Origin of the sequence: Shewanella hanedai, from assembly GCF_007197645.1 — a bacterium.
Classification (GTDB): domain Bacteria; phylum Pseudomonadota; class Gammaproteobacteria; order Enterobacterales; family Shewanellaceae; genus Shewanella; species Shewanella hanedai.
Window position 1 is genome coordinate 1 of sequence record NZ_VKGK01000037.1, and the last position, 51066, is coordinate 51066.

Below are 51066 nucleotides of genomic sequence, written 5' to 3' on the forward strand. Positions count from 1 at the left end.
GAACAGCCATTAAAACACTACAAGGCTTAATTCTGGAGCCACAAGCATGCTATTAAATTCGAGGGGATCCCTCAGACTCAGAGTGTTTTTTGGCAAACTAATTCAAGGCGAATGGATGACAAAATGGTTGTTCCCTTGTGAGTTCATTCAACGCAGAAGTAGGCAGCCAAAAACACTCCTTACAGGCGAGTTTTAGCGGTGCTGATCCTGTGTTAACGAACTTGACCGTAGAATAACTATGCTCTTCACTCGTTGCAAACCACGTGGTCTTGTATGTTCCCGACATACTTAAGACATTTCCTCCATCCATGGAGGTCAGATGTGGTGAATGTCATTAATGCAGGAGCAATTAATGACCTTGCCTCAGTACCGCTAAATTCTCGCTGAGCGATCAAATCTTTATACTGATTGGTATTATTTAGTACTCGCTTTGGCTATTAAGGCTTTGCGGTATTCGACAATATCCTCAATGGTGAGCACTGGCAGATTATGCAGCTGACCAAACTCAATGATCTCAGGCAGCCGTGCCATGGTGCCATCAGGGTTGGTGACTTCACATAATACTCCCGCAGGTTTCAGGTCGGCGAGTAACATCAGATCGACAGTTCCTTCCGTGTGTCCTCGGCGAGCAAATACTCCACCCGGTTGAGCGCGAAGAGGATACACATGGCCTGGTTTGGCTAAATCATCTGCAGTGGCGTTATCGGCGATAGCGGCCTTAATGGTGGTAACACGATCTGCAGCAGACACGCCAGTGGTGACGCCCACCTTTGCCTCTATGCTGACAGTAAATGCTGTACCGTATTGGCTGGAATTATCTTCGACCATAGGTGGCAAGTCTAACAGCTTGATACGTTCATCGGTTAAACAGAGGCAGACTATGCCGCTACACTCACGAATAAGCAGAGCCATCTGTTCATTGGTTAGTGATTCAGCAGAATAAATAAGATCACCTTCATTCTCTCTGTCCTCGTCATCGACAACGAGTACGCCTCGGCCTTGTTTGAGGGAGGTGAGAGCGGCGTCAACACGTTCAAATGCTGTACCGAAAGGTGTGAGTAGTGACTGATTCATGGTTAAAATCCTTAAAAAACGACATTGGGTTTTCCAGAATCAGGGCGTGCAGAAAATGACGTTGCATAGCTAGCCTTAAAATAAGTGGCTTATGCAAACGTACAATAAGAGGCAAGTTAAGTTGAGCATTACCGGAAAACGGAATGCTAACTTTTTTGTCTTATATTCTCTTTCATCCGGACTTAGAGGAGTACAAGCTGTTGGCGAGTACTATTCATTACCGTCGGCTCTGGAGTGTTCTATAAGATAGAGGTCACCAGATCTGCTTGACCCCAAACCACGCAACATTTTTCAATGCTTGAGTGAGTATGGGCGCTCGCGGGCTTAAGGTTTAGGTAAGCCTAAACGCTATCACCGCCGGTGGGGAGTTTCACCCCGCCCTGAGAATTTACTCATCTAACCACCATGTTGGGCAGATAGTGAGCGCGAATATGGTGCGCTAATTTAAGGGGAATAACAAGTGGGAAAAGCTTTGCTTTACCTCTCAGGGTTTCGACTTTAGACTCGAACCAAGCAAACGAAGAATCATCATCTACCAAGGACGAGTAATGAAGTTCACTGTCAGTGCTATGTTAGCTTGCTTATCGATATTTTTGCTATTAACCCTATCTGTTGGATGTACCTCTATGAAAACTGTGACCTCAGTTCAGCCACCTGTTGCTGAAAAAATTCCCCATGAGATGAACCAGCATGGTGTTCAACGTAATGATGATTACTACTGGATGCGAGATGATGATCGTAAAGATCCTAAAATCATCGCTCATTTAGAAGCGGAAAATAGTTATAAGAAAGCACAATTTGCTCCTTATGAATCGCTGCAACAGACGCTATTTGATGAACTGGTGGGACGGTTAGATAAAGATGAATCCAGCGTGCCTTATCTGTGGCACTCACACTGGTATTCCCGCCGTTATCAGCAGGGATTTGAGTATCCTATTATTGCCAGAAGTAAGGTGTTAGGAGAGACTGAGACAATACTATTGGATGTTAACGTTCGCGCAGAGGGGCAAGATTTTTATGGCCTCGGCGGCGTTACCGTTAGCCCCGACGAATCTATGTTGGCTTTCGGTGAAGACCTGTTGAGCCGTCGTATGTATAAAATCTACTTCAAATCTATCGAGAGCGGTGAGTTTCTTAAGGATATTCTAGAGGGCACCGACGGTCGTCTAGTTTGGGCTAATGACAACCAACATGTTTTCTATATCAAGAAAGATCCCCAAACCTTGTTGGGCAATCAAGTATTCCGCCACCAATTAGGGACAGAGCAAGCCCAAGATGTTTTGGTCTATGAAGAGTTAGATGACACTTATTATATTGCGCTAGGCCAGAGCTTAGATGAAACGCGCATAGTGCTTCATCACGAAAGTACCATTACCAGCGAAGTCTCGGTGCTTGATGCAGATACTCCACTGGGTCAATTTGTGCCGCTATTAGCCCGTGAAGAGGGCCATGAATATTCCGTCGCTAAGCTAGGTGATGAGTATTACATCGTGACTAACTGGTTAGCCGAAAACTTCAGATTGATGAAGGTCAGCGAAAGTGAGTTTGCAGATAAGAGTCAATGGCAGCAAGTGATCGCGGCCGATGATGATGTGCGCATTGAAGATATCTTACTCTTGAAAGACTTCCTTATCGTGCAGACGCGAGTCAATGGTCTGAGCCACATTGAAGTTCGCCCATTTGGGGAGCAGAACGCTTATCACTTAGCTTTCAGCGATCCAGCTTATGTCGTTGGCTTGGATGTGAATGCAAGCCAGCAGAGTGACAAGTTACGAGTCTACTATTCTAGCCCGACAACGCCTGAGTCTATTTACGAATATGACCTAACGAGTCCATCGACTCGAGTACTGCTTAAGCAAGAAAAGGTGCTAGGGCAGTTCGATAGTGAGCTTTATCAAGCTGAGCGTCTGTTTATTACTGCCAGAGATGGGGTCAAAGTGCCTGTGACTTTGGTGTATCGCAAAGACACATTCAGTAAAGATGGGACAAATCCGCTCTACCAATATGGCTATGGTGCTTATGGACACACGATTGAACCTGACTTTGATAGCTCAGCGTTGAGTTTACTCGACAGAGGCGTGGTATATGCTATCGCGCATGTGAGAGGCGGGGAGATGTTAGGACGTCCTTGGTATGACAATGGCCGTATGTTGAATAAGCAAAACAGCTTTAATGATTTTGTTGATGTAACAAAGGCGTTAACCGAACAGGGCTATGCAGATAGTAAACGCGTCGTCGCTGCTGGTGGCAGTGCGGGAGGCTTGTTGATGGGCTCAGTGATCAATCAAGCTCCCGAACTTTATTTTGCGGTGGCGGCCCATGTGCCATTTGTGGATATTGTGACGACAATGCTGGATGAGTCGATCCCCTTAACGACCAACGAGTACGACGAGTGGGGCAATCCCAATGAGAAAGCCTATTTCGATTATATGTTGAGTTACTCACCTTATGATCAGATCACCCGTCAGGATTACCCTCACTTACTGGTGACGACTGGTTTGCATGATTCACAGGTGCAATATTTTGAGCCAGCGAAGTGGGTGGCCAAACTACGTGATTATAAAACCGATGATAACGAGTTACTGTTCCATATCGATATGGAAGCGGGTCATGGCGGCAAGAGTGGCCGTTACCGTCGCTATCAAGATACTGCACAGGAGTATGCTTTCTTCCTTGGGCTTTTAGGCTTAGGTAAGTAAGGGAAGTGAGATTATATGGTGATGCTAAGTAGCTCCTATATATGATCAAATATGCCTATGTTCAGCTCTTCATTGGGGTGACTGTCGACATTGAGCATCGTTTTAGAGAGCATGGAAGTGGTGGTATTAGTGAGTGATACTAAGTGGTATTTGTACATGATTGAATGCGCTAATGGCCACCTTTATACCGGAGTGACTATCGACATTGTTCGTCGCTTTGGTGAGCATGAAAGTGGTGGACCCAAGGCGGCAAAATATCTTCGTGGTAAGGGGCCGCTTAAGCTGGTTTATCAAGAGGAGGTTGGTGATCGCTCAAGCGCGTTAAAGCGCGAACTTGAGATTAAATCTTGGAGTCGAAAAAAGAAATTAGCTTTGCTCTGATAGGGTGGGCAGCGACTCGAATAATCCTAAAGTCGCTGCGCCGGGAAGTCTTTATACTGATTGGTATTACTGCATATTGACCTTGCCATCGATGTTATCAAAGCTCAGGCTTCCAGAACCTGCTTCAATGATGCGTAAGCCTTTAGTATCGTTGACATCAATACTACCTGAACCGTCATCTATGGTGACCATTCCCTGAACCTTCTCGATATCTAGGCTACCTGATCCGTCATTGACGGTGACATCACCGTTAACATGCATTATCTCGATTGAACCTGAACCGTCATCCAACATAATACTGCCATTGACGTCCGAGAGTACGATTGAACCAGAACCATCCTCAATATTGAGATTGCGGCCTCCCTCAACCTCCAGACTGCCTGAACCATCTTTAATGGCGATATCTGCGCTGGTTCCCTGAATTTTGATACTGCCTGAACCATCATCGATATCCATTTTCATCTCTGCAGGCACTTTGACAATCAGGTCGATGTAGGGAGAGTTACCAGAGACGTTATAGCGTTCAAAATTGGCAATAAGGCTTGCAGAATCACCATCTTTTTCAAGAGTGAGAATAGGGTTTATTCCTTCATAGGTGTAGATGTCTGCTTCAAGCTTGATATGAGTTAGACCAACAATTCCCTGTATTTCTAAAGCGCCAGCTCCTGTCTCGGCAACCAGTGCATTAAGGCCATTAGCGTCTAATTGAAGTGATTGATGAGTGTGCTCGGAAGGACCTCTTCCTGCTCCGTTTACATTAATAATACAGCCAGTTAAAAATAGAGCTGTGAGGCCTGCAAGGGCAATAGGTCGTAACATCATTTTCTTAAGTCCTTTTTAAATATCTGGCAATCTATTGCGGTTTTTATACTTAGCCGTAATGTTAACTACGCAGATTCAGTTTTCGAGTGAGTTCTCTCTGTTGCGCTTGAATATGCAGGGTTTGCGCCAGTTCTGTATCTGCATGTTTTATAAATGTTATTTTATTTATAAAAGGTAAGGTGATAACTTGTATGCCCAATAGATGGGGGATAGGACAATTTGTTGGTGATTTTCCCACACGAGAAGCAACAATATTAAGAGGTGTAGATAATGGATTACTTAGCGATCAATAAAAGCGCATGGGATAAGCGTACCCAAGTTCATGTAGGTTCTAAATTTTATGATGTCGATGGTTTCCTTGCCGGAAACAGCGCATTAATGGAGATAGAGCTTGATGAGTTGGATGTTAAAGGCAAAAGCTTACTACACCTGCAGTGTCATTTTGGACTCGATACCTTGTCTTGGGCGCGTGAAGGCGCCCAAGTTACTGGTATTGATCTTTCATCCGTTGCTATCGAGCAGGCACAAGAATTAGCCCAGCGTAGTCAGCTTGAAGCAGAGTTTATCTGCAGTGATGTCTATGCAGCGCCCGAGAAGCTTAATCGTCAGTTTGATATTGTATTTACTTCATATGGGGCCATCTGTTGGCTACCGGATCTGACGCTCTGGGCACAAGTCATCAAGGATTGCCTAAAGCCCGGTGGTGAGTTCTACATGGTGGAGTTCCATCCTTTAGAAGCGTTATTCGATGGCTATAGTTACTTTTCTCAAGCTGAACCCGATGTCGACGAAGAGGGAACCTACACTGAGAACTGCACTGGAGAGAAAGATACCTTAGTGACTTGGCCACATCCCATCTCTGAGGTGCTTAATGCGCTCATGGGTGTTGGACTTGAGATCAAGATGTATAACGAGTTTGACTTTAGCCCCTATGATGCGTTTGCCAATTTGGAGAAAGAGGTAGTGACTGATCCACAAGATAAACCTCGCTCGCGCTATGTGTTGAAGCACAATGAGCAGCGTGTACCGCTAGTGTATTCTATCTCTGCCATAAAGAAGCCTTAAGTTAAGATGAAGCTGCAGGGTTTGACCTAATGTATAAGTCGTAAATCAATAGGAATAACCTCTGCTTTTTTCGCTTTCAATGATCATTCGTCTAGTGTGTGCTATAAGCTAGTTATCTTTACAATCAGTACCTGTTGTTTATGCGTATTATTTTAGCTTTGGTTACCTTGTTATGCTGTCATCAAGCGCTGTCGGCAGATCCTGTGTTGATCCAGTCGCCACAATCCGAAGATGATGCCAGCTATCGTTATTATGTGGACCTTATTTCACAGGTATTGAGTAACACACAAGATGAGTATGGCGAGGCAAAGTTAGTCGAGACGGGTTCCTCATACACCCAACATCGTGGGTTAAGTGTACTTGATTCCGGTCAAATATCGGTATTCTGGGCTGGCACAGACCCCAAACGAGAGCGAAGATATCATGTTGTCCGTGTTCCATTAATGGCTGGCCTGCTTGGGATTAGGGTACCGGTTATCCTTGCCTCACAGCATCATCTTTTTCAAACATTGGATAATGAGGATCAACTTAAGTCACTTACTGCTTGTCAGGGAACGCATTGGCCAGATACCGATATTCTTGAAAAGAACGGGTATCAGGTAGAGAAGGTGACCAAGTTTGAATCCATGTATTCAATGTTGAGACAAGGGCGCTGTGATTACTTTCCCCGAGGGATAGGAGAGGTATATGCTGAACTGGCCCATGAAAGTAACCAAGATATGATGGCCATCAAAAACCTGCTGCTTATCTACCCCATGCCCATGTACATTTTCCTCAGTAAGGGTAACAAACAGCTTGCTGAGCGATTAACACAAGGACTAAATGTGATGGCAGAACAGGGCGAAATTTTTGAATTTGTTCGACAGCATCCTGCCACTCAAGGGGTGTTTCCGTTAGCGCAATATAATAACGCTAAGCAGTTCAAACTTACCAACCACCTACTACCCGATACCACTGAGCTGGATAACCCTTTGTTGTGGTTTGAAATAGAGTCAGAGTTCGAGGCTAAATAAAAAGGTCGCGTATAGAATGCGACCTTATACCAATCAGTATAAAGATTTGATCGCTCAGCGAGAGTTTCGCGGTTCTGAGGCAAGGCAGCGAGTGAAGAGCATAGTTATTCTACGGTTAAGCTCGTTAACACAGCATCAGAACCGCTAAAACTCGCCTGTAAGGAGTGTTTTTGGCTGCCTACTTCTGCGTTGAATGAACTCATAAGGGAACAACCATTATGTCATCCATTCGCCTTGAATTAGTTTGCCAAAAAACACTCTGAGTAGATCAACTTCTTATACTGATTGGTATTAGTTGCGATAAGTGCTTTGTCGTCACAGCGAATCGTCACCGCCGTTAGCTTACCGCTTCAATTTTCACCCTTATTTCTGTCTTAGAACTGGGTACTTCATGTATTGATTGTCATAGTAAGGGCTACGTTCGTAAAACCAGCGTAATCTTGCTTTTGGATCGTCTGCGAATAACGGATCTTCAAGTGCCAAATCAAACTCGGTCTGTAGGGCTGGGTTGTCCTTAAGCATCTGCGCGGCCAAAGGTTCTACTGCATAGTTTTCAATATACTCAGTTCGAGTAAAGATAGGATTAAACAAACCCCATTGAAACAGTGAATCAGCTGATTGCGGCTCCAGTAGCAAGATAGCCAGATCCCCTAATGGCTGCTTAGTATCAAGTTTGACTGTACCCGTTGGTAGAGTGGTCTTTATTGATTGTTTAGTGACTTGTGCATCGACACGCTGACGGCCTTCATAATCTTTAGCGGCAAACTCTGCTTGAGTGAACTGGTATTGCTCCAAAGTGAGTGCAACAGGTTGTTCAACAAGGGTTAAGCGGATGCCATGTCGTTCGAGTCTGTCGATGACTTCAGTCCATTGTGAAGGAATATAATAGGCGCTGGGGCGCTTTACCCTAATATCCGCCACAGTATTGCCAATTAATGGCAGATCATGGTACAGCTTAGGCTCACCAGTCCAGCGCACTATCTCATTGCCACTAATGTCGCTTTTTTCTAAGTTGTAACCGATCCCCTTGAAATCCCACCCTTTGGCTTGTTGATGCTCCTTCCAGCTTAAGGTAATCATCGGTGCGTAATTGAATTTATCTTTACGTATGGCCGATTTGAGTTTAGTGGCTTGCTGCCCGACAGTATGAAGTGTCGATTCCAACATCACATAAGTGCCCAGTACTCTTTGTTTATAGGGTTTCAAACTGTGATTTTCGATAAGGATGGTGGGCAGGTGACGAGCATCGCCATAGCCATTTGAGAAACGCGGACCGGCGTTCCACAATGACATGCCCTTAGTGATATCCGTGTTATCGATGGCAAATACCAAGGGGCCAGGGATATGACCTTGAGCAGTCAGGTCGGCTTCTATGGCGGGGCGGTAAATGTTCTCAAGCCATGCGTAACTAGCTGGACTCAATCCCTGAGGTAAGTTATAGCCAAAGGTGACATCATATTGGTAATCAATACCATCGGTGACGTGCACATCGATATACAGGTCTGGTTGCCAGGTGTTGATGGCAGTCAACATGTGCTGCATCTCAATGGTGTCAGCTTTAGCGTAATCTCGGTTTAGGTTGAGATTATTGGCCGTGGTGCGCCAGCCCATGTTCACAGGACCACGCTGATTAACACGATTATATTGTGTCGAACGCTCGTGACCATCGACACTGAAAATAGGCACAAATAACAGATTCGCCTTGTCGAGTAGCGCGCCTTTATCGCCGATAACAATATCGCGCAGCAGCATCATACCGGCGTCTTTACCATCAATTTCACCCGAGTGAATCCCAGCTTGAACGAGTACGCTGGGCTTATCATTTTCAGCGAGTGCTTGTGGTGTTTCAGCCCCTTCAGTTGAAGCGATGATCATCCAGATATCTCGCCCTTGAGGGCTTTTCCCTAAACTGACTTTTTTCAGCTTATCGCTTTGGGCGATGAGCTTATCGAGCCAGATAAAGGTTTCGTCATAACTGGGGCTCGTCTTAAGACCGTTCTTTTCAAATGGCGTAGCCCAAGGATTATCTGCACTGAGGAGCAGGGCTTCACTTTTACCATGCCACTCGATGGCTGGTGGCAATATGGCATCATTGATGTAAGTGCTAGCGATTTGAGGAGCGTTACTTTTTTTTGTGACAAGAGTCTCTATTGTCGCTGCATCATTGGCGTTAGCTAACGTGCTGGTGGCACTTATCGAAAGTAGGGTGATAACTGATAGGGGAGTTAAACGCATTTTTATGGCCTTTAATTGGTCTTGTATTGTTTTAGTTATTGTTCTTATAAATTGTCATAGATGTTGTTAGTGATATTACTATGAAACTAGGCAGGTATATTTCATTAAAATGGGCGTTAACACAAGGGAAGGGGTAAAGTCTGGCCACATATTTGAAGCGCCTTGGAATGAAGGCAGTATTTGCTTGTTTCAATTAGGGTCTAAGCAATCAAAAGAAAGACTCTGTAGTTAGAATTCATATCGGGTGACAGTGTTGTTTCAGACGTTAAAACGCCAGGCAATTATGTGACTGGCGTTTAGTGGATGCTTGCTTAATAAATCACTTTCTTAGCTGTGATTAGACCCAGCCGAGCTGGCGAAATTTGGCCAATGTTTTGCAGAAATAGTGCATCTGCGCTGGGGTGCCGATGGATAAACGGTTCCAACCTTCGCCGTGATTGAATGGGCGTCCTACTAAAATACCTGCTTGCTCCATACGTTCCATATATTGCTGGCTGTCTCCTTTCACGCTATGGAAGATAAAGTTGGCTTCACTAGGGAGGTACTCTAGACCCAACTCATTTAGTTGCTGATAGACCAGCTCTTTAGCTTGATGATTGGACTCAAGACTAAACTTGAGCCAATCAGGGCTTGCTAGCGAGGCCGTGGCTGCGACACAGCCTAGTAAGTTGGCGCTATCGATGCTGGCCTGAGCTTGCATGGCTTTAATGAGAGTTGGATGTGCCACGCCATAACCCACACGTAAACCTGCTAGGGCATAGATTTTCGAGAAGGTACGACATACCACAATATTGGTTTGTCCTTGCTGCACTCGCGCAGTGGCGGAGACAAATCCCGGCTGGGCGACATATTCGACATAAGCTTCATCAATAATAAAGCTCAATTGTGACGAGGCTTTATCTAACCATTGATTCAAAGGACTTTGAGGTAGCAATATCCCCGTTGGGTTATTGGGATTGCACAGATACACAATCGATGGTCCCTTATGGGCCGCGACTTTCGCCTGCATCTTAGCGAGATCGGTTTGCCACTGGCCGTCGAGCTTAACTTTGACCACTGGGATACCGCGCGCCATGGCGTAGTCAATGATCACCCCGTAACTTGGATCTGGCATGACCAACTGACAGTTGGCCTGCGCTAATGCATCGAGTGCCATCTTCAATACTTCTGATGAGCCATTACCGTAAATAAGTTGCGATTCGTTTAAGGTTAACGACTGGCTTAACGCAGCCATCAAATCGCTACGGGCTTTATCAGGATAACGCCAAGCTTGAGGCAAGGCTTGAGTGATCGCCTGCTGAGCTTTCGGCGCCAAACCTAATGGGTTTTCATTGAAGTTAAGCGGAATAGACTGACCTTCGGCCATACCATTACTGCTGCTATCACTGGTAGAAAGTAGCTTCGTGGCGGTGTTTGAACTGCTACAACCAAGCGTTAACAGGCTAGCACTTAAGCTACCACATAGAAATTTACGACGATTCATTTGCATTTTTAGTTATTATTATTGAGTATTAATTCAAGTATACTGGTGTGTATTATCCATTTGAGCCAGCCACAATTTGATTTTTTGAGTTGTCGATCACAAAAATCATCTCTTTCAATATGTTATTGATACTTTTATCTTGGAAGAAGGGCGGGCTTTGCCCTGCTAGGATGCCCTGCTAGGACGGCACTACGTGCCTACGAGGTCGTTCGCAAGCTCACTGCTAGGGCGCTTCGCTGCGAGTGAAAAGAAAAAGATATTTTCACCACGGAGTGCATGGAGAAGAGCGGGAGGTTTTAGTTGGTTATCTGCATATTTGTTAACGTACCGTGTAATGAAGGTTTTGAATGTTCTCTACATACATAAGGTTTTCCCCAAATTCCTATGAGTCAGATACGTCAATATCGTGATTAGATGAATGTGTATGAGCGACGTATGTGCAGTTACTTCTGCGAAACGCAACAAGCACATCTGACCGCCAGGGATGGTGGAAATGCAGAAAAATGTCTGGAACATTTTCTGCTGTGTGGGCTCTACCAAAACCAATAACTTCCCTGTTAAGCGGCCAGTTCGATATCCCTATCTCTCGTTCGAAGAGTTGTACTACGTGCACCTCACCATGTTTTGGAAGCTCGCAGTAATATCTACACCTGCTGATTTACTAGAAGGTTACCTCTTCGATTTAAGCATTCGCTACGACCCCTTTGTTTCTTTGAATTGAACCTCTTATAGGCTCTATGGCGTTCAGGCCAAGCTAAACCTGTTACTCTTTTACAATAGAATACGGATTTAAGAACTGTCGTTTCCAGAATAAATTGCGATCAACGTCACTTAATTTGGCTTCATCACAAACAGTGTTCCAATTTTGAGTTATCACCATTTGTTGATACTCAAAAATTTCAAGAGCATCATTTTTACTAAGTTGAAATTTAGAAGCAGCAGCTAAGCATGTTTTTAATTGGCTGGTATTGTCTTCACCAATAATGCGCATAGCTTGCCCAGTAGAATTACCCGTTCTGCCCTGTGGACAGATGTCATAGGCCGGAGTTAATCTCAAATCTTTACCGTCCCAAAAGGCAGCATGATTTCGGGCATGATCATCGTTATTACCTGAGAGAATATTGAACACAAGCCTCGAGAACAGTTCTTTTAAGGTCTTTTTGGGATCAATAAAACGTTTGCGTATAATGTCAGCCAGATCCTCATAGCTCGCATAACGCGCCATCATGTCATCAAGTTCAAACAGAGTTAGGGCTGATACCATAGATTTGCGAGTCCAGCCTGCATCGCCGTTGGTGAGAATGGAGTGCTCTCGATCAAAACGCTCAATTAACACCACATCTTTATTAGCCGCTTTGACCAATTTAACTGTGGCGACATCAATTCCGGCTAATTTTGCAAGTCGCATGGCAATAAACTCCGCCTTGACGACACTGTACAAGTCAGTGCTCGCTGAGAATTTTGCAATGTACTTAGTTCCATTCTCTTCAATCAAGGCCTTCGGCCGAGCTCCACCAATCGAGCTACCATGGTAGAGAGCTTGATCTAGTTCAGGCGTAAGTGGCACACCGCTTTCGACACGCTCCGCTGAGTGTAATAGTTCTTCCATACTGACGTTTTTTGCAGTTCGAGGAACATATTCAGTTGCTGACGACTGAAAGTCGAGGGCTCCAATGCGATCAGAACCAGATTCTAATAAATAAGTGAGTTCGTCCAGTGCCGCAGTATCAGTGTCAGCCCCTTTTAATCCTAGCTTCTTGTTAATGATCACGCGGCGACCCCATGCATCCGGTGCGCTGTCACGGATACACCCTGGGATACTTAATCCTGTAAAATTGGTGATCTGCCCAGATTTTAGTGGGAGCTCTGGTAAATAGATAGGTATTGATGAAGGGGTCGTCTTAATCCTATTTAAGTAAGATTTACCATAGTTGAATATAAGTCCTTCACCATCTGCTTCAATCCTTCCTGCGACGACGGGTTTGTTTTCACCGGGCAACCAAATCCAGACATACCCTTCATTGTATTCAGTGTTAGAAGTCATCATTAATTACCTTTGTCTTTTTTCTGACTTTTTGAGGAAGTAGAGTGAGCCTCTCTTCAGTTTGTCTGATGTTCTTTGCCATGGTAAATGAGGATTGCTCGGCGTTAAATAGATTTATACCTAGAATGGTTGCCACTTCAAATACGGCTCCAATTTCACACTTAAGATCGCCTTTTTCAATGCGCTGAAGCATGCTTCGGGAGATACATGATCGCTCAGCCACCTCCTGGGCTGTTAAATTACGCTCAATTCTTGCAACACGGATCAGTCGCGAAAGTAACGTAACAGCTTCTTTAGTGTAACGAGAATGTGATCGGGTTACAGATTTAGGCATTTTAATCTCTCTATATGAATCAATAAGAGGGTTAACGGTTTATATATGAGTCATCATGTGTTTTTTTGATGCTCTAGTCAATTACTTTTCATGAGTTATATACAAATCCGTAAGATATTTACAGGTTCATACGTGAATCATAGTGTTTTTAGATTATGCCGCTTTCAGCGGCATATTGCATAAGCTGACCTAGGAGGTTTTTTTGAGGATTTCACATCGTAACAACGTTATTTCAGTGATTGTGTCGTTGTTATGTTTGGTGAATTTGTTGGAAGTCTTGTTTTCTTTGCTCGATACTGGGAGTGAATGAAGAGTCAATATGATTTCTGAATATGGTTTAGACGTGTATTTGGTATAAACTAGTCAGTAACTCTCCACGGACTCGTGCTTAAACCGATAAAAGTGACACACTTTCAATGCAAATGATCAGACTTTATTGTCTGCAACACAAACAAAGGGGTCGTAACCCATTACCCAAAATCGAAGAGATAAACACTCGGGTGTAGATGCGGCAGTGACCTTCGACAGCAGGGCGAGGTTTCACAAGGTGGAACTCTTCGAGCGAGAGATAGGGATATCGAACTGGCTGTTTAACATGGAGGTTATTGGCTGTCGTAGAGGTTTATAGGGCAGAAAATGTTCCAGACATTTTTTCTGCATTTCCTCCATCCCTGGAGGTCAGATATACTTGCGCCGTGTCACTGAAGTATCTGCACGTTAGGTCGTTCCTTGGCATCCTGCCTTCACGATGTAGGTGCATCCATTCACGGTACCGACGCAGGCTATAGATAACAGTTAAGTTATGGTTGGCCGCAAACCAGCCAACTACCAAGCCAACCTAATGAACCCAATCAAAGAGATAGTTGAAATAAATCAGGACACTCTTAATGGCGTGAAGGACGCTCGCCTAGTAAGATTTAGTTGTTCGTCTATGTCGGATTTCGATACTGCAGCCACGATTAGCTCAAATCATATCCCGCCTTGCCACTTATACGTTAATTGCGTACACTTAATTTATGAAATGTATATTTGTCGAATCAACTATATTTGAAAAATACCGTGCTGATCACCTCAGCGATGAAGAGTTTAGACTTTTCCAAGCTGAGCTTATGTCAAATCCAAAGCAGGGTGATGTCATTCAAGGCACGGGTGGTTTACGAAAGGTTCGAGTTGCAAGTAAAGGTAAAGGAAAGCGTGGTGGTTCCCGAGTTATCTATTACTTCCTTGATGAAAAACGACGTTGCTATTTGCTCACCATTTACGGAAAGAGTGAAGTGTCAGATTTAACCGCAGATCAAAAGAAACAGTTAAAGGCTTTTATGGAGGTATGGCGTAATGAGCAATCGTGATTTATTTGTAGAATTAAGTTCAGCTCTTGTTGAAGCAAAAGAGCATTCAAAGGGTAAACTTACCCTTAAAACACATCATGTAAACGATGTTAGCGAACTTGATATTTCACCCAAAGAAATATTAAATCTTCGTGAGAAATTTAATATGTCTCGTGGTGTGTTTGCTAGTTTGCTTCATACATCTCCTCGTACTTTAGAAAATTGGGAGCAAGGGCGCAGCGCCCCAAATGGGCAAGCAATTACTCTTTTGAAGCTAGTGCAGCGTCACCCAGAAACTCTTACGCACATTGCTGAGCTATAACGAGTGCGCAGTCGCGTTCTTCCTTATGAATAGCATGATAAGGTTGAGCAAGCCCGAACTCGTTGTTGGTGACATCTTTAATCGTAAATATCAGACCAATGAACCTACTCAAAGCTATCTCAAATAAAAATTAAGCCAAGGTTTACGAAACGAGAGATGAATTTGATGGCTCAACATCAACCCCAATTTCATCATCGAAAATAGCTTCGATCGAAGCGCCAAAAAGCCTGGCTAACTTAAACGCCAGCGGTAAACTTGGGTCGTACTTGCCCTTCTCGATGGCGTTAACCGTCTGCCGGGAAACATCGAGTTTCTCGGCTAAATCAGCTTGGGTCCAATCTCGCTCTGCGCGGAGCACTTTTAAGCGATTTTTCATCTTTTTAAATCCTTAAGAGCTTAACGGTATCTGAGTCTGCCACTGATGATGCCAACCATATAGGTGAGTGCCATGGGGGCGATGCATGGAAATATGTAAGGCGGAATTTAGCTCCGGAAAAATGCCATTTTTATCTAAGATTGAATAGCTTTACTTAATGACGTAATAGCTTAACTTCTGTTATGTCTCTATAGATAAAAAGAATAACTGGGGCTGTATTTGATTTAGTGTTAGTTATATCTTGTGGATATTGGCTTTGTTAAGCACTTTAAGGAAAGTAGATATATGCAGCAGCAAGATCATGATGAGAACTTTAAGAAGCTGACTCGTATCGCTAAGTTTCTGGTGCCTATATTTATTATTATGTTGATAAGTGTTTTAGCTTGGTTCGAGTTCAGCAATGAGATGCTTAACATTAACGTTGTAAATAAGAATGTTGAGTGGAGTGGGGGATGTTCTAAAGGGAATTGTTCTGGCAGCCCCATTTATTATGTCTCGACGGATGCGGAGACGTTCATCACGACTCAAAACATCTATGACCGAATTGAAGTTGGTCAGAACTATGATGCTGAAACTGAAGGATTTACAGGGATAGCCGTTCACCGAAGAATTGATTATCTTTTTTAAAGCCTAACTCTGCGAGAAAGAGATGATAACGAAATATATACGTTGTGAAGTACCAGTGGCCAGCAAGGCTGCTTTTTCGAAAGGTCAAAGCCTCTGGAAAGAGACTGTATACAGTGAGGGCTTTCGTTCGCAACTCGGCGGCTGGGAGCTATCTAAGGGGAGGTCAGTTAAGGGTAAGACGACTAGCAGTAAGGCGATGATTTTGGCTCATTGGCAAGACATGGAGAGTGTGAGAAATTTCATGAAACTCGCTCACGATCCTATTGCCGATAAAACCAATCAGGCCGAGACTTACAGCGCGCTCTCGGTCTCCTATTTATCAGCAGTCATGGACATTCCGGCTTCAAATCAAGACAACCAAAACAGAGTCGAGAGTGGATTTATCCGTATTGCCGATTGTTATGTCGCCCCAGATAAAGCAGATGCCTTTATTCAGGAGCAAAAAACGCTCTGGAATCCCGGCATGCAGCAAGCCAAGGGCATGTTAGGCGGTGAGTTATGCCTATTCAACGATGAAGCAAACCGTTTTCTGGTCATCAGCTACTGGCAAAGCGAGTCACATCATAATAACTACACCACCCAACACTTCCCAGCTTTAAAACAACAAGCCGCCATCGACATCATCGAAACCATCTCAGGCCACAATATCCAAACAGAGCCAAGCTGGAAAATCACAGCTTTAGAGAAGGCGATAGCCAAATAGCTAACCTTTTAATTTATACATGTTCAATCGAAGAGATCATGTTGCTTTAAAAATCCAGTGTAGGTGCAACTAAGGGCGTTGAAAACAGGATGTTTTCGTCGAGCGGCCAAGGATGGCTTCACAGCGTCCCTTAGAGGTACCTGCACATCCCCCCGCTGGGAAGCGATAGATAACAATGAAGTTATGCCCCAAACCATCCACCCAACACCACTAATACACTCAATATGAATGAAACAATAAACAACACATACCAAACAACAGATATAAAAATCCCAGCGTAACCAAAGTTAAACTGGGATTAATCGCAAAGCTATCAGCCTAAAACTAAGCCAATAAAAAGACCTTATTAAGCATTAGGTCCGGCATGCTTGATCGAATCTGGTACTTGATACTTCTCGAAGTTAGCCGTAAAGCTCTCAGCTAACTGCTGGGCATATTCAGCATATTGTGCCTTGTCTGCCCAAGTGTTGACTGGGTTAAGTAGCTGAGTGTCGACGCCTGTAACTGCAACAGGTACGTGCAAGTTAAGTTTTTCTAGGTACTCTGTTTCAACGCCTTTTAACTCACCACTGACGATAGCATCGACGATAGCGCGTGTTGTCGGGATATCGAAACGCTTACCGACACCATGTGGGCCGCCTGTCCAACCCGTATTCACGAGGTAAACTTGGCTGTCGAATGATTCGATACGCTTCATCAGCAGTTCAGCGTAAACACCTGCTGGACGTGGGAAGAAAGGTGCGCCGAAACAGGTCGAGAACGTTGATTGAATCGCAGAGCTTGATCCCATTTCGGTAGAACCGACTTTCGCCGTGTAACCCGATAGGAAGTGATAAGCAGCTTGCTCTTTAGTCAAAATAGAGACTGGCGGTAATACACCTGACACATCACACGTTAAGAAGACAACAGCATGGGGCTCGGCGCCACGGTTTTCTTCTATGCGTAAGCCAATATGCTCAAGCGGGTATGCTGCGCGGCTGTTTTCAGTCAAGCTTGAGTTGGTGTAATCAGGGATGCGATTTTCATCCATCACTACATTCTCAAGCACAGTGCCGAAACGAATAGCGTTCCAGATCACTGGCTCATTTTTCTGGCTCAGGTCGATACACTTTGCGTAACATCCGCCTTCGATATTGAAAACACCACCCGGTGCCCAACCATGTTCGTCATCACCGATTAAGAAACGCTTAGGATCGGCTGATAGTGTGGTTTTACCTGTACCTGACAGGCCGAAGAAGAGTGTGGTATCGCCATCTTTACCTACGTTAGCCGAGCAGTGCATTGGTAGCACGCCTTTTGCTGGTAGTAGGAAGTTCTGCACTGAGAACATTGATTTCTTCATCTCACCAGCATACTTAAGGCCTGCAAGTAGGACTTTACGCTCGGCGAAGTTAAGAATAACAGTCGCATCTGAGTGAGTGCCATCACGCTCGGGAACACATTCAAATCCAGGTGCGTTGATGATCTGCCAAACTGGCTTATCAGCAACATTAAATTCTTCAGGAATGATAAACAGGTTACGGGCAAATAACTGGTGCCATGCGGTTTCTGTGGTGACTTGAATTGGCTGGTAATGTTGAGGATCAGCTCCTACTTCCAACTCAGAAACAAATAACTCTTTGTCACCTAAGTAAGCTTCTACTCGGTTCCATAGTGCAGTAAACGCCTCTTGCTCAAAAGGTTTGTTAACTGCACCCCAGTCGATATCGGCCTCAGAGCTTGGCTCTTTGACAATAAATCGATCGTTGGGTGAGCGGCCTGTACGTTCGCCTGTTTTAGCGACTAAAGCCCCGTTTGCTGTAAGTTCGCCTTCACCGCGTGCTAGTGCGATTTCGATGAGTTGTGCCGTCGTAGGATTGCAGTGAGTACGAGGTGTTCCATCCGCCATTAGTAAGGTCTCCATTATTGAGGTCGGAAATGGGCGCCAGTCTTTGCCAGCTTGGTTTTTGTGCGTCTTATGCGCTATTTTTCATGATTGTAACGTAAGCGTAAATAAATGTGTGAGTAACTTCGCTTAAATGGTGAAAATATTAGTTGTCGCCGGTTAATTAAGATGAGAGGGATAAGACTAAAGATTGAAATTTTGTTTGTTTTAGTGAGTTTGACTGCATTTTACTGCATATAACATGCCTGAGATGGGCATAAAGTCTGGTTTCAAATGGTTATTTTTAATTAATCTAACTTTACATTCGACTGCATTGACGTGTTCGGCTAGCAGGCATACTATCGTTTTAACTCACAAGGCAGATGTTTTAGCTTTGTTTTGTGACGTCTTCAATATGAGTTCACAACCTAATTTTTTGTTTATTTCAACGGAGTTAACCTTATGCCTCTTCATTCAAAGGATACGGTTAGAGACGACCTTCTCGATGACATCTACTCGTCAGCAGACTTGGCCCAATCTATGCCAAAGTACAAAATGCCTGAGCTGGAACACGATCCACGTCACGCTTACCAAGTGGTGCATGACGAACTAATGATGGACGGAAATTCTCGACAGAATCTGGCGACTTTTTGTCAGACCTGGGTTGAGGAGCAAGTGCATCAGTTGATGGACGAGTGTATCGATAAAAATATGATCGATAAGGATGAATATCCTCAGACGGCAGAGATTGAAGCTCGCTGTGTGCATATGTTGGCGGATCTGTGGAATTCTCCAGATGCTGAAAATACCTTAGGTTGTTCTACTACGGGTTCGAGTGAAGCGGCAATGTTAGGTGGAATGGCGCTTAAGTGGGCCTGGCGCAAGAAGATGAAGGCGTTAGGCAAGCCAACTGATAAACCGAATATGATCTGTGGCCCTGTGCAAGTATGTTGGCATAAATTTGCTCGCTACTGGGACATTGAGTTACGTGAAATCCCAATGGAAGGCGATCGTTTAATCATGACTGCTGAAGAGGTGATTAAACGCTGTGATGAGAACACCATTGGCGTCGTCCCTACATTGGGTGTGACATTTACCTGTCAGTATGAGCCTGTTCAAGCCGTGCATGATGCTTTGGATCAATTGCAGAAAGACACTGGCTTAGATATTCCTATGCACGTTGATGCTGCCAGCGGTGGTTTCCTTGCACCATTTTGCGACCCAGACCTTATATGGGATTTCCGCTTACCACGTGTTAAATCAATCAATGCATCTGGACATAAGTTTGGCCTAAGCCCATTGGGAGTAGGTTGGGTTGTATGGCGTGATGCTTCAGCTTTAGACGAAGATCTTATCTTCAATGTGAATTATTTAGGCGGTAATATGCCGACCTTCGCATTGAACTTCTCTCGCCCAGGTGGCCAGATTGTTGCGCAATACTATAACTTCCTACGCTTAGGAAAAGAGGGTTATCGCAAGATCCATCAAGCATGTTATGACACCGCTGTTTACCTGTCTGCTGAGATTGAAAAGTTGGGCATGTTCGAAATCATCTATGATGGTAATGGTGGTATTCCAGCAATGAGTTGGGCTTTGAAAGAGGGCGTTGATCCAGGGTTTAACCTGTACGATCTTTCTGATCGCATTCGCTCACGAGGCTGGCAAATTGCCGCTTATGCAATGCCGCCTAAGCGAGAAGATCTCGTCATCATGCGCATTTTGGTTCGTCATGGCTTTAGCCGAGATCAAGCGGATTTGCTGGTTAACGATCTTAAACATTGTGTGGAGTTTTTTGCTAAACATCCTATCTCACACAATAGTGATCAAGAGGAATCTGCAGGGTTTAACCACGGTTGATGAAGCAAGGGGCTGTGCTAAACGGCCCTATTCCTGTTTCAAAGAGTTAGTGCCGCTGACATCAGAGGTGCTATCGCATTTTGTAAGAAGGGCATATTGACCATGTCCTTTTTACACGATGATCTTCCATAAAGCTGAATATACCCAAACAACTTCAACATGCAGTAGGTTGCTTGGGTATAGACGTTTGGTCCATCTTTTTCAACACGGGAAACGATAATGAATACCTCTTTTTTGGGTAAAATCTCCCTTTGGGTAAAGACGCAACGCTGGGCGTTGTTACTGACACTATTTATTTCACTATTTTCTACTAACCTTTTGGCTGCTGAAACTATCGAAACGGCAGCGATACAAGACGCTGCTGGATTACTTACTTTCCTGTTTACCTATATCGCTCATAATCCCTTTGTATTTCTCTTCTTGAGCATTGCTATCGGTTATCCCTTGGGGAAAATCACCATTAAAGGCGTCAATTTAGGCTCAACAGCGGGCACTCTGGTGGTTGGCGTTACTATCGCATTAACGGCATTTTCTATTTATGGGTTGAGAATCGATGCGCCTGGGCTGGTCTCTGATATTTTCCTGATGATGTTTATGTATGCTATTGGCATGAAAGTCGGACCGCAGTTTTTCTCCGGTTTAGCCCGAGGTGGGCTGGATTTTGTGGTTATCGGTCTTATCGTGGTATTCAGTAATTTTCTTATTGTTTTCTTTGGTTCAAAACTATTGGGTTTAGCGCCCGGCTATGCGGCGGGGATTATCTCGGGAAGTTACACGGTTACAGCTGTGATGGGGGTAGCTCAATCGGCGATTGATTCTGGTGCGTTTAAAGCTCCAGCGGGCATGACGTTAGATCAAGTCAGTGCCAACATTGCTGCGGGTTATGCCATCAGTTATATCCTTTCAAGCGTTTTCATTATTTTACTTATCAAGTATCTACCTGCGATGTCGGGTGTCGATCCGGTAAAAGCAGGAAAGGATGCGGAAGCGGAGTTTGGTTCTGGCGATGATACAGAAGCGCTGCCGAGTACCAGTGGTTTTTCAAATCTTGGGGTGTTGCCCTTGGATATTCGCGCCTACCGAGTTGATCATCAAGAGTTAGTCGGCCAAAGTGTCGAGGCACTATTCCACCGTTATCCCCATGCCGCTGTCTTGAAAGTGGTACGTGGCGATGAAGTGCTAGATGCTGCGGATAATCCAGTACTTGCGCTTGGTGACATCATTGGTGTGCGAGGGAATTATCATCTGCTGATCGAAGGTGGTGAGTCTACCGTCGGTGTTGAAGTGGATGAACCTAGGGCCCGTAATGTTGATATCGAAGTGGCGGATATTCATCTTGGTAAGTCGGAATTCACTGGAAAAACCATTGAAGAAATAAGCACTGACATTGGGTTTGGTATCTATCTCAAAGCCTTGTTTAGACAAGGGCATCAGCTGCCTGTTTTACCACAGACGGTGGTTGAAGTGGGTGACGTTATTCGTGTAGCTGGATCAGATTGGTGCGTTAAGCAGGTAGGGAAGAAGCTTAACAGTAATCCGATTGTTGAGAGCACGCTGACTGAAACTTTCTATTTAGCACTATCTTTATTGATTGGTTATATCTGTGGCCATTTGAGTGTCACCGTTGGCGGTATTCCCTTTGCGCTAGGCACATCTGCTGGTTGTATGTTGACGGGGATTATCTTCTCATTTTTGAGAACCCGTAACCCAGCCTTTGGTGGCCCCATGAGTGAGGGAGCGAGAAGCTTCTTGCAAGATATCGGCTTGAGTTTGTTTGTTGCAGTATTAGCGGCAACGGTTGGCCCAAAAATCTTGGCATCATTTCAAGGTACCGTGGTGATTAAGATCGCCATACTCGGGTTAATTGCTGCATTAGTTCCACCAGTTCTTGCTTGGATATACGGTTTCTATTTCCGCAAGATGAATCCAGCTATATTGGCGGGAGCGTGTGCGGGCGGTCGTAATAGCACACCAGCGATGAAAGGAGCTCAGGAGGCGTGTCAAAGCGATATACCTGCAGTGGGGTATCCTGTTCCTTATGCGCTTACTTCGATGATAGTGCTCGTTCTGGGCTATCTGACGATGGTGCTTTATTGATATCAATTAATAGGCAATAAAAAAGCAGCTCATGATGAGCTGCTTTTTTGTGTAGCGATAGTGGATCAGCTACTTAATTTAGGATTAGCTTCAGGAGTTTGAGTGTTGCTAAATATGGCAGCAACATCAATTGAGTCAAAGCTGTAGTTGCTATTGCAGTACTCACAGCCCATTTCGATTTTACCGGTTTCAGCTAGGATAGAGTCTATCTCTTCTCTCGATACCGTGCGTATTGCAGAGGCACTACGCTCACGAGAGCAAGTACATGAGAAGGTTACTGCTACTGGGTCGAATAAACGCACCTCTTCTTGATGGTATAGACGATGCAATACATCTTCCGCTTCAAGGTCAAATAGTTCTTCAGCTTTTACCGTGGCGGTTAGCTGCTCTAAGTGCTCAAACTGGGCGTTATCATCGCCTTCACTTGGCAATACTTGTAGCAACATACCTGCAGCTTGTTTACCGTTGGCAAATAAGTTTATTGAGGTCGGTAACTGTTCTGATTGAGCAAAATACTCTTCAAGACAGGCTGATAAGGTTGGTTTATCGAGCGCAACGACGCCTTGGTAGCGTTCGCCTTCAGTCGGACTTAAGGTGATCACCATATGCCCCTTACCGAATAGCTGCTGTAGATCGCTATCATCGCTGATGTCGCCTTTAAAGCGCGCAACACCACGAAGTTGTTGTAGATTATTACCATTGATCACAGCTAAAGAGACTGGGCCATCACCTTGAAGTTGGACGCTGATATCACCGTCGAACTTTAGGGTTGCCGTTAGCAAGGAAGTTGCAGCTAGCAGTTGACCGAGTAAGTTCTGAATTTGAGGAGGATAATCGTGGGCCGAAATGACCTCCTGATAGCTCTTCTCAAGTTGTACCAACTCTCCACGGACGTCGGCATTTTCAAATAGGTAGCGGTGTAAATTATCTTTACTCATGTCTATCTCGCAATTACATTCGGTATTAGCGACTTTTTGGGTCGCATTATATTGGTGAACTGATGAGAAGTTCATCAGCACTATATTGGGGTATAGATTGCTAATTGCTAGCCTTCTTTGAAGCGTATTAGCTGACGGCGCTGTTTCTTATCTGGTTTATGGTCAGGAGCCGGATTATTCAGTACATTTAACCGTCTGGCTTCGGCATAGGTTTCACGTTTCACTATGCTTTCAGGTGTTTCGCAGTATAAAGTTTGTGCAATCGCTGCTTTTTGTCTCTGTTCTGACAGTTTTATTATGACGATCTCTTTTTCGTCATGTCCCTGTCTTAACTTTATGACTGCATCCAGTTCGGCGACTTTACTGGATTTAGCGCGTTGCCCATTATAATGAACTTTACCACCATTAATCATCTCTTTTGCGATCGCACGTGTTTTGTAGAAGCGTGCAGCCCAAAGCCACTTATCTAGGCGGATAGAGGTGACTTCTTTGGGTGACTTTGTCATCGAGTCTCCGTGGTGCTATTAATCTTGGTTAAGCTCACAAGCTGAATAATAAGATCGCTAATTTTGATAGTAATAGCCTATTATAGCGATTGGCTTCACAGCCATGTCTGGCGCGTAAAGTTAGTATATCAGGGCTCTTTTCGCCAATAAAGGTAATGTTGTGGGCTTGTTGCTGTTAACAGTGTAGGTTAGCATGGCCTGTACTCGCTAAATTAACTTAATCAGAACAGAGGCCTGTGCAGAGGGTCCACATTTTATGGATTTATTAGATAAAGTTATCAACAAGGCTTCGGATATTCCACATAAGCCTTTGAGCACAAGTGTTTTTTGGGTTGGTTTAATTATTACCCTATACCTCTTAGCTCAAATTACATGGAAGTTAGTTCCTAGCTCCGAGCCAGACTCAAACTGGCACCCTACCCCTGAAAGTATCAGTGCGGGTAAGCGGGTGAGTGTTTCTCAATTACAGGCATTATCACTCTTTGGTAAAGCTGATGAGGCGTCTAGTCAGCCCAAAGCGGCCCCAGTAGAAGAGCAAATAACCGATGCACCTAAGACTTCCCTGTCAATTCAGTTGACGGGTGTCGTGGCCTCGACCTCTAAGCAAAAAGGTCTGGCGGTGATAGCATCAAGTGGTAGTCAAAATACCTATAGCTTGGGCGATAAAATTAAGGGCACTTCGGCCTCTTTAAAAGAGGTATATGCTGATCGTATCATCATTACTAACAGTGGTCGGTATGAAACCTTGATGTTAGACGGTCTTAAGTATGAGACTAATGGTCAAGCGAACAGGCAACTGCAGAAAGCTAAATCAGTCCGTAAAGTGGATAAGCGCGAGAATAACGAATTTGTTGAAGAGGTATTGGCATCTAAAGCTGAACTCTTAGCCGACCCAAGTAAGTTGACCGATTATTTAGCTATCTCGCCAGTGCAGAGAGAAGGTCAGTTGCAGGGTTACCGTTTAAATGCAGGTAAAGATAGAGACCTGTTTGCAAAGTCAGGTTTGAAAGGCAATGATCTGGCTAAATCAATAAATGGTTATGATCTGACTGAGATGAGTCAGGCATTAGAGGTGATGGCACAGCTGCCGGAGTTAACTGAAATTTCATTGATGGTCGAGCGTGACGGACAACTGGTCGAAGTCATGTTTAGTTTACCTAATTAATGCAATATCTTAAGAATTAATAAAGACAATAATTGAATTCGCCACACACCACGTCAGGCTTGGTGCATGTGAATAAGAGCAAACTTACATGTCCCTCTGCTTTTTGGTGAGGAGTGTATGTGGCAAACAGCTTAGGCTTTATGGGAAGTTAAAATGAATAAGAAGAATATTCGCAGAAAATTAATCGCAGGTGTTGTGATGGGAGCGTCGTTACTTGCACCTCAGCTGGCTTGGTCAGAGCAATATGCGGCTAATTTTAAAGGGACTGATATTCAGGAGTTTATCAATATTGTTGGTAAAAACCTAAACAGGACCATCATTGTTGATCCTACAGTACGCGGTAAAGTTAACGTCCGTAGTTATGATTTACTCGACGATGAGCAATATTATCAATTCTTCCTCAATGTGCTTCAGGTTTATGGTTATGCCGTCGTCGAGATGGATAACAACATCATCAAGGTGATTAAGGATAAAGACGCTAAAACTGCGGCTATCCGTGTGGCCGATGATAAAACGCCTGGCTTAGGTGACGAGATGGTGACGAGAATTGTCGCCCTCTACAATACAGAAGCTAAGCAGCTCGCTCCGCTATTGCGTCAGCTTAACGATAATGCCGGTGGCGGTAATGTTGTTAACTATGATCCGTCGAATGTATTGATGATTTCCGGTCGTGCTGCAGTTGTCAACAAGTTGGTTGAGATTGTTCGCCGCGTCGATAAGCAAGGTGATACTGAAGTTCAGGTTGTGCCACTTGAGTTTGCCTCAGCAGGCGAGATAGTGCGCATTATCGACACCCTATACCGTTCTACTGGTAATAAGTCTCAAATGCCGGGTCAGGCACCTAAAGTGGTAGCAGACGAACGCATGAACGCAGTCATTGTTAGCGGTGATGAAAAGAGTCGTCTCCGCGTTGTTACCTTGATTAAAAAACTCGATGCAGAGCAGGCCAGTACTGGCAACACTAAAGTTCGTTATCTGAGATACGCTAAAGCAGAAGATTTGGTTGAAGTATTGACTGGTTTTGCTGAACAGTTAGTCAATGACAAAGATGGTGGTGGAGGTCAAGCGGGGAGCAAGAAACGTCGTAATGAGATCAACATTATGGCGCATGACGATACTAACGCACTTGTGATCAGCGCTGAACCAGATCAGATGCGTACCATTGAAAGCGTCATTAATCAGTTAGATATCCGCCGGGCACAAGTATTGGTTGAAGCCATTATCGTTGAAGTTGCCGAAGGCGATGATGTCGGTTTTGGTGTGCAGTGGGCTACGGCTGCAGGCGGTGGTACTCAGTTTAATAATTTAGGCCCAACCATAGGTGAGATTGGCGCAGGTGTGTGGAGCGCAAGAGATCAAAAAGCATCTCAGACCTGTAGTGGCTCAGGCGATAATCAAACCTGTACTGATAACCCAGATACACCGGGTGACATTACCTTACTTGCGCAAGCGCTAGGTAAAGTTAACGGCATGGCATGGGGTGTAGCGATGGGTGACTTCGGTGCACTTATCCAAGCAGTGTCGAGCGATACTAAATCAAATGTACTAGCAACGCCGTCTATCACGACTCTGGATAACCAAGAAGCGTCATTTATCGTCGGTGACGAGGTGCCTATTCTTACGGGTAGCCAAAACTCAAGTAATGGTAACAGTAACCCTTTTCAAACGGTTGAACGTAAAGAGGTGGGTGTAAAGCTTAAAGTCGTACCTCAAATTAACGAAGGTAATTCAGTTAAGCTAACGATTGAACAAGAAGTGTCAGGCATTAACGGTAAAACCGGCGTCGACGTGACTTTCGCAACTCGTCGTCTTACGACTACTGTAATGGCCGATTCTGGTCAAATTGTTGTCTTAGGTGGTTTGATCAAAGAAGAGGTGCAGGAGAGTGTGCAGAAAGTTCCTTTCCTCGGTGATATTCCGTTTATTGGTCACCTGTTCAAGTCTTCATCGAGCGGAAAGAAAAAGACTAACTTGATGGTATTTATCAAGCCAACCATTATTCGTGATGGCATCACAATGGAAGGCATAGCTGGTCGTAAATATAATTATTTCAGAGCGATACAGCTTGAGCAGCAGGAGCGTGGTATTAACCTGATGCCAAATAGCGATGTGCCTATACTCGAAGAGTGGAATCAGTCTGAGTATTTACCACCAGAAGTGAATGACATTCTTGAGCGTTACAAAGAAGGCAAAGGTTTAGAGACTAAGATGCGTAAAACAGACTCTACTTTGAAGACCATTTCTGAGAATAAAGAGCCTGAATCTGCAAGCGATGTTGCTCCTGTCGAAGGTAGTGCCAATGAGTGAAGCTCAAATTTCTCAGATTGATGAGCTGGCTCTGGTTAGTGATGAGCTAGGCTTAGTCGCGGAGAGTGAAACCGATGAAGTGTTTCACTCTAACAGCAGGGAGCGTCTGCCTTTCGCATTTGCTCACCGTTTCAAGGTCGTCATCGATAAGAAAGACAATGCGCTGACGCTGTTCTATACGGCAGACTCTCCTATCACTGCTTTACTTGAAGCGCGACGTTATACCGGTCAGAACCTTCCAATAGTCGAGCTCGAACCTGCCGCGTTTGAAACTAAATTAACCCAGGCTTATCAAGCTAACTCCTCTGAAGCCCAACAAATGATGGAGGATATTGGCAATGAGATGGATCTGTTTACCTTGGCCGAAGAGTTGCCTCAAACAGAAGATCTGTTAGAGGGCGATGATGATGCGCCGATCATTAAGTTGATCAACGCCTTGTTATCAGAAGCCATTAAAGAGGAAGCATCGGATATCCACATCGAGACTTACGAAAAGCAGCTGGTTGTGCGTTTCCGTGTCGATGGTGTGCTAAAAGAAGTCCTCAAGCCGAATCGTAAGCTTTCATCGCTGCTTGTTTCACGTATCAAGGTTATGGCGCGTCTCGATATTGCCGAAAAACGTGTACCACAAGATGGTCGTATCTCATTGCGTATTGCAGGTCGTGCGGTGGATGTACGTGTGTCGACCATGCCATCAAGCCATGGTGAGCGAGTAGTGTTACGTCTACTCGATAAGAACACGGGTAACTTAGATCTGGTTCAATTGGGCATGACCCATGCGGTTCAGGTGCAGTTTGAAGAGTTAATTCGTAAACCTCATGGCATCATTTTGGTGACCGGTCCTACTGGCTCGGGTAAAAGTACGACCTTGTATGCCGGTTTAACAGAGCTTAACTCTAAAGATACCAATATTCTAACGGTGGAAGATCCGATTGAGTATGAGTTAGAAGGTGTGGGTCAAACGCAGGTTAACACTAAAGTTGATATGACCTTTGCTCGCGGCTTACGCGCCATATTACGTCAAGATCCTGATGTGGTAATGATAGGTGAGATCCGAGACTTAGAGACTGCTCAAATTGCGGTTCAAGCATCATTGACGGGTCACATGGTGTTATCGACACTGCATACAAACACAGCTTCTGGTTCGATTACCCGATTACAAGATATGGGCGTAGAGCCTTTCCTTGTGTCTTCGAGTCTACTTGGTGTGTTAGCACAACGATTGATCCGTACCTTATGTTCTGAATGTAAGTCTGAGCATACTCCTGATCAAAGCGAACGTGCTCTGCTAGGTATGTCAGAGGACGATACTCGAATTATTTATCGTGCCGAAGGTTGTAAGAGCTGTGGCCATAACGGTTACCGTGGGCGAACCGGTATTCATGAATTATTGATTGTTGATGATGATGTTCGTGAACTTATTCATACCGGACGAGGCGAGCTTGCGATTGAACGACATATACGTCAAAAAACGCCGAGTATTCGACATGATGGGATGAGTAAAGTACTGGCGGGCAAAACGACTTTAGAAGAAGTGTTGCGTGTCACCCGTGAGGAGTAAGCTGATGATGCCAGCATTTGAATATGGCTTGTTAGATAGTCAGAATAAACAAACTATCTCTGCTTTACTGCTTTGTTCAGATATGGAGAGGTAGTCATGCCAGCATTTGAGTACAAGGCATTAGATAATAAGGGTAAACAGAAAAAAGGTGTGATGGAGGCTGATACAGCCCGCCATGCCCGAGGTCAGTTAAGAGAGCTGCGCTTGATGCCGTTGGAGATCACGCCAGTCATCGAGAAAGCAACCAAGGCAAAGTCCAGTGGGAAGAGCTTTTTTCAGCGTGGCATTTCAGTTGCCGAACTGGCACTCATCACTCGTCAAATTGCAACATTGGTGGCAGCAGGCCTTCCGATTGAGGAAGCGCTAAAAGCGGTTGGCCAACAATGTGAAAAAGATAGATTAGCCAGTATGATCATGGCGGTTCGTTCCCGCGTGGTCGAGGGCTATAGTTTGGCCGATTCAATGGCCGAATTCCCCCATATATTTGATGATTTGTATCGCGCGATGGTGGCATCGGGTGAAAAATCTGGCCATTTGGAAGTGGTATTGAACCGCTTGGCCGATTACACCGAACGTCGTCAACAACTCAAGAGTAAGATGACACAAGCGATGATCTATCCGATCGTGCTCACTGTGGTTGCTATCAGTGTTATCGCAATTTTACTTGCGGCCGTAGTGCCTGAAGTGGTGGGCCAGTTTGAACATATGGGACAAGATCTACCTTGGACGACTTTACTGCTGATCGCCGCTTCTGATTTTATCAGAGATTACGGCATCATCGTCTTAGGCGTTGGGATCGGTTTATTTGCGCTGTTTAAAAAGATGCTAACTAAACCTGCTTATCGCATGAAATACGATAAAGCCTTGCTTGTTTTGCCAGTTATCGGTCGAGTCAGTAAAGGCCTTAACACTGCGCGCTTTGCACGTACGTTAAGCATCTTAACCGCCAGTGCTGTACCGCTATTGGATGCCATGCGCATTGCCAGTGAAGTCTTGGTGAATGTCAGAGTTAAAGCTGCGGTTGAAGAGGCTACTGCTCGAGTTCGTGAAGGAACAAGTTTAGGTGCTGCGCTAACGAATACGAAACTTTTCCCGCCAATGATGCTCTATATGATCACATCAGGTGAGAAAAGTGGTCAGTTAGAGCAGATGCTGGAACGGGCTGCAGACAACCAAGACAGAGAGTTTGAGTCCAATGTTAACATTGCTTTGGGTGTGTTTGAGCCTCTGTTAGTGGTGAGTATGGCGGCTGTGGTACTGTTCATTGTACTGGCGATCCTACAGCCAATTTTAGAGCTAAATAACATGATAAGTGGTTAACTGCGGATAATCGCTCATGGTCGTTTTTTATTTTGTGCATCCGCGGAGGATGCACACTGTTTTCAAGAGGAAGTATCGATGAAAGTGAGAAATAAACAGCAAGGTTTTACGTTACTTGAAGTCATGGTTGTTATCGTTATTTTGGGCATTTTGGCTTCTATGGTTGTGCCTAACCTTATGGGTAACAAAGACAAAGCTGATATTCAAAAAGCCGTCTCAGACATCGTGGCTTTAGAAAACTCATTGGATATGTATAAGTTGGATAACAGTATTTACCCAACGACAGAGCAAGGCTTAGAAGCATTGACTCAAAAGCCAACTGGTTCACCAGAGCCACGCAACTACCGTGACGATGGTTATGTGAAGCGTCTGCCACAGGACCCATGGAGAAATGATTACCTGTTATTGAGCCCAGGTGAGAACGGTAAGTTAGATATCTTCAGCGCGGGTCCAGATGGTCAAGCGGGTACTGAAGATGATATCGGTAACTGGAATCTGCAGAATTTTCAGTAATCACTGAATTCTCGATTAATTCCCACTCAATGATGACGCACAGGGCTGTTATTTGATGAGAGATACACATCAAAAAGGCTTTACCTTGATGGAAGTGTTATTGGTCATTCTCTTAATGGGAATGGCCGCTTCTGCTGTGACGATGAGCATGAGTGGTGCCGACAAGAAACGTGAGCTTGAGAAAACGGCTCAACAGTTTATGGCAGCCACAGAAATGGTGCTCGATGAGACGGTACTGAGTGGCCATTTCATCGGCATTGTGGTCGAGAAAGAGAGTTATAAATACGTCGTGTATGACGAAGGTAAATGGAAGCCGCTGACCAAGGATAGAATTTTAGGTGAGCGACAAATGGAGCCCGGAGTGCGCATTGATCTGGTGCTTGATGGATTGCCATTGGTACAGGACGATGAAGAGCAGGACTCTTGGTTTGAAGAGCCACTGATTGAAAAATCAGAAGAGGATAAAAAGAAGTTTCCTGAGCCGCAGATCTTGTTATTTCCAAGTGGAGAGATGAGTGCATTCGAGCTGATGTTTGTTAGTGACAATGATGAGGGTAAAGAGGTTGAAGCGTTAGTGGTAGGTGATGCATTGGGACGGTTAACTCTGGGGAGAGAGGATGGCTTCGATGATCGCTAAAACTACAAACGGCAGCAGTAAAGCCAAAGGGATGACCTTACTTGAAGTTATCGTGGCGCTCGCCGTTTTTTCGATTGCGGCGGTCTCAATCACCAAAAGTTTAGGTGAACAGATGGCGAACATGCCCATCTTAGAGCAGCGTACCTACGCCCAATGGGTGGCTGATAATGTGATGGTCGACGCTAGATTAGAGACTAAATTTCCCGATATTGGTAAGAAAGAAGGTCAGACAGAACTGGCTGGTAAAGACTGGTATTGGCGTAAAGAGGTGGTGAAGACCACCGACGATAAATTTCGAATGATACGTGTTAGTGTCAGTGAAGATCAACGTTACGAACGTATTGCCGCTCAGGTCAGTAGTTATGTGCTCAACCAAGAAAAATAGCAGCGCGGGTTTTACCCTGCTTGAGATGCTCGTGGCCATTGCGATATTTGCCATGCTAGGGCTCGCCTCTAATGCGGTGCTACAAACAGTGATGCATAACGATGAAGTCACCAAAGATTTCTCTAATAAGCTTAAGGCGATGCAGCAAGGTTTTGGCGCTTTAGAGCGAGATTTCGGCCAGATGGTTGCACGTACGCCACGTTTAGTTGATGGTGGCAGAGGAACAAGTGTTTTCCAAACGGGTTCAGACATTTTAGATTCTGAATCTGAAGCCTTAGTCTTTTTCCGCTTAGGTTGGTTAAATCCAGATGGCATTTTGCCAAGAGGCAGTATTCAATCCGTTGCCTATGTGGTGCGAGAAAATAACCTTGAGCGTTGGTATTACCCCTACCCTGAACCAGAATTTGGCAGCGATCCGATAAAAACCATTGTGATGCGTGATGTGATCTCGGTGGAATACTCCTTTTTTGTAAATGAAAAATGGGAACGAAAGGTTGATGGCGCTGAATTACCTAAAGCAATAGCCATGGAAATTGAACTTGAAGGGCTAGGTAAGATCCAGCGTAAGTTTTTACTGCCAGTGGGTGCCAAGCCTGGTTCCGGTAGCGACAGTAACGGCAGCGGTACTGGCAGTGGTAGTGGCAGCGGTAGTGGCAGCGGTAGTGGCAGCGGTACTGGTAGCGGTAGTGGCAGCGGTAGTGACGAAAATGGTCGTGATAAGGGGAATGGTAATGGGTAAGCTGCCGAAGCAACAGCGAGGCGTTGCCCTCATTGTGGTGCTGCTTATCGTGGCAATGGTGGCGATTATCGCAACCAATATTAACAGCCGTAATCAATTGTCGATGCGCCGCACCCTAAACCTTGCTCAATATGATCAGGCATATTGGTATGCGTTGTCTGCTGAAGAGCTGACCAAAAAAGTGTTAAAGCAAGATTTAGATGATTCTGAAGGTCGAGTTCATCTGCAGCAGTATTGGGCACAAGCTGATGTGGTTTTTCCAGCGGAGCATGGAGAGATAGCCGGTAAAATAAGCGACATGCGCGCTTGTTTTAATCTGAATTCTTTGTCCGTAGATACTAAAAATGAAACCAATGGCAACGGTCAGCCCAAACTTCCGTTAGCAGCGACACAATACAAAGGCTTGTTAGTGGCCTTAGGCATGGATGAGTTTTCTGCTGAGCGTCTCACTCATACCTTGAAAGATTATCTCGATGAAGACACAACGGCGAGCCCCTTCGGCGCAGAAGATGCTGAGTATGAGTCACGTAATGTGCCCTATCGAGCTGCGAATACCTTGATGAACCATCGCAGTGAACTCAGAGCCGTGATGGGCTACTCCCAAGATATCTATCTTAAGTTGTTACCCTATATTTGCGTGATCCCCGGCGATGACCGTCAGTTGTTGAATGTGAATACCGTTAAGGTTGAGCAAGCAGCGCTGCTAGCTGGGATGTTTAATGACAAGATGTCAGTGAGTGAAGCTGAAAGCATTATTAATCAGCGCCCTGGCGATGGTTTTGAAACAATAGAAGATTTTAAAGAAAACTCATCAGTTGTCAGCTTGTTGGCTGCAGATGCGGCCTTAGGTTCCAGTTTTGTGGTTAATAGCCATTACTTTCTACTTGAGGCCGGTGCGAAGGTCGATACGGCTGTATTTCGTTTAGAAAGCGTGATTAAGACTGAAGGTGCAGGTTTCAATATATTGACCCGGCAGTTTGGCGGACAGAAATAGCCATTCTGGTGCGTGACTGGCAGAATAAAAATAATGACGTCTTATTGGCACAATGCCATGAGATAGGTGGAGAATGAATGTGAGTGAAAGATTATTTATTCGCTTAGGGGCAAGTTCAGAGCAAGCTTGCTCTTGGCTGGTGTGGTCCGAGCAAGAGCAAGAGATTATTGCTTCGGGTGAAGTCAAAGATGCGGCAGCACTGGCAAGCTTAACTGAGCGTGCGGGTAACCGTCCTGTGGACGTATTAGTGCCATCATCAGCGATCACGTTAACCTCAGTAGAGTTGCCTGAAAAAGGCCAGCGTCAAGCAATTCAGGCGCTACCATTTATGCTTGAAGAGTCTCTGGCTGAAAATGTCGATAAGCTGCATTTTGTGCCCGGTCCTCGTACCGATGGTGCCTTGAGTGTTGCAGTTGTTGCCCATCAGCAGATGCAAGACTGGATGAGTTGGTTAAGTGATGCAGATCTCAAGGTCAAAAGTATTGTACCGGACTGCTTGGCTTTGCCTCTTGATGGTTGTCAGTGGGCAGCAATTCAGTTTAACGAAGAGTATTTAGTCAGAACTGGCGAAGGCTCTGGTGTCAGTTTAACGCGGGATTGGTTGGATCTAGTCTTGCCTAAAATGTTTCCTGAAGGGCAAGAGACCCAAGTGACAGTGGCGGGACACAGTGAACTTGCATTTGCTGGCACCGATATTAAACCTCAAGCCCTTGAATTACCGATGTTAGTGTTGGCCAAAGGAATACTTTCTGCGCCATTAAACCTATTATCGGGAATTTATACACCCAAGCGTGATTATGGTAAAAACCTAGTTTTATGGCGTAATGTTGCCATTGTGATTGGCGTTGCTTTGGTGCTAGGCCTTATGAATAAGGGCCTGAATATACACCAAATGAACACTGAACAAGCCAGACTGAAGGCGGAAAGTGAAGCGATATACAAGCAAGCTGTTCCTGGCAGTTCCAGAATTGTAAATCTGAGATCTCAGATGGATAAAAAATTGCGGAGCATGCAGGGCAGTGGCGGTGGCAGTGAGTTTTTCACCATGCTGCAAGGCCTAGAGCCAGCCTTTACCCAAGTGCCAGAGTTAAAGCCATTAACCTTGCGCTTTGATAGTGCCCGTGGCGAATTAAGAATGCAGGTGACCGCGAAGAGCTACGCTCAGGTCGAACAGTTTAAAACCATCGTCTCTGCGTCTTATAAGCTTGATTCTGGCGCAATGAACAGCGGTGAAGACTCTGTGACCAGTACACTAACGCTGAGGAGTAAATAAGATGGAGAATCTGAAAGCTTGGTGGAGCGGACTGATCTTACGAGAGCAGCAACTGGTTGGAACCTGTGGCGGATTTTTACTTTTAGCAATTTTGTATTGGGGGATTTGGACTCCAATCGTCAATGCCGAGTCAGATGCTGAACGCGGCTTAAAGGCTCAACAAAACACCTTAAATTTTGTTAAGCAGACTGCAAATAAAATTGCGGGTCTAGAGCAAAGTGGCAATCAGAAGAGCTTTAAAGGTAGCTTAAGCGCTGCAGTGAACCAGACTGCTGGCACCTTTGGTCTTGAGATCACTCGTATGCAACCTCAGGGCAATAAGATACAAATTTGGATGGATGATGTTCCTTTCGATTCTTTACTGGGTTATTTGAATGAACTCGTACAGGTAAAAGGGTTATCGCTGGATAGTATCGACCTTGCAGAGTCCGATCTGCCAGGTTTGGTTAAGGTTCGCCGTATTCAGCTTTCACAGTAAAGAGCTGATGGTTTTAATGAAGGTGTTGTAGTGAATTTAACGAAAAAGATTATTCTAGGTGTGGCGATTTATCTGGTTTTTATGGTCGCACTGTTTCCGGCAAGTATCGCCGTTAAACTGGCCCCGTTGCCAAGTAATGTCACACTCACAGGGGTCTCTGGCTCTATATGGTCAGGCAAGGTTGAAACCCTCAATATACAAGGGCGACAAGTCGAGCAAGCACAATGGACATTAAGCCCGTGGAGTCTTTTCTTAGGCGAAGCCAAATTAGATTTTGTTATTGGTAATCGTGCTTCAGCGGTAAACGGCAAAGGATTGGTTACTGTCTCTATGAGTGGTATCGATGTAAAAGGACTAAGGTTCGAGGCACCAAGCAGTTTTCTGTTAGGCAAAGCACGTTTACCTTTCCGTACTGTAATCAATGGGGACGTTAGCCTGTTTGTCGATACGCTGCAGCAGGGAACACCTTGGTGTGAACAGCTCAATGGCAAAGTATTTCTTAACCATGTTCAGGTGAAAAATCAATTCGGTAACTACCCCTTGGGTGATATCGAGCTAGGACTTAGCTGTGAAGATGGCAACATCAAAGTGAGATCAGACGAAGAGATGAACAAGCTGGGTCTTGATGGCACAGTATTGGTCAAAGCGGATAAGATGGTACAGGTTTCGGCAAAAATAAAAGAGACTTCATCTCAACCAGCAGATCTGAAGAAAGCCCTAGCATTCTTAGGTAAGAAAGACAGCCAAGGTTATTATCCAATTAGTTACCAAGGTAGAATCCCCTTTTAGTGCAAGAAAGGGGGTTCAACTTGCGAGATTAGCTAACTTGTCTGATAGCAAGTTTGAAGTATCTTTTTGGGTTAGGTTTACTGGTTCCATTGGGCTGGTTTGGTATTAGATAGTTTATAGGTAACCATACCCTCTAATTAATCTATAGCCTGCGGCTCGCTTAATGTGTAAATACCTCTGTGACACGTCATTATGACCTTGTCAGGTAACAAGTTTTAAGTACCTTTTAATAAACCATTTTCAGACTTAGTCTATTCAGCTTATTGAATGGCATGGAGTAATTGCTACTTATAGCCTGCGGCTCGCTGAATGTGTAAATACTTCTGTGACACGCCGCAAGCACAATCCCTGTGGGCTCTACCGTGACGTCCCTGTCACGGAAGGTCACAGCCGCATTCACACCTGAGTGTTTATCTCTTCGATTAGAGTGAAGAGTCATAAATAATCTGACAATGCTTAGAAGGCTATTGGCTACGACCCCTTTGTCCGTAGTTTAATACCATAACTTTAAATGTATCTATTGCTTGCAGCAGGCTCACATGTAGCTACTTCTGTGGGACGGTGAGTGAAGCGAAGCTTCAAGTTTACGAACGAGAAGCTGGATGCTGAACTGGCTTTTAGGTAGGGATGGCTTCACAGCGTCTCGCAGAAGCATCTGTACATTGCCCCGCTGGAGGCGATAAGTAACCATGAAGGTTCGAGCTTCAACAACCTACCCAATACACACTCAGCTAAAAGTTATCAAATTAGATTCGACTATTAGCAACAAGAGTGAGTTCAGGGGGATGGCTAACGGATAAAAATGTATTTGGCGTTCATTCGAACGCCATTAACGATTTGTGGGGTTAAACGATTGCACTCATTGATCGATTTAGCTGTTTTGAGGCTTCTCTAATAATTCCATTAAGCCTACCAAGGCGGCAAAGAGTATTGCACCTACGGGCCAAATAATCCAAGTGATGCCCCAATCCATGGTCCAAAGGCTCCATCCTAGAAAAATTGCTATTAATAATGGCCAATAAAAAGCGGCCAGCTTCTCTGCACGTTTGCTGCGTCTAGTTTGTTCTGTTTCTAATCCCTTATCTTGTAGAATACGGTTATATGCATCGAACTTTGTTGATGCTGGGATGATGATAAATAGTCCTGCTGATACCATTAATAACAGGACGGTTATCATCATTAACGTCATTCCTGGAGTATCAAAAAACTGGTTGACGACTATCAGTGGTACAAAGCTGAAAATAAACAGACTAACCGCGATGGACAAGCTGCGGTTATAGCTAGGTTGATATGCTATTAGTCGCTCGCTAAAAATACTGTGAACGCCATAAGCCAGTTCAAAATCTTGGTTTTCAATCGCGCTGGTATCATTTTTAAATTGGTTGGTTTTTATAAAAAAGCTGACTGCCGTTGCAACTAACATCAGCACGCACACCAATCCTATAGTGGTAGCTACATCATCGGTTATACCCACTCGTTGGCTCTCAGCCATTGCCAGAAAGAAAAATAGAGGTATTGCAGAGCAAACAGACAAAACTACGCCTTTTGTTACCAACGCTGCTTCTTGTATTTTGCTGTTAACGTATTGTGTGGCTTGCTCTAAACTGACTTGCTTAAGGTTTGATGGTTTAGGTTCATCGCTGTAGCTATTAGCTTCATATTCATCTTTAAGTAGGAAGTCAGTTGAAACTTCAAAAATGTCGGCCAGTTTAATAATTTTATTTAAATCTGGGATGCTATTAGTGCTCTCCCATTTAGATACTGACTGTCGAGATATAGCCATTTTTTCCGCTAACTCTTCCTGCGACCAACCTAGTTGTTTCCTTAACCTGATAATCTTTTCTGCTAAAATCATAAGATACTTCCCTGATGTGTAATTGAGTCGCCAGCTTAGAAAACTAGGTGGTTGCAGACTAGCAAGCTCAGTTGTTATTTTGTCAACTACTGGTTGCGTTTTAGCTATCTTACTAAATTTGGCTAGTTTTTATCACCTAGCAAGGAAGATACAATCAAAGTGGATGATCATTTTGCATCACTATAACAAATAGACAAACAAAGCTATTTACCACGGAGAAAATCAATAGCAAATTCCAGCTTTTCTTCGAGATCTCCGTGAAGCGCAGCGCTCTGTGGTGAAAAATCGTTTTATTATTTGGTAGAAAACAAAGGGAGCGTCATGAATAGAAAATGTCATTGGCGTTCATTTGAACGGCTGAAAACTCATTTTGCTAACAGGTCATCTAGCAAAAGATGGAAATCTCCAATAGCGGGGAAATCATGAAAAACCTTGTGTGGTTTTTGGCTGTCGGGGTTGGTGATTCCAAGTTGATAGCCAACTCCGGCCTCTTTAGATGCGTGTAAAATTGCTTCGCTGTCGTCGATGAACAAGCAGCGTGCTGGATCTAAAGAGAATTGTTTGAATAGGTGTTGCCAAAAAACAGGGTGTTCTTTGGGGTAACCGGTTTCATGACTTGAGATCATCTGATCTAAACCTAAGCCTAAATCTGTTTGTTCAAGCTTTAACGCTAAGCTGTTGGGGTGGGCATTGGTGGCTAAGATTCGTGATTTGTTTTGTGACTCAAGAGCGACAAGAAACGGCATGCTGTCTTGCCTTAGCTTAATCTTACCTGCCGAGGTTTTATGTAGAGCTAAGATGTCTAATCCCAATTCCTTCTGCCAAAAATCAAAACAATACCACTCTAGAGTACCAAATACTTTGCCATAAGCCGACTCAACTAATTTCATTGCATCTTGTGTGCTGATAGCCCTTTGACGACTGAGTTCATTAGGGACAATTTGCAGCCAGAAATGATTATCGAAATGCAGGTCGAGTAGGGTACCGTCCATATCAAGTAATACGGTATCAATCTTATTCCAAGGAAACATATTTCAGCCCAAATCCTTAATTGTTAGTTTTTATCAAAGTTTGCTGTCTGCGGTTGTTAGAATGATTGTTAATGCTGGCATATATATACGAATTCAGTTTGCGTTCTTTGAAGAAATTTGAGCATATGTAGTAAGATTATACGAAATACCAATTTTAGTCAGGGACTTTCATGAATGACAAGAAGCCAGAAATTCTAGGAGCAGAAATAGTTGCTCAGAGTCGTTTGTTTAAAATTGAACAGTTGCACCTGAAATTCTCTAATCAGGTCGAGCGATATTACGAAAGAATGAAGGGCAATAATCGCGGTGCTGTGATGGTGGTTCCTGTGCTAAACCGTGACACATTATTGTTAGGTCGTGAGTATGCGGCAGGCACTCACTCTTATGAGCTTGGTTTTCCTAAAGGCTTAATTGATCCGGGGGAAGAGGCCCATGAGGCGGCAAATCGTGAGTTACAGGAAGAGATTGGTTATGGCTCCAGAAAGTTGACCCATCTAATGGAGTTGAGTCTCGCTCCAGGATATTTTGCCAGTAAGATGCAGATTTTTATTGCCGAAGATCTTTATGAAAGTAAGCTAGAGGGAGATGAGCCAGAACCGATAGAGCTTGTACCTTGGCCGATTGAACAATGGCAAGCATTGCTAGAACAGGAAGATTTTTCCGAATCAAGAAGCGTAAGCGCCTTGTTTTTAGCTCAGAAATACCTAAAACTATAATAAGAAAATCAGTACTCTTTTTAAATTTTTTGAGTCGTAAAGTAGTAAGTAATAGGCTGTTGGAGCAGTTATGAAGCCAGAAGATTATGTTGAGCAGGTCATTGAAATTGCGATGGTGGCGGGTAAGGAGATCCGCGATATCTATCTGAAAGGGACATTCGAGAAAGAGACTAAGTCAGATAATACGCCTGTGACTTCGGCTGATATTGCTGCGCATAATATTATTACTTCTGCATTGCAGGCATTAACGCCTGATATTCCCGTTTTATCGGAAGAGGATGCCAATATCCCTTTCGCGACTCGGCAGCATTGGGAGCGATATTGGTTAGTTGATCCTTTAGATGGCACGGGCGAATTTATTGCTGGTAGTGGTGATTTCTCAGTGATTATCGCGTTAGTTGAACACAATCGACCGATAATGGGCATTGTCTATGTGCCGATGACCGAAATTTGTTATTACGCGATTGCAGGCTTAGGTGCTTATAAGCGTGATAAAGAGTCTGAATGTCGCATTATGAGTCGTCAGCTCCCTAAGTGTAATGATCCTGCCTTAACATTGGCGGTAAGTCGTCGCCAAGACCCCGAATCAGTCCTTAAATTGTTTAACCATTCTAAGCATTGTGATTTAGTGGTACTTGGTGGTGCTGCCTTGAAAAGCTGTTTAATTGCGGAAGGCAAGGCGGATTGCTATGTCCGTATTGGCCCTACAGGTGAATGGGATACGGGGGCTGCTCAGATTATTGTAGAAGAGGCGGGTGGGGAAATAATGGATATCACCCTACAACCTCTAACCTATAACGAAAGAGATAGCTTAGAAAACCCGAATTTCATTGTAGTTGGCTCTCCTCAACTGGAGTGGGATCAGATATTGATCAATGAGTGATTCAATACAAATATGCCTTGCTGATAAGGATGATCTTCAAGGCATAGATGCGCTTGAGCAGCGTTGCTTCCACGGCCACAGTTATCCCGATTTTTTCTTTAGACAAGCCCTTGATTGTTGGCCAGCTGGTTTTTTAGTGGCAAAGGATAATCAAGCTAATGTTGTTGGGTATTTATTGGCGTCATCTGGGACTGAAGCTCATCTTTGTTGGCTTTTGTCCTTGGCAGTGTGCAATGAGCAACATGGTAAGGGGATTGGGCGTAAACTGATATCTCATCTGCTAGATAATCTTCCCACTGGCGTGACTCAAGTTCAGTTGACTGTGGCACCGGAAAATAACGCACAGTCGCTTTATCTCAAGCTAGGGTTTGTACAAATAGGGTTTGAAAGTGATTATTTTGGCCAAAATGAACCCCGATTCTTAATGAGTTACACCACACCCAAATTGACTTGAGGTCGCATGTTTTTTAGCCGACGCTTTTTCCCCTATTTTGTCACTCAATGCCTAGGTGCATTAAATGACAATGTGTATAAGAATGTTCTGCTCTTAATGGTGGCTTATGCCAGTGTAGAGCAGTTACCTATGTCGATAGATCTGTTTGTTAATATCGCTGCAGCAGTGTTCATCCTTCCTTTTCTCATCTTTTCTGCTCATGCTGGTTGCCTCGCGGACGCTAAAGATAAAGCTTGGCTTATCAGGCGAATTAAATTGGCTGAACTTGTGCTGATGTCTTGTGCTGCGTTGGCAATGTTGAATCAAAGCTACCTTTCAATGTTGTTTTTACTGTTTTTAATGGGGACTCAATCAGCCTATTTTGGTCCAGTGAAATACGCTCTCTTGCCTCAAGCATTGAAGCCTGAAGAATTGGTTCGCGGTAATGCTTGGGTTGGGGTTAGTACCTTCCTCGCTATTTTATGCGGTACTGTTGGGGCCGGCATACTAGCCTCCAGTGAGTACGCTATGCAGATCACTGCGATGTTCGTGGTTTTGTTAGCGGCGGTAGGCGTGATTGCCAGTTGGAACATCCCCTCTTTGCCTGCGGTGCTTGATGTTCAAAAATTACCGCGCAAAGGTAATTGGCAAATTTTAAAGTGGGTGTATCAGCATCATGAAATTTGGGCGGCAATCATAGGCATTAGCTGGTTCTGGTTTCTTGGCGCGACTTATCTGACCCAGTTTCCGAATTTTACTCGTCTGTTCCTTTTCTCTGATCCCAGTGTTGTTTCAGTGTTATTAGCACTGTTTTCATTGGGTATCGCCAGTGGTTCTTTTATCTCGGCGCGTTTATCTAAAGGGAAAGTTGAGCTTGGAATTGTCCCTCTTGGCTTATGTGGATTAACCCTGTTTGGTATCGATTTTGTATGTGCGATACCAAGTTCAGTGGCATTTGTGTATTACGCGACCGATTTTGTGATGACCACAGCGCATTTCAGATTGATGTTTGATCTCTTTATGATCGGCGTGTGTGGGGGGATCTATATCGTGCCGCTCTATAGCTTTATTCAGTTAAAAGCGAAGGCCAGTGAGCGCGCACAGGTGATTGCGGCAAATAATATTCTCAATGCACTCTTTATGATCACATCAGCGCTGTTAGCGATGATTGTATTGCAATTGTTTGACTGGAAGATCACTGAGTTATTTATCTTACTCGCAGTCGGGAATGTGTTGGTATTAACCTTCCTCTGTGTCAAAGAAGCCATTTTTCGGCGCTCGGCAATCAATTTCTTACGCAGAAAGAGTTAACTTTTTAATCCCCAATAGACAACAAAGCCCTCAATTGAGGGCTTTATCCATTCTTAAGTTGTTCTAACAACTATTTTTTGTAGTTATCTAACCACTCATGCATCGCTTGATGTGATCCTTTGAATATGACTCTGGCTTGCTTCTGCTCAAGTAATGGTGTTGAGTTAATTGTTTATTTGTGTTTGTTTTTCGTGTGATAATGTTGTGAAAATAAGAATATCAAAGGATTGAAGAATGAAAAAATGTAGTTTTAGTCTAATCGCTTTCTCGATAGCTTTAGCGGGGTGCGGTGGTAGTGATGGTGGAGGCTCCGACTCTGGCGGAACCCCTGAAGTTCCCAGTATGGTAACTGTTGAGTTTGTAGAAAAGGCAACTCAGTGTAACTTTAGCCGACCAGCAACCAATGTCACCGTTATTGTACAAAGAAAAGATGGAACAGTGCTTAAGGAGTTGTCGCCTGATAGCCAAGGTAAACTTGAATTTCCTTGGGATAGTGATAGCGCTCATTTTACGACAGTAACCATGCAAGATGGTCAGTATGATATCGATACTGAACTGAATTTTGTTGGGGATGATTTAGGCATACAAAGTCGTTTTTCTGATGATTTAAATGCTCAGTGTAAATGCCAGAATTTCGAATTTGATACTTCCGAACTTGCAACGACTTACCTTGATTATAATTTACTAATAGCTAATGAAGAGTGGAGTTTGACAGGACAAAACTTAAGCAAGCAGTTTTGTCGGGCGCCGGGTGAAACTTTTGCACGAGTGGATCTGATGTTACGCCCATTGAATAGTAGCGAAGATGCTTATGGGGCTTTGTTGGATATTAATAACTTAGAATCAGGTATTGAACTGACTGCAAATATGTTTACAGGGCCAGATAATCTAGGTGTATTGTTGGATGTGCAAACTGACGCCGATGATGTTTCTCATCTTCGTAGCTATGCCAATACCCTTGATGGCAGAAAGCATTCCGAGTTTGGTATCGGACAAATGTACATTTTTCCTGGACTTCATGAAAACAACTTCGTTCAGGCATATCGTTTTGTAGATCTAGAGTCTACAGCACAAGGGAACATTGATTACAGTTCAGTACGTAGAATTAAAGTTACTGATCCTAAATCTGTTCAGGATATCACTATTGCTCAAAACGAGACTCTGATGTTAGAGGCTGCTAATCAGTTGTTCAGTGGAATTATCAATGACAATGCAGCAGCTTACGACTTTAGCCATATCGGTTCTGGTAGATCTGCATTCGCTATGGACGTGAATGCGACTAATTTTGATTGGTATCTAACTGGTCCATTAAAAGGTGAAATGCCGGATCTGGCTTTACCCGACAATATCGAAAATGCTCTCGATGACTCGGTCACTAGCATGTATCTTGCAACATTTGGATATCATCAAGGTGGTAGTTTAGAATTACTACGTAGCGAGTGGGCTAAAGAAACAAGAACACCAGGTGCGTTAAGGCCTGCCTATTTTGATAATTATGATAGTGAGTCAATTACCATTACTTTGTTTTGATCATTGGTACTAATAAGTCATAAAGCCCTCAATTGAGGGCTTTATTCATTCTTAAGTTGTTCTAACAACTATTTTTTGTAGTTATCTAACCATTCATGCATCGCTTGATGTGATCCTTTGAATATGACTCTGGCTTGCTTCTGCTCAAGCTGATACTGGTACATGGGATCGTAATAACGCGTCAACAGGAGCGAAATCCACTCTAGGTGAGCTTGGGTATCATTTTGCTGCAGTTGAACATTTAGCGCATGAGAGATGATTGATTGAAACTCATCATGGAGCTGGCCACCGAGCCGCTTCTTTATGCTGGTGATACTTTGGCTTAAGTAGTCACTAAAAGCGCTGAAACCGGCCTCTTCACCTAAACGGTCGACATAACCTGAATGCATCTTGTGTACGTATTCATTTAGCAGGCGAGTTAATCGAGTCTCTTCAGGTTCCTCTAACACTAAAATGTTAGCACTCTGCATACCGGCATAAAAAGCCTTAGGAATAGCGGAACGTCCAATCAAAAAGCTTTCATCTTCCAGTAATAAGCATCTCTCATCTCTGTCTTGATGCTTAAGCAGAGCTACAGCCAGTTGGTTTTCAAAGTTAATCTGCGAAGGTTGTCCTTCATGATAACGACCAAAACTTGAACCTCTGTGGTGAGCCAAACCTTCAAGATCGACGGCTTCAGAGCGTTGGATGAGGAAGTCTGTCTTGCCGCTACCAGTGATCCCGCTGAGGATGAACACGGGTTGCTTAGCTGGCGCATTATCTATGGTGTCGATGAGATATTGTCTCATCGCTTTATAACCGCCTTCGATATAGGGAATATCAATTCCCGCTTCTTTTATCCACTGCTGTGACAGCTGAGATCTCAAGCCGCCACGAAAACAATACAGATAGGCATTAGGATTTTGCTTAATAAACGTTAACCAAGCATCAACCCTTTGCTGTTTTATCTCGCCTTTAACCAAGGTGTGTCCCAATGCAATCGCCGCATCTTGACCTTGGTTTTTATAGCAAGTACCAACCCGTTGGCGTTCGCTATCTTGCATTAAGGGATAGTTACTGCTTGATGGAAATGCCCCCTTATCGAACTCAATCGGTGCCCTAACATCGATCATCGGATGTCCGCTGAGCATGATCTCTTTATAAGCGGTGTTAGGGATGATATTGCTGCTCATTAAATCAGTTCCACTAAGGTCAACTGCTCGACGTCTGTCAGAGTACCAATGCAGTTGGCTGGAATGTCATGTTGAGTGAGCAGTGCGACTAATTCACTTTCAGCTTCGCCAGAGACTGCAATCAATAAGCCGCCACTGGTTTGAGGATCGCAGATAATCGCTTTTTGAGTGTCGGTTAGCTGAGGCAAAAACTCGCAATAACTGTCGAAGTTTCGGTGGGTACCACCGGGAATGCATCCCAGTTCCAAATACTTTTCAGCTTTAGGGAGTAAAGGTAATGCAGACACTGAAATTTGTGCGTTCAGTGTTGCTCCCTGACACATCTCAATTAGGTGACCAGCTAAGCCAAATCCGGTGACATCTGTCATGGCATTTACGCCTGGGAGTTTAGCTGCGAGAGCACCAATTTTATTGAGCTGGCACATCGCATCGACTGCAATCTGAGTATCTTCAGCTGCAATCTTTTTCTGTTTTTGTGCGGTTGTTAAAATGCCAATACCCAAGGGTTTGGTTAGGTAGAGTTTATCGCCAGGTTTAGCTGTGTCGTTTTGCTTTAGTTCACTCAGTGGGATCTGCCCTGATACTGCTAAACCAAAGATAGGTTCTGGAGAATCGATACTGTGTCCGCCCGCCAACATTATACCAGCATCAGCACAGGCTTGACGTCCGCCATCAACAACTTGTTGTGCGATTTCTGCCGAAAGAACATTAACAGGCCAACCTAAAATTGCAATCGCCATAATAGGCGTACCGCCCATGGCGTAGATATCGCTAATGGCGTTAGTGGCAGCAATGCGGCCAAAGGTAAAAGGATCATCGACAATGGGCATGAAAAAATCGGTAGTGCTAATGATCCCTGTTTCGTCATTGAGCTTATAGACTGCAGCATCATCTCGGGTTTGATTACCGACGAGGATATTTGGGTCATTAAAAACAGGTAGCTGAGATGCCAGGATGGTACTGAGGACTTGTGGAGATATTTTACAACCACAGCCTGCGCCATGACTGTATTCGGTAAGTTTGATGTCTGATTGTAACATTGGCCCAAAGTCCATAGTGATTCGGTTAATCGGCCATAATAGACCTATCGTTGAACCACTTCAATCAGCAGAGTTATTGAGTTTGTAAGAGGAGTCACAAGGAAGGTAACTGGAGGGCTACCAATAAGGATAACCCTCCAATGAATAGATTAAGCGTAAGAGGCCATTAGTAGCTGCCAGTTTTTCTGTTGAGTCTGGAAACGCAGTTTCAATTCATCAACTTGAAGCATGAGATGTTGGTTGGCAAGTTGTTTGCGTTTAGCTTCAAGCAGCTCTTTTTTCGCTACGTAATACTCTGCAAGATGTGCTTTAAGTAGCTCATACTCACTTTGAAGCATCTCAAGTACTTCATCACCATCAGGGAGTAAGGCGACACGATTCTGTGTTCGTTTGAGCTGCATCTGTAACTTTGCACTTTCTATACGCTCTTGAGGTGTGACTCGCAGATCTTTAGCCAATCCACACCAGCTTAATGTATTGATTAACCATTTGGTTGGGTCGTATTGCCACCAACGAATACCATTTCGGTAATCATTTTCAAAGATATGATGGAAATTATGGTAGCCCTCACCATAGGTCAGAAGAGCAATCACACCATTATCCCGTGCGGTATTCTTGTCGGTATAAGGCTGGCTTCCCCAAACATGAGCCAGCGAGTTGATGAAGAAAGTACAGTGATGGACGACAACAAGTCTTAATAGACCCGCCATCAGCAACATCGCTAAAATATCGCCGTTGAGCCAGCCGATAAATGCAGGCAAGCCGATATTCATCAAAAGTGCTAATGCTAGATAGTGCTTGTGCTGCCACATGACGATCTTATCGCTCTGTAGATCGCGAACATTTTTATAATCGTGATAGCGTTGTGCTTGGTATTCTCTAAGCATCCAACCTATGTGGCTATACCAGAATCCCATTTTGGCTGAGTAGGGATCTCTATCGTTATTATCGACATGTTTGTGGTGCACTCTATGATCTGATGACCAGTGTAGTGCACTGTTTTGCAGAGCTAATGCGCCGCCAAGAGCATACAAAAAGCGAACCGATGCCTTCGCTTTGTAAGTCTTATGAGACCAGAGTCTATGGTAACCAGCTGTAATCGATAGGCCACTTGCGAAGGCAAGCGCGATGAAAGCAATCCATTCAGATATGCCATAGCCGTAGGTTAATCCATACCACGGCACAAGGACTACTGCGCCGAGAAAAGTGATTGTAAAAAGAGCTACATTTGTCCAGATGAGTGGAGGTTTTGTCATTATTATTATCCAGTTAAACTTTGAGCGTACACCTGTAAGCTAATTTAGCTGTTGAAACGTAATTGGTCAAGTTAGAAAGGTGATCTAAGGGCTGCGTTTTAGTATCAAAAAATGTATTATCTCGTGATAACACTTAGTTTTCGGATCCGCCATGATGGGCATTAGAGCACAGCAGAAAGAGAAAACGCGTCGAGCATTAGTCGATGCAGCGTTTAACCAATTAAATGCTGAGCGGAGTTTTTCTAGTCTGAGTTTGCGTGAAGTTGCACGTGAAGCCAAAATAGCACCTACCTCGTTTTATCGACATTTCAAAGACATGAATGAGCTAGGGCTCACTATGGTTGATGAAGGAGGCTTAACGCTACGCCAAATGATGCGTAAAGGTCGTCAGCGTGCTGAGGCCGGTGGAAGTGTTATACGCATCTCAGTTGACACCTTTATGGAGGTGTTGGAGTCTAATCCAAACGTTTTTAGAATCTTGTTGCATGAACGCTCCGGTACCTCTGCGCCATTTCGCGCTGCAGTGGCTCGTGAAATCGAACACTTTATCTCTGAACTAGCTCACTATACTGAAGCGACAGCAAAGCGTAGCCCTGAATTAGCCCATGCACAGGCTGAAGCTTTAGTCACACTTGTCTTTAATGCTGGAGCGGCTGCACTTGATATGAAACGCGTCGATCGTAAAGCGTTAGCGGATAGGTTGGTGATACAACTTCGTATGGTGGCGATGGGCTCTGAGGCGTTACAACTGAAGTTGGATAAGCGATAGTTACAGTCGGTCTAATAAACTCCTGCTCAATGACAAAAAGCCAGCTCGTTATGAAGCTGGCTTTTTACATTTTCAAACCACTATTTTCTCTCTAAGAAAACCCCTGACTCCATATGAACTGTATAGGGGAATTGATCAAATAGCGCAAAGCGAGTGATGTTATGCGTTTTGCTTAACTCACCTAAATTGTCGATAAGAGTATTAGGGTTGCATGAGATGTAAATAATACGCTCATAGCCTTGTACTAATTTCACTGTATCAGGATCCATTCCCGCACGTGGTGGATCGACAAAAATGGTGTTGCAGTTGTAGCTGTCTAAATCAATCCCTTCTAAACGCCTAAAGCTGCGTTTCTTTGCCATCGCATCGGTAAAGTCCTCAGCTGACATACGGATTATCTGCAGGTTATCAATTTCGTTTATCTTGATATTGTATTGCGCTGACTCAACGGAAGGTTTAGCAAGTTCAGTAGCCAATACACGATCGAAGTTTTGCGCCAGTGCGATGGAGAAATTACCGTTACCACAATAGAGTTCTAGCAGATCGCCCGTGCTTTCTTTAGTGACATCGATGGCCCATTCGAGCATCTTAACGGAAACTTTACCGTTTGGTTGAGTGAAGCTATTTTCAATCTGGTGATACTGTAACTGCTCACCATTAACTTGCAGTGACTCAATCACGAAATCTTTATCGAAGATAAACTTCTGTTTACGTGCTCGACCAATAATATTGACGTTAAATTTTGTGGCCAATGTTTCTTTTAGCGTTTTGGCTTCTGCTTGCCACTGCTCATCAAGTTGCTTGTGATAAAGCAAAGAAACTAAGATCTCACCGCTAAGGGTTGAGAGAAAATCAATCTGGAACAACCTATGCCTAAGCATTGTATTTTGCTTTAGCTCTGCGATAAGAGCAGGCATCATGTCATTAATCAATTGGCTGGCTGGCAGAAATTGATCACAACGAACTTTACTGTCAAGTGCCTTATCAAACATGTAGTAGTACATGTCTTCACCTTCATGCCAGATACGGAATTCTGCACGCATACGGTAATGAGCTGGCTCAGAACTAAATACTTCTAGATTCGGTGTATCAAAGTCAGCGAATATCTTCTCAAGCTTGATACGCTTTTCTTCGAGTTGCGCATCATAGGTAGTAGGATCCATTGCTGCTAAATTCATTTATTGATCACCCTTGGTTTGATTTGGGGCGGAATTATTATACTAGAGAGCAAGGAAGTCCAGTTTCTCGCTTCCGATTTCTAGATTCTTGTGTGAAAATTCTAATATTATCTAAATAGCGGAGAAAAGCATTGTCGGGACCCATACTTGTTTTTGATTCAGGGGTAGGTGGTTTATCTATCCTAGAAGAAGTTAGGAAAGTCCTACCTGATGAAGACTACTGCTACCTATTCGATAATGCCCGTTTACCTTATGGTGAACTCGATGAGCAGGAGTTAATCGATGGTTGCGAGTCACTTATTGCCGCGACGGTTGATAAAGTTAACGCATCATTAGTGGTGATTGCCTGTAATACGGCAAGTACCCTTGTTCTACCTGTATTAAGAAAGGCACTAAATATTCCTGTTGTGGGTGTAGTGCCAGCAATAAAGCCCGCGGCGTTATATTCTAAAGCTGAACATATCGGCCTATTGGCCACGCCAGGTACTATCAAAAGAGATTACACACATAGTCTCATTAAAGAGTTTGCTAGCAGTTGTCAGGTTGAGCTATTTGGTTCATCTGAATTGGTTTTGCTAGCGGAAAAAAAGGCGGCGGGTAACATCATCCTACAAGAAGAGATATCCCAGCTCTTGTATCCTATAAAAGCGTCAGCTTTAGATACGTTAGTTTTAGGTTGCACTCATTTTCCGATCCTTAAGGATGAGATCCAAGAGTACTTAGGTGATGAGGTATTACTGCTCGATTCTGGAAAAGCGGTAGCGGCACGTGTATCTAGCTTAATTGAGAGGAATGTAAAGCTTAAGACAGGAAATAAAGAGATGGTTGCACTGTATACGCAGGAGATTGAGGAAGGTCTGAAAAAGTCACTAGCCGAATTTGGTTTTTCAAGTCTCTCGAAAGTCCAAACTGGCTAATGATTTTAGTGTTACGCGAAACTAGGATTAAGCTCCAGCTTCCTGGCTTTCAGATTTGTCAGCATCTTGTGATTTAGCTTCTCTGACTTTTAACGTTCGCTCTTGGAAATCAAATTCATTAAGTTTGCTCATTGCTTTCTGAGCACCAGCCTCAGACATCTCAATGAATCCAAATCCTTTACGACGACCTGTTTTACGATCACGTACTAATCGAACAGAGTTTACTGGTCCGTATTTCCCAAATAGTTCTTTTACTTCCCCTTCATGCACACGGTAAGGCAAGTTGCCTACATAAAGAGTCATGGTTGGACCGGTATATTGTTCAACGCTTGCGGCATTGTTACTAGCCGAAGATGATTTTCCCTGAAGTGCGAATACAACACTTGCGATAATAGCACCGGTAAAGAAAGCGATTGCAGCATTAATGTCTGCGACCTGAGTGAACGCGAATGCGCCTACTATGGCGATAATCAAAACGATAAGAAATGGCTTTTGCATATATAGGTTCTCTGAAGAATGATAAATAACTGTTAATAGCAGGTATATGGTAATGAATTATTTACCATTACACTAGTCTATTGCCGAAAAAATGAACTTAATAGAGTAATACAGTAAGTGATATTGCTAGATATCGATATAGGATGAGCTTTTTTTCAGCAAAATAGAGCGCAAATGTATAAAAGTTCAGCGGGCAAACATAAATGATGAAAAAGGTGTTGCGCTCTTCTCTGACATCCCTATAATGCGCAACCACTGACACGGCACAGCAGGCTTCTAGCCTAATGTAATGTGTAAGCATGGTAGATAATCTCAGGATTGTTTATCAGGTTGAAAAGCAATTTAAGTGGTTCGTAGATGTGTCTTACATACGAGAGTGTATAAGAAATCATCGCTTGAAAAACTTCTTAAAATAAGCGCTTGACGCCAACCACGGAGAGTGTAGAATACGCCTCCTCAAGCCAACGACCTAGCGTCAACGGCCGCACTATCAAGTGCAACGCTCTTTAACAATTTATCAAGTAATCTGTGTGGGCACTCACAGGTGT

Annotated in this window: 47 protein-coding genes and 1 riboswitch; of the genes, 30 read left to right on the top strand and 17 right to left on the bottom strand. The window is 44.1% G+C overall.

Annotated features, from left to right (window positions below):
• Positions 1 to 414 precede the first annotated feature (414 nt).
• The gene (gene ribB, locus FN961_RS21565) at positions 415 to 1074 is read right to left on the bottom strand and encodes a 3,4-dihydroxy-2-butanone-4-phosphate synthase (RefSeq protein WP_144042238.1); all 660 of its coding nucleotides are present in this window, start codon (positions 1072 to 1074) and stop codon (positions 415 to 417) included.
• Positions 1075 to 1234: 160 nt separating this feature from the next.
• A riboswitch (FMN riboswitch) is annotated at positions 1235 to 1466 on the bottom strand.
• A gap of 156 nt (positions 1467 to 1622) precedes the next feature.
• Here ribB and FN961_RS21570 point away from each other — a divergent pair.
• Positions 1623 to 3773: a S9 family peptidase gene (locus FN961_RS21570; protein WP_185972866.1), complete on the top strand. Its 2151-nt coding sequence runs from the start codon at positions 1623 to 1625 to the stop codon at positions 3771 to 3773.
• Between the two features lie 90 nt (positions 3774 to 3863).
• Positions 3864 to 4154, top strand: coding sequence for a GIY-YIG nuclease family protein (locus tag FN961_RS21575; protein WP_308426236.1), 291 nt, complete (start codon positions 3864 to 3866; stop codon positions 4152 to 4154).
• 66 nt (positions 4155 to 4220) lie between these two features.
• Here FN961_RS21575 and FN961_RS21580 read toward each other — a convergent pair whose 3' ends face one another.
• Entirely contained in the window at positions 4221 to 4976 is a 756-nt protein-coding gene (locus tag FN961_RS21580; protein WP_144042239.1) for a DUF4097 family beta strand repeat-containing protein, read from the bottom strand.
• Between the two features lie 270 nt (positions 4977 to 5246).
• On the opposite strand from FN961_RS21580, the gene FN961_RS21585 reads away from it, so the two are divergent.
• The gene (locus FN961_RS21585) at positions 5247 to 6041 is read left to right on the top strand and encodes a class I SAM-dependent methyltransferase (RefSeq protein WP_144042240.1); all 795 of its coding nucleotides are present in this window, start codon (positions 5247 to 5249) and stop codon (positions 6039 to 6041) included.
• Positions 6042 to 6181: 140 nt separating this feature from the next.
• Positions 6182 to 7054, top strand: coding sequence for a type 2 periplasmic-binding domain-containing protein (locus tag FN961_RS21590; RefSeq protein WP_144042241.1), 873 nt, complete (start codon positions 6182 to 6184; stop codon positions 7052 to 7054).
• Between the two features lie 363 nt (positions 7055 to 7417).
• Here FN961_RS21590 and FN961_RS21600 read toward each other — a convergent pair whose 3' ends face one another.
• Both FN961_RS21600 and FN961_RS21605 read right to left on the bottom strand, forming a co-directional pair.
• A complete protein-coding gene (locus tag FN961_RS21600; protein WP_144042242.1) occupies positions 7418 to 9289 on the bottom strand; it encodes a M14 family metallopeptidase in 1872 nt (623 codons plus the stop codon).
• 337 nt (positions 9290 to 9626) lie between these two features.
• Complete coding sequence (locus FN961_RS21605) at positions 9627 to 10772, bottom strand: pyridoxal phosphate-dependent aminotransferase (RefSeq protein WP_229814779.1); 1146 nt, start codon at positions 10770 to 10772, stop codon at positions 9627 to 9629.
• Positions 10773 to 11265: 493 nt separating this feature from the next.
• Here FN961_RS21605 and FN961_RS21610 point away from each other — a divergent pair, with 493 nt between their 5' ends.
• A complete protein-coding gene (locus FN961_RS21610; protein ID WP_144042244.1) occupies positions 11266 to 11493 on the top strand; it encodes a hypothetical protein in 228 nt (75 codons plus the stop codon).
• A gap of 42 nt (positions 11494 to 11535) precedes the next feature.
• Here the strand turns inward: FN961_RS21610 and FN961_RS21615 are convergent, their stop codons facing one another.
• A complete protein-coding gene (locus FN961_RS21615) occupies positions 11536 to 12819 on the bottom strand; it encodes a type II toxin-antitoxin system HipA family toxin (protein ID WP_229814780.1) in 1284 nt (427 codons plus the stop codon).
• Entirely contained in the window at positions 12806 to 13150 is a 345-nt protein-coding gene (locus FN961_RS21620) for a helix-turn-helix domain-containing protein (protein ID WP_144042245.1), read from the bottom strand. Before FN961_RS21620 ends, FN961_RS21615 begins: the two co-directional genes overlap by 14 nt.
• Before the next feature lie 1016 nt (positions 13151 to 14166).
• Between FN961_RS21620 and FN961_RS21625 the strand changes: the two genes are divergently transcribed.
• Complete coding sequence (locus FN961_RS21625; RefSeq protein ID WP_144042246.1) at positions 14167 to 14499, top strand: type II toxin-antitoxin system RelE/ParE family toxin; 333 nt, start codon at positions 14167 to 14169, stop codon at positions 14497 to 14499.
• On the top strand, positions 14486 to 14800 hold the full coding sequence (locus FN961_RS21630) for a helix-turn-helix domain-containing protein (RefSeq protein ID WP_144042247.1): 315 nt from the start codon (positions 14486 to 14488) through the stop codon (positions 14798 to 14800). Before FN961_RS21625 ends, FN961_RS21630 begins: the two co-directional genes overlap by 14 nt.
• A gap of 142 nt (positions 14801 to 14942) precedes the next feature.
• On the opposite strand, the gene FN961_RS21635 is transcribed toward FN961_RS21630, so the two are convergent.
• A complete protein-coding gene (locus FN961_RS21635; protein WP_144042248.1) occupies positions 14943 to 15176 on the bottom strand; it encodes a helix-turn-helix transcriptional regulator in 234 nt (77 codons plus the stop codon).
• Between the two features lie 285 nt (positions 15177 to 15461).
• Between FN961_RS21635 and FN961_RS21640 the strand changes: the two genes are divergently transcribed.
• Both FN961_RS21640 and FN961_RS21645 read left to right on the top strand, forming a co-directional pair.
• Complete coding sequence (locus tag FN961_RS21640) at positions 15462 to 15803, top strand: hypothetical protein (protein WP_144042249.1); 342 nt, start codon at positions 15462 to 15464, stop codon at positions 15801 to 15803.
• Positions 15804 to 15825: 22 nt separating this feature from the next.
• Positions 15826 to 16506, top strand: a complete 681-nt coding sequence (locus tag FN961_RS21645) for a DUF4937 domain-containing protein (RefSeq protein WP_144042250.1) — start codon at positions 15826 to 15828, stop codon at positions 16504 to 16506.
• 346 nt (positions 16507 to 16852) lie between these two features.
• Here the strand turns inward: FN961_RS21645 and FN961_RS21650 are convergent, their stop codons facing one another.
• Complete coding sequence (locus FN961_RS21650; protein ID WP_144042251.1) at positions 16853 to 18394, bottom strand: phosphoenolpyruvate carboxykinase; 1542 nt, start codon at positions 18392 to 18394, stop codon at positions 16853 to 16855.
• A 438-nt stretch (positions 18395 to 18832) separates the two neighbouring features.
• Between FN961_RS21650 and gad the strand changes: the two genes are divergently transcribed.
• Together gad and FN961_RS21660 are read left to right on the top strand one after the other, a co-directional pair.
• On the top strand, positions 18833 to 20227 hold the full coding sequence (gene gad, locus FN961_RS21655; RefSeq protein ID WP_144042252.1) for a glutamate decarboxylase: 1395 nt from the start codon (positions 18833 to 18835) through the stop codon (positions 20225 to 20227).
• Between the two features lie 219 nt (positions 20228 to 20446).
• Positions 20447 to 22324 carry an aspartate:alanine exchanger family transporter gene (locus tag FN961_RS21660; RefSeq protein WP_144042253.1) on the top strand — a complete coding sequence of 626 codons (1878 nt, stop codon included), beginning with the start codon at positions 20447 to 20449 and terminating at the stop codon, positions 22322 to 22324.
• A gap of 65 nt (positions 22325 to 22389) precedes the next feature.
• Here FN961_RS21660 and hslO read toward each other — a convergent pair whose 3' ends face one another.
• Together hslO and hslR are read right to left on the bottom strand one after the other, a co-directional pair.
• Positions 22390 to 23262, bottom strand: coding sequence for an Hsp33 family molecular chaperone HslO (gene hslO / locus FN961_RS21665; protein ID WP_144042254.1), 873 nt, complete (start codon positions 23260 to 23262; stop codon positions 22390 to 22392).
• A 107-nt stretch (positions 23263 to 23369) separates the two neighbouring features.
• A complete protein-coding gene (gene hslR, locus FN961_RS21670; RefSeq protein WP_144042255.1) occupies positions 23370 to 23768 on the bottom strand; it encodes a ribosome-associated heat shock protein Hsp15 in 399 nt (132 codons plus the stop codon).
• A 256-nt stretch (positions 23769 to 24024) separates the two neighbouring features.
• On the opposite strand from hslR, the gene gspC reads away from it, so the two are divergent.
• From gspC to FN961_RS21730, 12 genes are all read left to right on the top strand, one after another.
• The gene (gspC, locus tag FN961_RS21675; protein ID WP_144042256.1) at positions 24025 to 24933 is read left to right on the top strand and encodes a type II secretion system protein GspC; all 909 of its coding nucleotides are present in this window, start codon (positions 24025 to 24027) and stop codon (positions 24931 to 24933) included.
• 153 nt (positions 24934 to 25086) lie between these two features.
• Positions 25087 to 27240, top strand: a complete 2154-nt coding sequence (gene gspD / locus FN961_RS21680) for a type II secretion system secretin GspD (RefSeq protein WP_144042257.1) — start codon at positions 25087 to 25089, stop codon at positions 27238 to 27240.
• Positions 27233 to 28801, top strand: coding sequence for a type II secretion system ATPase GspE (gene gspE, locus FN961_RS21685; protein WP_144042258.1), 1569 nt, complete (start codon positions 27233 to 27235; stop codon positions 28799 to 28801). Before gspD ends, gspE begins: the two co-directional genes overlap by 8 nt.
• A 96-nt stretch (positions 28802 to 28897) precedes the next feature.
• Positions 28898 to 30121: a type II secretion system inner membrane protein GspF gene (gspF, locus tag FN961_RS21690; RefSeq protein ID WP_144042259.1), complete on the top strand. Its 1224-nt coding sequence runs from the start codon at positions 28898 to 28900 to the stop codon at positions 30119 to 30121.
• A 78-nt stretch (positions 30122 to 30199) separates the two neighbouring features.
• Entirely contained in the window at positions 30200 to 30634 is a 435-nt protein-coding gene (gene gspG / locus FN961_RS21695) for a type II secretion system major pseudopilin GspG (protein ID WP_144042260.1), read from the top strand.
• Positions 30635 to 30689: 55 nt separating this feature from the next.
• Positions 30690 to 31271, top strand: coding sequence for a type II secretion system minor pseudopilin GspH (gspH, locus tag FN961_RS21700; protein WP_144042261.1), 582 nt, complete (start codon positions 30690 to 30692; stop codon positions 31269 to 31271).
• Positions 31261 to 31656: a type II secretion system minor pseudopilin GspI gene (gene gspI / locus FN961_RS21705; RefSeq protein WP_144042262.1), complete on the top strand. Its 396-nt coding sequence runs from the start codon at positions 31261 to 31263 to the stop codon at positions 31654 to 31656. The genes gspH and gspI overlap by 11 nt, the downstream gene beginning before the upstream one ends.
• On the top strand, positions 31634 to 32395 hold the full coding sequence (gene gspJ, locus FN961_RS21710; protein WP_144042263.1) for a type II secretion system minor pseudopilin GspJ: 762 nt from the start codon (positions 31634 to 31636) through the stop codon (positions 32393 to 32395). The genes gspI and gspJ overlap by 23 nt, the downstream gene beginning before the upstream one ends.
• A complete protein-coding gene (gene gspK / locus FN961_RS21715) occupies positions 32388 to 33389 on the top strand; it encodes a type II secretion system minor pseudopilin GspK (RefSeq protein WP_185972867.1) in 1002 nt (333 codons plus the stop codon). The genes gspJ and gspK overlap by 8 nt, the downstream gene beginning before the upstream one ends.
• 79 nt (positions 33390 to 33468) lie before the next feature.
• Positions 33469 to 34662 (top strand): type II secretion system protein GspL, encoded by a 1194-nt coding sequence (gspL, locus tag FN961_RS21720; protein WP_144042264.1) that lies wholly within the window; start codon positions 33469 to 33471, stop codon positions 34660 to 34662.
• 1 nt (position 34663) lies between these two features.
• On the top strand, positions 34664 to 35140 hold the full coding sequence (locus FN961_RS21725; RefSeq protein WP_144042265.1) for a type II secretion system protein M: 477 nt from the start codon (positions 34664 to 34666) through the stop codon (positions 35138 to 35140).
• 30 nt (positions 35141 to 35170) lie between these two features.
• Entirely contained in the window at positions 35171 to 35929 is a 759-nt protein-coding gene (locus FN961_RS21730) for a type II secretion system protein N (protein WP_144042266.1), read from the top strand.
• An 871-nt stretch (positions 35930 to 36800) separates the two neighbouring features.
• Here FN961_RS21730 and FN961_RS21740 read toward each other — a convergent pair.
• A complete protein-coding gene (locus FN961_RS21740; RefSeq protein WP_144042268.1) occupies positions 36801 to 37784 on the bottom strand; it encodes a helix-turn-helix domain-containing protein in 984 nt (327 codons plus the stop codon).
• A gap of 365 nt (positions 37785 to 38149) precedes the next feature.
• Positions 38150 to 38815 (bottom strand): GMP/IMP nucleotidase, encoded by a 666-nt coding sequence (yrfG, locus tag FN961_RS21745; protein WP_144042269.1) that lies wholly within the window; start codon positions 38813 to 38815, stop codon positions 38150 to 38152.
• Between the two features lie 170 nt (positions 38816 to 38985).
• Here yrfG and nudE point away from each other — a divergent pair, with 170 nt between their 5' ends.
• From nudE to FN961_RS21770, 5 genes are all read left to right on the top strand, one after another.
• The gene (gene nudE, locus FN961_RS21750; protein WP_144042270.1) at positions 38986 to 39531 is read left to right on the top strand and encodes an ADP compounds hydrolase NudE; all 546 of its coding nucleotides are present in this window, start codon (positions 38986 to 38988) and stop codon (positions 39529 to 39531) included.
• A gap of 70 nt (positions 39532 to 39601) precedes the next feature.
• Positions 39602 to 40414, top strand: a complete 813-nt coding sequence (cysQ, locus tag FN961_RS21755) for a 3'(2'),5'-bisphosphate nucleotidase CysQ (protein WP_144042271.1) — start codon at positions 39602 to 39604, stop codon at positions 40412 to 40414.
• The gene (locus tag FN961_RS21760; protein WP_144042272.1) at positions 40407 to 40868 is read left to right on the top strand and encodes a GNAT family N-acetyltransferase; all 462 of its coding nucleotides are present in this window, start codon (positions 40407 to 40409) and stop codon (positions 40866 to 40868) included. The genes cysQ and FN961_RS21760 overlap by 8 nt, the downstream gene beginning before the upstream one ends.
• A gap of 6 nt (positions 40869 to 40874) precedes the next feature.
• Positions 40875 to 42158: an MFS transporter gene (locus FN961_RS21765; RefSeq protein WP_144042273.1), complete on the top strand. Its 1284-nt coding sequence runs from the start codon at positions 40875 to 40877 to the stop codon at positions 42156 to 42158.
• Positions 42159 to 42392: 234 nt separating this feature from the next.
• Positions 42393 to 43688, top strand: coding sequence for a hypothetical protein (locus FN961_RS21770; RefSeq protein ID WP_144042274.1), 1296 nt, complete (start codon positions 42393 to 42395; stop codon positions 43686 to 43688).
• A 68-nt stretch (positions 43689 to 43756) separates the two neighbouring features.
• Here the strand turns inward: FN961_RS21770 and mnmH are convergent, their stop codons facing one another.
• The 3 genes from mnmH to FN961_RS21785 all read right to left on the bottom strand — a co-directional run bounded on the left by mnmH (position 43757) and on the right by FN961_RS21785 (position 47156).
• Positions 43757 to 44860 carry a tRNA 2-selenouridine(34) synthase MnmH gene (gene mnmH / locus FN961_RS21775; RefSeq protein WP_144042275.1) on the bottom strand — a complete coding sequence of 368 codons (1104 nt, stop codon included), beginning with the start codon at positions 44858 to 44860 and terminating at the stop codon, positions 43757 to 43759.
• Positions 44860 to 45900, bottom strand: a complete 1041-nt coding sequence (gene selD, locus FN961_RS21780) for a selenide, water dikinase SelD (protein WP_144042276.1) — start codon at positions 45898 to 45900, stop codon at positions 44860 to 44862. Before selD ends, mnmH begins: the two co-directional genes overlap by 1 nt.
• Before the next feature lie 149 nt (positions 45901 to 46049).
• Positions 46050 to 47156, bottom strand: coding sequence for a fatty acid desaturase (locus FN961_RS21785; RefSeq protein WP_144042277.1), 1107 nt, complete (start codon positions 47154 to 47156; stop codon positions 46050 to 46052).
• A 154-nt stretch (positions 47157 to 47310) separates the two neighbouring features.
• Here FN961_RS21785 and fabR point away from each other — a divergent pair, with 154 nt between their 5' ends.
• Entirely contained in the window at positions 47311 to 47925 is a 615-nt protein-coding gene (fabR, locus tag FN961_RS21790; protein ID WP_144042285.1) for an HTH-type transcriptional repressor FabR, read from the top strand.
• 80 nt (positions 47926 to 48005) lie between these two features.
• On the opposite strand, the gene trmA is transcribed toward fabR, so the two are convergent.
• Positions 48006 to 49103, bottom strand: a complete 1098-nt coding sequence (gene trmA, locus FN961_RS21795) for a tRNA (uridine(54)-C5)-methyltransferase TrmA (RefSeq protein ID WP_144042278.1) — start codon at positions 49101 to 49103, stop codon at positions 48006 to 48008.
• 131 nt (positions 49104 to 49234) lie between these two features.
• Here trmA and murI point away from each other — a divergent pair, with 131 nt between their 5' ends.
• Positions 49235 to 50020, top strand: a complete 786-nt coding sequence (gene murI, locus FN961_RS21800) for a glutamate racemase (RefSeq protein ID WP_144042279.1) — start codon at positions 49235 to 49237, stop codon at positions 50018 to 50020.
• Positions 50021 to 50047: 27 nt separating this feature from the next.
• On the opposite strand, the gene FN961_RS21805 is transcribed toward murI, so the two are convergent.
• Complete coding sequence (locus FN961_RS21805) at positions 50048 to 50518, bottom strand: RNA recognition motif domain-containing protein (protein ID WP_144042280.1); 471 nt, start codon at positions 50516 to 50518, stop codon at positions 50048 to 50050.
• Between the last annotated feature and the right edge of the window lie 548 nt (positions 50519 to 51066).

Excerpts from the sequence above, each read along its gene's own strand:
- ribB (WP_144042238.1), bottom strand. The coding sequence starts at position 1,074 with ATGAATCAGTCACTACTCACACCTTTCGGTACAGCATTTGAACGTGTT.
- FN961_RS21570 (WP_185972866.1), top strand. The coding sequence starts at position 1,623 with ATGAAGTTCACTGTCAGTGCTATGTTAGCTTGCTTATCGATATTTTTG.
- FN961_RS21580 (WP_144042239.1), bottom strand. The coding sequence starts at position 4,976 with ATGATGTTACGACCTATTGCCCTTGCAGGCCTCACAGCTCTATTTTTA.
- FN961_RS21585 (WP_144042240.1), top strand. The coding sequence starts at position 5,247 with ATGGATTACTTAGCGATCAATAAAAGCGCATGGGATAAGCGTACCCAA.
- FN961_RS21590 (WP_144042241.1), top strand. The coding sequence starts at position 6,182 with ATGCGTATTATTTTAGCTTTGGTTACCTTGTTATGCTGTCATCAAGCG.
- FN961_RS21600 (WP_144042242.1), bottom strand. The coding sequence starts at position 9,289 with ATGCGTTTAACTCCCCTATCAGTTATCACCCTACTTTCGATAAGTGCC.
- FN961_RS21605 (WP_229814779.1), bottom strand. The coding sequence starts at position 10,772 with ATGAATCGTCGTAAATTTCTATGTGGTAGCTTAAGTGCTAGCCTGTTA.
- FN961_RS21610 (WP_144042244.1), top strand. The coding sequence starts at position 11,266 with ATGCAGAAAAATGTCTGGAACATTTTCTGCTGTGTGGGCTCTACCAAA.
- FN961_RS21615 (WP_229814780.1), bottom strand. The coding sequence starts at position 12,819 with ATGATGACTTCTAACACTGAATACAATGAAGGGTATGTCTGGATTTGG.
- FN961_RS21620 (WP_144042245.1), bottom strand. The coding sequence starts at position 13,150 with ATGCCTAAATCTGTAACCCGATCACATTCTCGTTACACTAAAGAAGCT.
- FN961_RS21625 (WP_144042246.1), top strand. The coding sequence starts at position 14,167 with ATGAAATGTATATTTGTCGAATCAACTATATTTGAAAAATACCGTGCT.
- FN961_RS21630 (WP_144042247.1), top strand. The coding sequence starts at position 14,486 with ATGAGCAATCGTGATTTATTTGTAGAATTAAGTTCAGCTCTTGTTGAA.
- FN961_RS21635 (WP_144042248.1), bottom strand. The coding sequence starts at position 15,176 with ATGAAAAATCGCTTAAAAGTGCTCCGCGCAGAGCGAGATTGGACCCAA.
- FN961_RS21640 (WP_144042249.1), top strand. The coding sequence starts at position 15,462 with ATGCAGCAGCAAGATCATGATGAGAACTTTAAGAAGCTGACTCGTATC.
- FN961_RS21645 (WP_144042250.1), top strand. The coding sequence starts at position 15,826 with ATGATAACGAAATATATACGTTGTGAAGTACCAGTGGCCAGCAAGGCT.
- FN961_RS21650 (WP_144042251.1), bottom strand. The coding sequence starts at position 18,394 with ATGGCGGATGGAACACCTCGTACTCACTGCAATCCTACGACGGCACAA.
- gad (WP_144042252.1), top strand. The coding sequence starts at position 18,833 with ATGCCTCTTCATTCAAAGGATACGGTTAGAGACGACCTTCTCGATGAC.
- FN961_RS21660 (WP_144042253.1), top strand. The coding sequence starts at position 20,447 with ATGAATACCTCTTTTTTGGGTAAAATCTCCCTTTGGGTAAAGACGCAA.
- hslO (WP_144042254.1), bottom strand. The coding sequence starts at position 23,262 with ATGAGTAAAGATAATTTACACCGCTACCTATTTGAAAATGCCGACGTC.
- hslR (WP_144042255.1), bottom strand. The coding sequence starts at position 23,768 with ATGACAAAGTCACCCAAAGAAGTCACCTCTATCCGCCTAGATAAGTGG.
- gspC (WP_144042256.1), top strand. The coding sequence starts at position 24,025 with ATGGATTTATTAGATAAAGTTATCAACAAGGCTTCGGATATTCCACAT.
- gspD (WP_144042257.1), top strand. The coding sequence starts at position 25,087 with ATGAATAAGAAGAATATTCGCAGAAAATTAATCGCAGGTGTTGTGATG.
- gspE (WP_144042258.1), top strand. The coding sequence starts at position 27,233 with ATGAGTGAAGCTCAAATTTCTCAGATTGATGAGCTGGCTCTGGTTAGT.
- gspF (WP_144042259.1), top strand. The coding sequence starts at position 28,898 with ATGCCAGCATTTGAGTACAAGGCATTAGATAATAAGGGTAAACAGAAA.
- gspG (WP_144042260.1), top strand. The coding sequence starts at position 30,200 with ATGAAAGTGAGAAATAAACAGCAAGGTTTTACGTTACTTGAAGTCATG.
- gspH (WP_144042261.1), top strand. The coding sequence starts at position 30,690 with ATGAGAGATACACATCAAAAAGGCTTTACCTTGATGGAAGTGTTATTG.
- gspI (WP_144042262.1), top strand. The coding sequence starts at position 31,261 with ATGATCGCTAAAACTACAAACGGCAGCAGTAAAGCCAAAGGGATGACC.
- gspJ (WP_144042263.1), top strand. The coding sequence starts at position 31,634 with ATGTGCTCAACCAAGAAAAATAGCAGCGCGGGTTTTACCCTGCTTGAG.
- gspK (WP_185972867.1), top strand. The coding sequence starts at position 32,388 with ATGGGTAAGCTGCCGAAGCAACAGCGAGGCGTTGCCCTCATTGTGGTG.
- FN961_RS21725 (WP_144042265.1), top strand. The coding sequence starts at position 34,664 with ATGGAGAATCTGAAAGCTTGGTGGAGCGGACTGATCTTACGAGAGCAG.
- FN961_RS21740 (WP_144042268.1), bottom strand. The coding sequence starts at position 37,784 with ATGATTTTAGCAGAAAAGATTATCAGGTTAAGGAAACAACTAGGTTGG.
- yrfG (WP_144042269.1), bottom strand. The coding sequence starts at position 38,815 with ATGTTTCCTTGGAATAAGATTGATACCGTATTACTTGATATGGACGGT.
- nudE (WP_144042270.1), top strand. The coding sequence starts at position 38,986 with ATGAATGACAAGAAGCCAGAAATTCTAGGAGCAGAAATAGTTGCTCAG.
- cysQ (WP_144042271.1), top strand. The coding sequence starts at position 39,602 with ATGAAGCCAGAAGATTATGTTGAGCAGGTCATTGAAATTGCGATGGTG.
- FN961_RS21760 (WP_144042272.1), top strand. The coding sequence starts at position 40,407 with ATGAGTGATTCAATACAAATATGCCTTGCTGATAAGGATGATCTTCAA.
- FN961_RS21765 (WP_144042273.1), top strand. The coding sequence starts at position 40,875 with ATGTTTTTTAGCCGACGCTTTTTCCCCTATTTTGTCACTCAATGCCTA.
- FN961_RS21770 (WP_144042274.1), top strand. The coding sequence starts at position 42,393 with ATGAAAAAATGTAGTTTTAGTCTAATCGCTTTCTCGATAGCTTTAGCG.
- mnmH (WP_144042275.1), bottom strand. The coding sequence starts at position 44,860 with ATGAGCAGCAATATCATCCCTAACACCGCTTATAAAGAGATCATGCTC.
- selD (WP_144042276.1), bottom strand. The coding sequence starts at position 45,900 with ATGTTACAATCAGACATCAAACTTACCGAATACAGTCATGGCGCAGGC.
- FN961_RS21785 (WP_144042277.1), bottom strand. The coding sequence starts at position 47,156 with ATGACAAAACCTCCACTCATCTGGACAAATGTAGCTCTTTTTACAATC.
- fabR (WP_144042285.1), top strand. The coding sequence starts at position 47,311 with ATGGGCATTAGAGCACAGCAGAAAGAGAAAACGCGTCGAGCATTAGTC.
- trmA (WP_144042278.1), bottom strand. The coding sequence starts at position 49,103 with ATGAATTTAGCAGCAATGGATCCTACTACCTATGATGCGCAACTCGAA.
- FN961_RS21805 (WP_144042280.1), bottom strand. The coding sequence starts at position 50,518 with ATGCAAAAGCCATTTCTTATCGTTTTGATTATCGCCATAGTAGGCGCA.